This window comes from Actinoallomurus sp. NPDC050550 (genome assembly GCF_040655075.1).
GTDB lineage: Bacteria > Actinomycetota > Actinomycetes > Streptosporangiales > Streptosporangiaceae > Actinoallomurus.
Window position 1 is genome coordinate 1 of record NZ_JBFAJC010000054.1, and the last position, 56,750, is coordinate 56,750.

Annotated in this window: 53 protein-coding genes and 1 pseudogene (1 of these 54 running past the window's edge); 27 read left to right on the forward strand and 27 right to left on the reverse strand. The window is 67.5% G+C overall.

Features of this window, described 5'->3' with window-relative positions; translation table 11 throughout:
• Nucleotides 1-530: alcohol dehydrogenase catalytic domain-containing protein (locus tag AB0I04_RS43900; RefSeq protein ID WP_360898747.1), on the reverse strand; the 530-nt coding region annotated here is incomplete at its 3' end.
• A gap of 321 nt (nt 531-851) precedes the next feature.
• On the opposite strand from AB0I04_RS43900, the gene AB0I04_RS43905 reads away from it, so the two are divergent.
• Nucleotides 852-1,478 carry a TetR/AcrR family transcriptional regulator gene (locus tag AB0I04_RS43905; protein WP_360898749.1) on the forward strand — a complete coding sequence of 209 codons (627 nt, stop codon included), beginning with the start codon at nt 852-854 and terminating at the stop codon, nt 1,476-1,478.
• 199 nt (nt 1,479-1,677) lie between these two features.
• Nucleotides 1,678-3,981: a LuxR C-terminal-related transcriptional regulator gene (locus tag AB0I04_RS43910; protein WP_360898751.1), complete on the forward strand. Its 2,304-nt coding sequence runs from the start codon at nt 1,678-1,680 to the stop codon at nt 3,979-3,981.
• Between the two features lie 64 nt (nt 3,982-4,045).
• Here the strand turns inward: AB0I04_RS43910 and AB0I04_RS43915 are convergent, their stop codons facing one another.
• Nucleotides 4,046-4,381, reverse strand: a complete 336-nt coding sequence (locus AB0I04_RS43915) for a hypothetical protein (RefSeq protein ID WP_360898753.1) — start codon at nt 4,379-4,381, stop codon at nt 4,046-4,048.
• 97 nt (nt 4,382-4,478) lie between these two features.
• On the opposite strand from AB0I04_RS43915, the gene AB0I04_RS43920 reads away from it, so the two are divergent.
• Nucleotides 4,479-5,036 (forward strand): sigma-70 family RNA polymerase sigma factor, encoded by a 558-nt coding sequence (locus AB0I04_RS43920; protein ID WP_360898755.1) that lies wholly within the window; start codon nt 4,479-4,481, stop codon nt 5,034-5,036.
• Nucleotides 5,033-6,241, forward strand: a complete 1,209-nt coding sequence (locus AB0I04_RS43925; protein ID WP_360898757.1) for a hypothetical protein — start codon at nt 5,033-5,035, stop codon at nt 6,239-6,241. Before AB0I04_RS43920 ends, AB0I04_RS43925 begins: the two co-directional genes overlap by 4 nt.
• Nucleotides 6,242-6,427: 186 nt before the next feature.
• On the opposite strand, the gene AB0I04_RS43930 is transcribed toward AB0I04_RS43925, so the two are convergent.
• Entirely contained in the window at nt 6,428-7,357 is a 930-nt protein-coding gene (locus AB0I04_RS43930) for an NADP-dependent oxidoreductase (protein WP_360898759.1), read from the reverse strand.
• A gap of 73 nt (nt 7,358-7,430) precedes the next feature.
• Between AB0I04_RS43930 and AB0I04_RS43935 the strand changes: the two genes are divergently transcribed.
• Both AB0I04_RS43935 and AB0I04_RS43940 read left to right on the forward strand, forming a co-directional pair.
• Nucleotides 7,431-7,811 carry a helix-turn-helix domain-containing protein gene (locus tag AB0I04_RS43935; RefSeq protein ID WP_360898761.1) on the forward strand — a complete coding sequence of 127 codons (381 nt, stop codon included), beginning with the start codon at nt 7,431-7,433 and terminating at the stop codon, nt 7,809-7,811.
• A 131-nt stretch (nt 7,812-7,942) separates the two neighbouring features.
• A complete protein-coding gene (locus AB0I04_RS43940) occupies nt 7,943-8,818 on the forward strand; it encodes an alpha/beta hydrolase (protein ID WP_360898763.1) in 876 nt (291 codons plus the stop codon).
• A gap of 125 nt (nt 8,819-8,943) precedes the next feature.
• On the opposite strand, the gene AB0I04_RS43945 is transcribed toward AB0I04_RS43940, so the two are convergent.
• From AB0I04_RS43945 to AB0I04_RS43955, 3 genes are all read right to left on the reverse strand, one after another.
• Nucleotides 8,944-9,675: a trypsin-like serine protease gene (locus AB0I04_RS43945; RefSeq protein WP_360898765.1), complete on the reverse strand. Its 732-nt coding sequence runs from the start codon at nt 9,673-9,675 to the stop codon at nt 8,944-8,946.
• A 333-nt stretch (nt 9,676-10,008) separates the two neighbouring features.
• Nucleotides 10,009-10,371: a DoxX family protein gene (locus AB0I04_RS43950; RefSeq protein WP_360898767.1), complete on the reverse strand. Its 363-nt coding sequence runs from the start codon at nt 10,369-10,371 to the stop codon at nt 10,009-10,011.
• Complete coding sequence (locus AB0I04_RS43955; protein WP_360898769.1) at nt 10,368-10,964, reverse strand: TetR/AcrR family transcriptional regulator; 597 nt, start codon at nt 10,962-10,964, stop codon at nt 10,368-10,370. The genes AB0I04_RS43950 and AB0I04_RS43955 overlap by 4 nt, the downstream gene beginning before the upstream one ends.
• A gap of 436 nt (nt 10,965-11,400) precedes the next feature.
• On the opposite strand from AB0I04_RS43955, the gene AB0I04_RS43960 reads away from it, so the two are divergent.
• Together AB0I04_RS43960 and AB0I04_RS43965 are read left to right on the forward strand one after the other, a co-directional pair.
• Nucleotides 11,401-13,116 (forward strand): hypothetical protein, encoded by a 1,716-nt coding sequence (locus AB0I04_RS43960; protein WP_360898771.1) that lies wholly within the window; start codon nt 11,401-11,403, stop codon nt 13,114-13,116.
• 223 nt (nt 13,117-13,339) lie between these two features.
• Nucleotides 13,340-14,065, forward strand: coding sequence for a hypothetical protein (locus tag AB0I04_RS43965; protein ID WP_360898773.1), 726 nt, complete (start codon nt 13,340-13,342; stop codon nt 14,063-14,065).
• Between the two features lie 238 nt (nt 14,066-14,303).
• Here AB0I04_RS43965 and AB0I04_RS43970 read toward each other — a convergent pair whose 3' ends face one another.
• The gene (locus tag AB0I04_RS43970) at nt 14,304-15,974 is read right to left on the reverse strand and encodes a RecQ family ATP-dependent DNA helicase (RefSeq protein WP_360898775.1); all 1,671 of its coding nucleotides are present in this window, start codon (nt 15,972-15,974) and stop codon (nt 14,304-14,306) included.
• Nucleotides 15,975-16,361: 387 nt separating this feature from the next.
• Here AB0I04_RS43970 and AB0I04_RS43975 point away from each other — a divergent pair, with 387 nt between their 5' ends.
• From AB0I04_RS43975 to AB0I04_RS43985, 3 genes are read left to right on the forward strand one after another with little or no spacing between them, the layout of a single operon-like run.
• Complete coding sequence (locus tag AB0I04_RS43975; protein WP_360898777.1) at nt 16,362-16,985, forward strand: dihydrofolate reductase family protein; 624 nt, start codon at nt 16,362-16,364, stop codon at nt 16,983-16,985.
• Nucleotides 16,986-17,038: 53 nt separating this feature from the next.
• On the forward strand, nt 17,039-17,362 hold the full coding sequence (locus tag AB0I04_RS43980; RefSeq protein WP_345434299.1) for a YciI family protein: 324 nt from the start codon (nt 17,039-17,041) through the stop codon (nt 17,360-17,362).
• Nucleotides 17,359-18,600 (forward strand): DUF6596 domain-containing protein, encoded by a 1,242-nt coding sequence (locus AB0I04_RS43985; protein ID WP_360898779.1) that lies wholly within the window; start codon nt 17,359-17,361, stop codon nt 18,598-18,600. The genes AB0I04_RS43980 and AB0I04_RS43985 overlap by 4 nt, the downstream gene beginning before the upstream one ends.
• A 328-nt stretch (nt 18,601-18,928) precedes the next feature.
• On the opposite strand, the gene AB0I04_RS43990 is transcribed toward AB0I04_RS43985, so the two are convergent.
• The 5 genes from AB0I04_RS43990 to AB0I04_RS44010 form a co-directional block, all read right to left on the reverse strand.
• On the reverse strand, nt 18,929-19,537 hold the full coding sequence (locus AB0I04_RS43990; protein ID WP_360898781.1) for a DUF4232 domain-containing protein: 609 nt from the start codon (nt 19,535-19,537) through the stop codon (nt 18,929-18,931).
• 675 nt (nt 19,538-20,212) lie between these two features.
• The gene (locus tag AB0I04_RS43995) at nt 20,213-20,944 is read right to left on the reverse strand and encodes a hypothetical protein (protein ID WP_360898783.1); all 732 of its coding nucleotides are present in this window, start codon (nt 20,942-20,944) and stop codon (nt 20,213-20,215) included.
• Nucleotides 20,945-21,231: 287 nt separating this feature from the next.
• The gene (locus tag AB0I04_RS44000) at nt 21,232-21,993 is read right to left on the reverse strand and encodes an urease accessory protein UreD (protein ID WP_360898785.1); all 762 of its coding nucleotides are present in this window, start codon (nt 21,991-21,993) and stop codon (nt 21,232-21,234) included.
• A 550-nt stretch (nt 21,994-22,543) separates the two neighbouring features.
• Nucleotides 22,544-23,029, reverse strand: coding sequence for a hypothetical protein (locus AB0I04_RS44005; RefSeq protein ID WP_360898787.1), 486 nt, complete (start codon nt 23,027-23,029; stop codon nt 22,544-22,546).
• An 843-nt stretch (nt 23,030-23,872) separates the two neighbouring features.
• Nucleotides 23,873-24,319: a polysaccharide lyase family 7 protein gene (locus AB0I04_RS44010; RefSeq protein WP_360898789.1), complete on the reverse strand. Its 447-nt coding sequence runs from the start codon at nt 24,317-24,319 to the stop codon at nt 23,873-23,875.
• Nucleotides 24,320-24,345: 26 nt separating this feature from the next.
• On the opposite strand from AB0I04_RS44010, the gene AB0I04_RS44015 reads away from it, so the two are divergent.
• Nucleotides 24,346-24,858, forward strand: a complete 513-nt coding sequence (locus AB0I04_RS44015) for an RICIN domain-containing protein (protein ID WP_360898791.1) — start codon at nt 24,346-24,348, stop codon at nt 24,856-24,858.
• On the opposite strand, the gene AB0I04_RS44020 is transcribed toward AB0I04_RS44015, so the two are convergent.
• Genes AB0I04_RS44020 through AB0I04_RS44030 form a run of 3 tightly spaced genes read right to left on the reverse strand, consistent with a single transcriptional unit; the run spans nt 24,851 to nt 26,177 of the window.
• Nucleotides 24,851-24,982, reverse strand: coding sequence for a hypothetical protein (locus AB0I04_RS44020; protein WP_360898793.1), 132 nt, complete (start codon nt 24,980-24,982; stop codon nt 24,851-24,853). The two genes, AB0I04_RS44015 and AB0I04_RS44020, sit on opposite strands and share 8 nt — an antisense overlap.
• Nucleotides 24,983-25,029: 47 nt before the next feature.
• Nucleotides 25,030-25,668, reverse strand: coding sequence for a hemerythrin domain-containing protein (locus tag AB0I04_RS44025; RefSeq protein WP_360898795.1), 639 nt, complete (start codon nt 25,666-25,668; stop codon nt 25,030-25,032).
• Nucleotides 25,669-25,715: 47 nt separating this feature from the next.
• The gene (locus tag AB0I04_RS44030; RefSeq protein ID WP_360898797.1) at nt 25,716-26,177 is read right to left on the reverse strand and encodes a carboxymuconolactone decarboxylase family protein; all 462 of its coding nucleotides are present in this window, start codon (nt 26,175-26,177) and stop codon (nt 25,716-25,718) included.
• Nucleotides 26,178-26,377: 200 nt separating this feature from the next.
• Between AB0I04_RS44030 and AB0I04_RS44035 the strand changes: the two genes are divergently transcribed.
• The gene (locus tag AB0I04_RS44035) at nt 26,378-27,277 is read left to right on the forward strand and encodes a LysR family transcriptional regulator (protein ID WP_360898799.1); all 900 of its coding nucleotides are present in this window, start codon (nt 26,378-26,380) and stop codon (nt 27,275-27,277) included.
• Nucleotides 27,278-27,418: 141 nt separating this feature from the next.
• On the opposite strand, the gene AB0I04_RS44040 is transcribed toward AB0I04_RS44035, so the two are convergent.
• Complete coding sequence (locus tag AB0I04_RS44040) at nt 27,419-29,884, reverse strand: tetratricopeptide repeat protein (protein ID WP_360898802.1); 2,466 nt, start codon at nt 29,882-29,884, stop codon at nt 27,419-27,421.
• Between the two features lie 970 nt (nt 29,885-30,854).
• Here AB0I04_RS44040 and AB0I04_RS44045 point away from each other — a divergent pair.
• The gene (locus tag AB0I04_RS44045; RefSeq protein ID WP_360898805.1) at nt 30,855-31,409 is read left to right on the forward strand and encodes a ricin-type beta-trefoil lectin domain protein; all 555 of its coding nucleotides are present in this window, start codon (nt 30,855-30,857) and stop codon (nt 31,407-31,409) included.
• A 581-nt stretch (nt 31,410-31,990) separates the two neighbouring features.
• Here the strand turns inward: AB0I04_RS44045 and AB0I04_RS44050 are convergent.
• Nucleotides 31,991-32,881, reverse strand: coding sequence for a hypothetical protein (locus AB0I04_RS44050; RefSeq protein WP_360898808.1), 891 nt, complete (start codon nt 32,879-32,881; stop codon nt 31,991-31,993).
• A 179-nt stretch (nt 32,882-33,060) separates the two neighbouring features.
• Between AB0I04_RS44050 and AB0I04_RS44055 the strand changes: the two genes are divergently transcribed.
• On the forward strand, nt 33,061-33,351 hold the full coding sequence (locus AB0I04_RS44055; protein WP_360898811.1) for a hypothetical protein: 291 nt from the start codon (nt 33,061-33,063) through the stop codon (nt 33,349-33,351).
• 327 nt (nt 33,352-33,678) lie between these two features.
• Nucleotides 33,679-34,182, forward strand: coding sequence for a MarR family winged helix-turn-helix transcriptional regulator (locus AB0I04_RS44060; RefSeq protein ID WP_360898814.1), 504 nt, complete (start codon nt 33,679-33,681; stop codon nt 34,180-34,182).
• Between the two features lie 326 nt (nt 34,183-34,508).
• Here AB0I04_RS44060 and AB0I04_RS44065 read toward each other — a convergent pair.
• Nucleotides 34,509-34,598 (reverse strand): annotated as a pseudogene (locus AB0I04_RS44065) (hypothetical protein); the annotation flags it as partial.
• A 277-nt stretch (nt 34,599-34,875) separates the two neighbouring features.
• Between AB0I04_RS44065 and AB0I04_RS44070 the strand changes: the two are divergent.
• The 3 genes from AB0I04_RS44070 to AB0I04_RS44080 all read left to right on the forward strand — a co-directional run bounded on the left by AB0I04_RS44070 (nt 34,876) and on the right by AB0I04_RS44080 (nt 37,403).
• On the forward strand, nt 34,876-35,391 hold the full coding sequence (locus AB0I04_RS44070) for an NAD(P)H-dependent oxidoreductase (RefSeq protein ID WP_360898817.1): 516 nt from the start codon (nt 34,876-34,878) through the stop codon (nt 35,389-35,391).
• A 76-nt stretch (nt 35,392-35,467) separates the two neighbouring features.
• Nucleotides 35,468-36,409 (forward strand): NADP-dependent oxidoreductase, encoded by a 942-nt coding sequence (locus AB0I04_RS44075; RefSeq protein WP_360898820.1) that lies wholly within the window; start codon nt 35,468-35,470, stop codon nt 36,407-36,409.
• 43 nt (nt 36,410-36,452) lie between these two features.
• Nucleotides 36,453-37,403, forward strand: a complete 951-nt coding sequence (locus AB0I04_RS44080; RefSeq protein ID WP_360898823.1) for an alpha/beta hydrolase — start codon at nt 36,453-36,455, stop codon at nt 37,401-37,403.
• A gap of 333 nt (nt 37,404-37,736) precedes the next feature.
• Here AB0I04_RS44080 and AB0I04_RS44085 read toward each other — a convergent pair whose 3' ends face one another.
• Nucleotides 37,737-38,141, reverse strand: coding sequence for a hypothetical protein (locus AB0I04_RS44085; protein WP_360898826.1), 405 nt, complete (start codon nt 38,139-38,141; stop codon nt 37,737-37,739).
• 945 nt (nt 38,142-39,086) lie between these two features.
• On the opposite strand from AB0I04_RS44085, the gene AB0I04_RS44090 reads away from it, so the two are divergent.
• The 4 genes from AB0I04_RS44090 (at nt 39,087) to AB0I04_RS44105 (ending at nt 41,492) form a co-directional block, all read left to right on the forward strand.
• Entirely contained in the window at nt 39,087-39,503 is a 417-nt protein-coding gene (locus AB0I04_RS44090) for a hypothetical protein (protein ID WP_360898829.1), read from the forward strand.
• A 256-nt stretch (nt 39,504-39,759) separates the two neighbouring features.
• Entirely contained in the window at nt 39,760-40,239 is a 480-nt protein-coding gene (locus AB0I04_RS44095) for a hypothetical protein (protein ID WP_360898832.1), read from the forward strand.
• Between the two features lie 618 nt (nt 40,240-40,857).
• The gene (locus tag AB0I04_RS44100) at nt 40,858-41,256 is read left to right on the forward strand and encodes a hypothetical protein (protein ID WP_360898835.1); all 399 of its coding nucleotides are present in this window, start codon (nt 40,858-40,860) and stop codon (nt 41,254-41,256) included.
• Nucleotides 41,253-41,492, forward strand: a complete 240-nt coding sequence (locus tag AB0I04_RS44105) for a hypothetical protein (RefSeq protein WP_360898838.1) — start codon at nt 41,253-41,255, stop codon at nt 41,490-41,492. Before AB0I04_RS44100 ends, AB0I04_RS44105 begins: the two co-directional genes overlap by 4 nt.
• Nucleotides 41,493-42,124: 632 nt before the next feature.
• Here the strand turns inward: AB0I04_RS44105 and AB0I04_RS44110 are convergent.
• The gene (locus AB0I04_RS44110; RefSeq protein WP_360898841.1) at nt 42,125-43,234 is read right to left on the reverse strand and encodes a hypothetical protein; all 1,110 of its coding nucleotides are present in this window, start codon (nt 43,232-43,234) and stop codon (nt 42,125-42,127) included.
• A gap of 88 nt (nt 43,235-43,322) precedes the next feature.
• Here AB0I04_RS44110 and AB0I04_RS44115 point away from each other — a divergent pair, with 88 nt between their 5' ends.
• Complete coding sequence (locus AB0I04_RS44115) at nt 43,323-43,445, forward strand: hypothetical protein (RefSeq protein WP_360898844.1); 123 nt, start codon at nt 43,323-43,325, stop codon at nt 43,443-43,445.
• A 92-nt stretch (nt 43,446-43,537) separates the two neighbouring features.
• On the opposite strand, the gene AB0I04_RS44120 is transcribed toward AB0I04_RS44115, so the two are convergent.
• Nucleotides 43,538-45,937: an SdrD B-like domain-containing protein gene (locus AB0I04_RS44120; RefSeq protein ID WP_360898847.1), complete on the reverse strand. Its 2,400-nt coding sequence runs from the start codon at nt 45,935-45,937 to the stop codon at nt 43,538-43,540.
• Between the two features lie 869 nt (nt 45,938-46,806).
• Between AB0I04_RS44120 and AB0I04_RS44125 the strand changes: the two genes are divergently transcribed.
• A complete protein-coding gene (locus AB0I04_RS44125) occupies nt 46,807-47,487 on the forward strand; it encodes a hypothetical protein (RefSeq protein WP_360898850.1) in 681 nt (226 codons plus the stop codon).
• Nucleotides 47,488-47,494: 7 nt separating this feature from the next.
• Here AB0I04_RS44125 and AB0I04_RS44130 read toward each other — a convergent pair whose 3' ends face one another.
• Nucleotides 47,495-48,817, reverse strand: a complete 1,323-nt coding sequence (locus tag AB0I04_RS44130) for a right-handed parallel beta-helix repeat-containing protein (RefSeq protein WP_360898853.1) — start codon at nt 48,815-48,817, stop codon at nt 47,495-47,497.
• 230 nt (nt 48,818-49,047) lie between these two features.
• On the opposite strand from AB0I04_RS44130, the gene AB0I04_RS44135 reads away from it, so the two are divergent.
• A complete protein-coding gene (locus tag AB0I04_RS44135) occupies nt 49,048-50,058 on the forward strand; it encodes a Dyp-type peroxidase (RefSeq protein WP_360898904.1) in 1,011 nt (336 codons plus the stop codon).
• Between the two features lie 529 nt (nt 50,059-50,587).
• On the opposite strand, the gene AB0I04_RS44140 is transcribed toward AB0I04_RS44135, so the two are convergent.
• From AB0I04_RS44140 to AB0I04_RS44150, 3 genes are read right to left on the reverse strand one after another with little or no spacing between them, the layout of a single operon-like run.
• A complete protein-coding gene (locus AB0I04_RS44140; RefSeq protein WP_360898856.1) occupies nt 50,588-51,655 on the reverse strand; it encodes an ABC transporter permease in 1,068 nt (355 codons plus the stop codon).
• On the reverse strand, nt 51,645-53,204 hold the full coding sequence (locus tag AB0I04_RS44145; protein ID WP_360898859.1) for a sugar ABC transporter ATP-binding protein: 1,560 nt from the start codon (nt 53,202-53,204) through the stop codon (nt 51,645-51,647). The genes AB0I04_RS44140 and AB0I04_RS44145 overlap by 11 nt, the downstream gene beginning before the upstream one ends.
• Nucleotides 53,204-54,241, reverse strand: coding sequence for an ABC transporter substrate-binding protein (locus tag AB0I04_RS44150; protein WP_360898862.1), 1,038 nt, complete (start codon nt 54,239-54,241; stop codon nt 53,204-53,206). The genes AB0I04_RS44145 and AB0I04_RS44150 overlap by 1 nt, the downstream gene beginning before the upstream one ends.
• Nucleotides 54,242-54,545: 304 nt before the next feature.
• Between AB0I04_RS44150 and AB0I04_RS44155 the strand changes: the two genes are divergently transcribed.
• Nucleotides 54,546-55,505, forward strand: a complete 960-nt coding sequence (locus tag AB0I04_RS44155) for a carbohydrate kinase (RefSeq protein WP_360898865.1) — start codon at nt 54,546-54,548, stop codon at nt 55,503-55,505.
• Nucleotides 55,506-55,561: 56 nt separating this feature from the next.
• Here the strand turns inward: AB0I04_RS44155 and AB0I04_RS44160 are convergent, their stop codons facing one another.
• Nucleotides 55,562-56,200: a DUF5994 family protein gene (locus AB0I04_RS44160; RefSeq protein ID WP_360898868.1), complete on the reverse strand. Its 639-nt coding sequence runs from the start codon at nt 56,198-56,200 to the stop codon at nt 55,562-55,564.
• A gap of 221 nt (nt 56,201-56,421) precedes the next feature.
• Nucleotides 56,422-56,750, reverse strand: the 3' portion of a protein-coding gene (locus AB0I04_RS44165; protein ID WP_360898871.1) for an STAS domain-containing protein. It continues 7 nt past the right edge of the window; the window shows 329 of its 336 coding nt (coding positions 8-336); its start codon lies beyond the right edge, outside the window — the gene reads right to left on this strand; the stop codon is at nt 56,422-56,424.

Below are 56,750 nucleotides of genomic sequence, written 5' to 3' on the forward strand. Positions count from 1 at the left end.
ACCCGGGCGCCGCGTATCAGGCCGATCTGCACGGCGGCGAATCCGACCGTCGTCCCGGCGCCGTGCACCAGCAGCGTGTGGCCGGAGGTGACGCGCAGGCCCTCGAGGTGGCGGTAGGCGGTCTCGACCGCCATCGGCAGCGCGGCCGCCTGCACGAGGTCGAGCCCGGCGGGAACGCGAGCCCAGTTGTTCATGACCGCGAAGTCGGCCGCGCCGGCGCTGGGCCCGTCGGCGTAGTCGGCACTGCCCAGGACGCGGTCGCCGATGGCGACGTCGGTGACGCCGTCGCCGATCGCGTCGACGGTCCCCGACACTTCGAGGCCGATGCCGCGTGGAAGCCTTCCGGGGAACAGCCCGCGGCACAGAGCCCAGTCGGCCGGGTTCAGCCCGCACGCGTGCACGGCCACGCGGATGCGACCTGGGCCGGGATCCGGAATGGCGACCTGCTCCATCCGCAGCACGTCGGTCGGCTCTCCGTAATCGTGGAAGCGGACTCCGCTCATGGTGGCGGTGGAGGCACGGACATTCATGCTCTTCTCCAATAAACAGGTCTCGAAGGCTGACGCGAGGGTTGGCCGGATGACAACGGGCGTCACGTCGACCTGCCCTGGACGCAGGCCCCCTTGTCCGGGACGTGGGCCGGGCCGGGCGAAGCGATCGCCGATCTCGGGAACGAGCCGTAGCGACAGAGACTGTCGCTACCTCTCCAGGCTAGCACGTAGCGACAGACTCTGTCGCTACGTGGTTCAGGCAGCGGAGCGCGCGAGGATTCCTGCCGCCTGCCGCCTGCCGCCTGCCGCAACCCGCAGCCTTAACGTCAGGCACTGTCACTACCGTCCTATACTGGTGAGATGCCCCGCGATGGAGGACCCGCGCGCCTGCGCCTTCGGCAAGCAGCCCTCGACCTCTACGAGCAGCGCGGCTTCGATCAGGTCACCATCGCCGAGATCGCCGCCCGGGCCGACGTCACCGAGCGCACCTTCTACCGGCACTTCGCCGACAAGCGTGAAGTCCTCTTCGAAGGTGAAACGGCTCTGCGCGAGACCTTGGCCACCGGCGTGGCCAACGCACCCCGAGCCCTCGCGCCGCTCCCCACGCTGCTATGGGCCTACCGTTCCGCCGTGCCTCTCCTCAAGGGCAACCGACGCTTCTCCGAACCGCTTCAGCGCGTCATCGCCGCCACCCCGGCCCTCCGCGAACGCCAACAGGCGAAGACCGCCATCCTGACCGAGACCCTCACCACCGCGCTCCGGGACAGAGGCATCCCAGAACCAACGGCCGCACTAACGGCCAGGGTCGGCATGGCCATCTTCAACCACGTCGCCGCCGTCTGGCTCCTTCACCCCGACAAGGACCTCGACAAGCTCGTGTCCGACACCTTCGAAGATCTGCGGGCGCTCACCGCACCCCTAGGCGTCAGCGGACCCGAGAAGCACGAGGACGTCGTGGTCCCGAGCACGGCCGTCCCCGATAAGTAACGAGTGATCCGCAGGGCACCGAAACCCCGAAGGATCGGACGGCACCAGTCCTGCGAGAATTTCCTACTCGAAGCGCTACCGCATCCTAATTCGCGGTACCACTACGCGCCATTCGGTCCGCCGTGATCTCTTATCGCGGATTTAGGATGAGATGATGGAGTGCAGGCCGGGCCAGGGTAAAGGAAACCTTCCGGCGGAGGTGACGAGTTTTGTGGGCCGCCGCAAGGAGGTGGCTCAGGTGCGGCGCATGTTGGGGGATGCGCGGCTGGTGACTCTCGTCGGCACCGGAGGTGTGGGCAAGACCCGGTTGGCCCTGCGAGTGGCCGGGGAGGTGCGGCGGGCGTTCCCGGATGGGGTGTGGCTGGTGGAGTTGGCCGCGCTGGAAAGCCCGAAGCTGTTGGCCGAGACCGTGGTCGACGCGCTGGGGATCCATGACCGTTCTGCGCGGTCGGCCATGGAGGTGCTGCTGGGGTTCCTGCACGACAAGCGGGCGTTGGTGGTGCTGGACAACTGTGAGCATCTGTTGCGTGAGTGCGCGGTCCTGGCTGATGCGGTGCTGCGTGCGGCACCGGAGGTGCGCATCGTCGCCACAAGCCGGCAGCCGTTGGTCATCGACGGTGAGCGGTGCCTGCCGGTACTGCCGTTCCCGCTGCCGGGCGATCATGATTCCGCTGAGGCGCTGATGTGTAGTGATGCGGTACGGCTGTTCGCCGAGCGTGCCGCGGCGGCGCGACCGGGGTTCGCCGTCACCGCTGGTGATAGGGAGGCGGTGGCGCGGATCTGCCGGCGGCTGGACGGCATCCCGCTGGGGATCGAGTTGGCCGCAGTGCGTTTGCGGTCGTTTTCGCTTAAGCAATTGGTGGATCGGCTGGATGATCGGTTCCGGTTGCCGACCGGTGGGCCGCAGATGGTGCTGGCGCGGCATCGAACCTTGCGGGCGCTGATCGATTGGAGTTATGAGCTGTGCAGCGCCCAGGAGCGGTTGTTGTGGGCGCGGGTCTCGGTGTTCGCCGGCGGCCTGGATCTGGAGGCCGCTGAGGCGGTCTGCGTCGGCGAGGGCATTGATCGGCACGACATTTTTGATCTGCTGGCCGCGCTGGTGGACAAGTCGGTGCTGATTTGTGAGGAGCACGCGGGTAAGGCGCGGTACCGGATGTTGGAGACCATCCGCCAGTATGGCCGGGACCGGCTCGTTGAATCGGGGGAGGAGCAACGGCTGCGGTACCGGCACCGTGACTGGTTCCTGCGGCTGGCCGAACATGCCGAGGCCGACTGGTTCGGCCCGCACCAGCGAAGCTGGCTCGCCCGGCTGGCCCCCGAACACCCCAACTTCCGTACCGCTCTGGACTACTGCCTTACCGTCCCTGGCCAGGCCCGAGCCGGGCTGCGCATCGCCAGCGCGCTGTGGATCCATTGGCTGAACAGCAGCCTGCTGGCTGAAGGCCGACAGTGGCTGGACCAGGCCCTGGCCTTGGACGCCGAAGCCTCCACGGACCGGGCCAAGGCTCTGCGGGCACACGCACTACTCGCCGTCGCACAAGGGGACGCGGAGACCGGAACCGCCCTGCTCGACCAGAGCCGCGCCCTGCTCAGGGAGCGCGGAGATGAATCGGGCCTGATGCACACCAACGGAGTGGAGGCCTTGGCCGCTCTCTTCGGTGACGACCTGCCCCGGGCCAGGGCGCGAGGCGAGGAGATGCTGGCCCGTTCCCGTGCTCTGGGTGAGGTGGACGTGCTGGTGATGTCGGGCTGGACCCCTCTGGTGCTGGCGACGGGCTTCCTCGGGGAGACCGAGCGGGCGATCGAACTCTGCCAAGAGGGCATCGCCCTGTGCCGGGCGCATGGGGAGCACTGGTCCCTGACTCACCTGCTCCAGGCCTATGCCCTCGTTCTGAGGAGTCAGGAACCGCCGAACCCGGAGCGGACCCGGCAGGCCATCACCTCCCTGCAGGACGCCCTGCGCATCCATCGGGGGCTCAACGACATCTTCGGCGTGATTCCCGCCATCGAGTACCTGGGCTGGTCTCTCATCGCCGATGCGGAGGGCGCGCGGGGCACTCGCCTGCTGGGCGCCGCCCAGCGGGCATGGCAGGACATCGGGGGATATTTGTGGAGGTCCGAGTACTTCATCGCCCAGCATGACCGGTATGTGGCCCAGGCCCGTGCTCTACTGGGCGAAAACGCCTACGAGGCGGAGTTCCACCGCGGCACTGGTCTGACCCTTGAGCAGGCCGTCGCCTACGCCTTGAAAGAGCCCTCCTCGCCGGGGGAAGGAGCCGAAAGGCCGGAGCCGGAGCCGCTGACCCGCCGCGAAGCCGAAGTCGCCCGGCTCGTCGCCCAGGGGCTGAGTAACAAGGCGATCGCGGCCAAGCTGGTCGTCGCCTCCCGTACCGCCGAGGGACATGTGGAGCGCATCCTGGCCAAGCTCGGCTTCACCTCCCGCACACAAATCGCCGTCTGGGTCCACGCACAAGAAGCCGAGCAGAGCGACGGAAGAATGTGAGTCAGCATCGCCGGTGGACCATGCGCTGGAAGGCGCCATGGAATGCCTTACTCGGTGTCCGCTCTCACCAGCCGTTGGGGCAGGCCTCTACTTGAGTGAAGTCACCGGCGCGGAGCGCCGCGTTCGAGATCATGAAGTTCACCTTTCCGCCTTCACTCCACTCTCCCCAGGGATCGCCGCTCGACAGGGCGAGCAGCTGCTTGTCACCTGGCAGCGGCGATCCGTCCAGGAGATGTGGCCAGCCGAACGCCTGATCGGCGCGCATCGGCCAGAACCCGGCGATGAGTGAATTCGCGAGTGCTGCGCGTTGCTCGGGGGTCCGGCCCTTCGAGAAGTTCGGCGAGGCGCCGCCCGGCGTGTCGTTCGGAAGACCGGCCGACGCGCCTCGTACGGACCGCACGGCAGGGCTCATCGCGAAGAATCAACGAACTGTCGCGTAATCCGGTGACGTCTTCTTCGACTTCTTGGCGTCCTGTCCCGAGAAGAGAGGAGGTGGCGTGGACGAGCAAGAGGCCAGATTCACCTGCCTCTACGAGACGTACTACCGCAACGTCTTCGGCTATGTCGTGCTGCGGGTCGCGCCCCAGGCGGCCGAGGACGTCACCAACGAGGTGTTCACGATCGCGTGGCGGAAGGTCGATGAGATCCCCGAGCGGGCGCTGCCGTGGCTGCTGGCCGTGGCCAGGAACCTCGTCCGCCAGTCCCATGGCGCCGCCGGACACGCGCGCCGCCTGGTCGACCGGCTGGCCGGCCTGACCACCGACGCGGACCTGCACGCCTGGGATGCCGCCGACCACGTCGTTGCCCGTGACCAGGCCCTAACAGCCCTGCGCACCTTGTCCCCCAAGGAGGCCGAAGCGGTCACCTTGACCGCCTGGCACGGGCTCGAGCCCGCCGATGCGGCCCGGGTCGCCGGCTGCTCCCGCGCCGCCTTCACCGTCCGGCTGCACCGCGGACGCCGACGGCTGGCCAGGGCGCTGGAGGCGTCCCACGAACCCGGCACGCGAACTCCCACACGTGTCTCGCACGACCGAGTCATCCCGGAGAAGCTGTGAAGCACAACGAACTCGACAGCATGATCAACGCTCTGAAGCCCGCAGTGGTCGATGAACTCGCCAACGCGGCCTATGAACGACGTCCCGACACGTCACTGGTCCGCGCGCGCACCGGCACGGCCCCCGTGAGCCGGGGTCTGGTCCCGGGACGGCGGCCGGTCCGGCGGCTGGCCTTCGCCACCAGCGCGACGGCGGTGGTGGCGGCCACGGCGGTGCTGGCCGCGGGCGTGCTGTCCGGCGGTCACGATGGCCGTACGGCTGGGAACGGCACCACCGGCCAGAAGGGAGCGATCAACACCCGTGCGTTCCTGCTGGCCAGCGCGGAGACGGTCGCCAAGCAGCCCGCCACCCAAGGGACGTGCTGGTACAGCCGGACGCGCACGTGGGATGACCACCTGGCGCCCTTCGAAAAGCCCAGCCCGGGTGTCACCCCGGTCCCCCAGAGCAGCCCGGTCCCCCAGAGCAGCCCGAGCCCCCAGGGCAGCCCGAACCCGCAGGTCAAGCCCCCCAGGATTCCCCGGGTCAAGCCCCAGACGTTCCAGGCGCGGGGCGCGAGCAGCGACGAGAGTTGGGCGTGCGCCCTTCCGGGCGGGACCGGCATGCGGTTCCGATCGCGCCTGCCGCTGGACGTCCAGGTCAGCTTCCCCACCAAGAAGGACGAGGCGGCCTGGCGGGCGGCGGGTTCGCCGCCTCTCAACGTCAACGGCTTCACGACGGCGTCCAAACCGCGAACGACGACGTACGACGGGCGCTCGCACCTGGCGAACCCCTACATCGGCCGCCACGAGATCGAGTGGAAGACCATCCCGAAGCTGCCGACGACCAAGAGCGGACTGGAGGGCCACCTGCGGAAGCTGTGGCAGGAGGACACCAAGGGCAGGGCCGATTTCGGGAAGTACGTCTTCGTCGCCGCCTCGGAGCTGCTCAGGACTCCGACCACCCCCGGCACGCGCGCGGCGCTCTACCGGATCCTCGCGGACTCCCCGTCCGTCCACGTCACCGGACGGATCACGGATCGAGAGGGCAGGTCCGGCGTGGCCATCTCCGCTGACGGTGTGCCCATCCGGCTGGTCGTGGACCCGGTGACCGCCCAGCTCCTCGACGACGAGCCGCTGCCCGGCACCGGCAAGAATGGCCCCGGCGAGTACAACGCCTACGAACGCCAGGGCTGGGTGGACAAGATCGGTGCTGTCCCCGCCTCCTGACCGGTCACCGGCGATGACCAGCGCATGCGTCCCCTGATCGCCCGCTGGAAGTAGCCGTCCCTCCGGGCACTCCAGCCCACCGCCGGGGTGCCCGGAGAACCGCGCGGTCGCGAACAGCCGCCACAGGCGGGGGGGTACCAGCCGTTCATCAGTGGAGCCTCGCTCACGCGAGGCCCCACGACGGGATCAGACGGTGAGGACGAGCTTGCCCTGGAGATGACCGCCGTCGAGCAGCCGGTGCGCGTCGGCGACGCGCTCGAACGGAAAGGTCTCCTGCACGTGGACCCGGAGCCTGCCCTGTTCGACGAGTTCGACGAGACCTCGCAGGGCGACCGGATCGGGGTCGACCGCGATGCCGCTGAAGCGCATGCCTGCCGCCTCGTACTTGGCGGCGAGCTCCGAATCCTCCTCGGCGACCGCCGTCACCAGGTGACCGCCTGGGCGGAGCACTTCGAGCGACCGCTCGACGGTGTCGCCGCCGATCGTGTCGAGCACGACGTCGATGTCGCGGACCGCCTCGGTGAAGTCGACCGCCGTGTAGTCGATCACCTCGTCGGCGCCGAGCCCCTCGACGAACTTCCGCTTGCTCCCGCCGGCGGTCGCGATCACGTGCGCGCCGAGCGCTTTCGCGATCTGGATCGCGACGTGGCCGACCCCGCCACCACCGCCGTGGACCAGGACGCGGTCGCCTTCGGTCACGCCGCCGAGGTCGACGAGGCCCTGCCACGCCGTCAGCCCGACGATCGGCAGCGCCGACGCCTCGACGTGCGAGAGCGACGCCGGCTTGCGTGCCAGGTGCAACGCCGGCGCCGACACGACCTCGGCGTACGCGTTCGCCGCCCGCGGGAACAGCGGCATCCCGAACACCTCTTCGCCGGGCCTGAACCGCCACGTCTGCGGCGCCTCCTCGACCACGCCGCTGATGTCCCAGCCGAGGATGAACGGCGGCCGGCCGATCAGCGGGAACTCGCCGGCGCGCAGGCGCGCCTCCAGCGGGTTCAGCCCGATCGCCTTGACGCGGACGAGAACCTCGGTCGGGAGGGGCTGGGGCTCGGGCGCGTCCACGATGGTGAGCACCTCGGGACCGCCGAGCGTCTGCTGGGTGATGACTCGCATGACTCTCCTGGCTTTGGAGGGGGAGCAACCCAGGCTAGGTTTCCGATAGGAACCCGCAGGTACCTTAGGCGCCATGAGCGGTTTCGGTCCCGGTGACTTCTTTCTCGCCGACTGCCCGGCGCGTCTGGCGGTCGAGCTGATCGCCGACAAGTGGACGGTGGTCGTGCTCTACGGCCTCAGCGAGGGCCCGGTGCGCCATGGCGAGCTGATCGAGCTGATCGGCGGCATCTCCCGCAAGATGCTCACCCAGACGCTCCGACGGCTCGAGGCGCACGGACTCATCCGCCGCCACGCCTACGCCGAGGTGCCGCCCCGTGTCGAGTACGAGCTCACCGCGCTCGGGGCGACGCTGATCGATCCGATCCACATGCTGACCGAGTGGGCGAGGGCGAACGGCGACGCGGTGCTCGATGCGCTCGACGCCCATCCCGAGCCGGTCGCCCATGGCGACTGAGGCGGTACCGCGCCGTGTTCGGACGTTAGGTTCAGGACTTGCGGGTGAAGGTGAGGTGGTGGGTCCCGGTCGTCGGTGTCGGGGCGTTGCGGGGTAGGGGCCGATGAGTTCTCGGCGCGGAAGGGGTCAACATGGTCATGACTACGCAGATGCTCCAGATTCCCGAGGTCGACCTCGTCTACGACGTCCACGGCACGCTGCCGACCGCCGATGGACGGCCGCCGCTGGTCATGATCGGCCAGCCCATGGACGCCGGCGGCTTCGGCACGTTGGCGTCGCACTTCCCCGAGCGCACCGTGATCACCTATGACCCGCGCGGCCTCGGCCGCAGCGTCCGTAAGGACGGTCGGGTCGACCATGCGCCGCGGACCCAGGCCGCCGACGTGCACGCGGTCATCGAGGCGCTCGGCGCGGGCCCGGTCGAGATGTTCGCGAGCAGTGGCGGTGCGGTGACCGCGCTCGCCCTCGTGACGGCCCACCCCGATGACGTGACCACCCTGGTGGCGCACGAGCCGCCGCTCATTCCGGTTCTCCCCGACGCCCAGGCCGCCGAGCGCGCCCGGACCGGCGTCCGGGATGCCTACGAGGGCAAGGGCTCAGGTGCCGGCATGGCGGCCTTCATCGTGATGACGTCGTGGCAGGGGGAGTTCACCGAGGACTACTTCGCCCAGCCCGCGCCGGATCCCGCCGTGTTCGGGATGCCGACCGAGGATGACGGATCCCGTGAGGATCCGCTGCTGTCCGACCGGTCGTGGGCGGTCAGCAGTTACCGGCCCGACGTCGATGCGCTTACCGCAGTACCGACGCGGGTCGTGATCGCAGTGGGTGAGGAGTCCCTGGGCACCTTCACCGGACGTACCTCGGTGGCGCTGGCCGAGTTGCTCGGCCGGCGGGTGACGGTCTTCCCGAGCCACCACGGCGGCTTCGTCGGTGGCGAGTTCGGGTACGCCGGGCAGCCGGCGGCCTTCGCGCGCAAGCTGCACGAGGTCCTCGACGTTGCCGGCTGACGGTGGTTCTCTCTCATCCCGACGCCGAATGGGTCACCCGCCAGGTGCTCAGCGTCGACGGCGGATCGACCATGCGCTGAGGCCGATCCCCGCGCGGGGATCGGCCTCGGGGGTTACGCTCTGCCCTATCGCTTCGTGACCTTGTGGATCCAGGCGAGTTGCTGGGCGATCTCCCCGGCCCCGGCCATCTTCTCTCGGTCGGAGCCGTAGAAGACGCCGAGCAGGGTCTCCTTGCCGTGTGCGCCGATGCTCATCACCGGGGCTCCCGAGTCGCCGCCGGCGGGAATCCCGGACACCTTCTCCATGCAGAAGTCCGTGCCGCCCGGTTCGGCGTAGCCCTCGCAGCGGCGGGCGTCCGACCGTACGACCCGCAGCGTCGACTGCTTGAGCACGGGCGACTGGCAGGTGTTCTCATCCTTGGTGCAGGTGGCGCCCCACCCGTACTGCCGCACGATCTCACCGGGGTGGACATGGGCCTTGGCCAGGCGCACCGGGCGGATCTTCATCGGCGAGACCTTGATGAGCATCATGTCAGCGCGCGAGTTTCCCACCCGCTTGCCCACCGGGCGGACAGTGGTGCCCTTACGCATGTCGAGGTTGCCGACCCGGAACGAGATCCGCTTGTCGGCGACCGGCTGCGCCTGCTCGAAGAAGCAGTGCGAGGCGCTGATGACCCACTGCGTCGTGACCGCCGTCCCGGTGCACACCGGTTTGCCGTCGACGAGCATGCGCACCGCCCATGGGCCGTAAGTGCTCTTTGACCCGCCGATGACAGCCGAGGCCGGCCCGGACACCATCACCGAGCCCGTCACCAGCAACAACGCAGACACCAACAGCACACGAACGCGACGCACCATCCGGAACAGCTCCTCTCCTCGGGGCATGGCCTTACCGGTGGTGTAGATACGCCGTCAGATCAAAAAGTTTCCGATTACGCGTAGTTCGCCCTCCACTGGCCGGTGCCGACACCCTCGGCAAGAGCGCCACGCGGCCATCGCTCGGACCCGATTGACAAGGTGCGGAGAAGGTTCCAACGCCGTTTATGAGGCCACGTTCACGGCGTGGTCGCCTCCGTGGGAATGGTTCTGCCGCACCGGACCGGTCAGAGATGACGTACGTGCCGGCCCCGCGCCCGCGGGGATGCTCCCGTCGTCACCGACGACGGGGAGTCCTACAAGGTCGGCGGGCACTCACACGACGTACGAGACGGTCAGGACGGCGACCGCGAGGGAGAGCATTCCCAGGCAGTTCAGCCAGAACTCCTTCCGGAGAAACCGTGCCCGGATGTGGGCGTAGACGGCGCACAGGAAGTAGGCGACGACCCCCGCGTTCGCCGCGAGACCGATCCCGTCGTACGCCAGTCCGGCGACAAGGCCTGCCGTGGCGAGCAGCTTGATAACGATGAGTGTCCACCACCATTCGCGGGGCAGGCCTACCCCGTCGAGGCAGCCCCGGATGAAGGCCGGTGGACGGATCGACAGCAGTGCGTCAACGAGCAGGGCGAGGGCGAGCAGCGCCGTGGGCCACCAAAGGCTCGGGACGTCGAACATCATTCCTCCGACCGGTTCACGATGAGGCTGACGACGTCGCGAAACTGCTCGCGCCCGAGGTCATCGGGAAGCGCCCCGTTCGACATCGTCATCAGGATGCCGAGGTAGGCGAAGTAGATCGACCGGGCCGCCCTGCCCGCACGGTCCTCGTCGTGCCCCGCTCGGGAGAGCACCTGCTGGATCTCGCCGATCAGGGTCAGCCCGAGGTTCTGGAAGATCGCAGAGTCGTGTCGGCCGCGCACGATCGTCGCCGCGTATTCGCGTGACAGTTCGCGGTCGAGCGCGAAGTAGTCAACGAACGGCTCGACCAGCGCGATGACGTCGTCGACCGTGTCGGCCGACGGCCGTTCGGCTCGGGCTCGGTCGCGTTCTCGGTGCACGGCATCGATCCAGCCGTCGAAGATCGCCACGAGCAGCCCGTGCTTGTCGCCCACCGCCATCACGCTGCCCGCGCTGAGCCCGGCCTCGGCGGCGATCTGCCGGACGGTCGTCGCGTCGAAGCCCTGCTCGCGGAACAGTCGCTCCGCGGCCGCGAGCACCTTCTCCCGCGAGAGCTGTCGCCGCTGCGCCCGAGACTGAACAGGTTCAGTGAACACGTTCAGCAACGTAGCGCGGACTCGGCCTGCTCGCAACCGCTCGATGAGACGGACGTTCAGTTGAGCCGGAGCCGCGCCGTCGCGGCTGCCGCTCCGGGCCGACGGCTTTGACCGCGAAAGCGAGCAGCGCGACCGCGGCGATCGTGGCCCACAGGTACGGCGCACTCATCGCACCGTCCCCTCACCCGTGCGCGCGGTCTCGTCCGCACGCGCGGCCACGGCCGGGCGTGGCCGGCGTAGGGCGGCGAGTCCGGCGGCGCCCGCGCCCCCGCTTGGAGTGCGTTCCGCTCCTTCAGAACGCGCGCCATGTCGGCATAGACAGGCCTCGCCGACCGGTACGACGTACGATCCGGGTCTGACGACCGCGTCCGCGAGAAGGGGTGACGATCATGTCGTGTCCCGCCCGTGACGGCCGGCTCGTCGACCGGGCACGCCGATGACCGACTGGGGGCTCCCCGCCGACCTCGATCTGGACCGCCTGGTGCCCAGATCCTCCTCGCACTTCCCCCAGCAGGCGTTCCGCAGCCTCCGTGTGGCCACACGGTTGATCGAGGCGCTGATGGTGATCCACTCGGGGTATCCGGCGGTGCTGGTCCTCGCCGCCATGGGCTGTGTCGTGCTCGACCTGCGCATCGGGTCGTTCTCCAGCAGGCCGCGCCCGGGTCGGTTAGGGGTCCGCATCCTCTTGGACACCGTCGACGTGGCGTTGTGGGCGGTCGCCCTGCACGGCGCCGCGGACACCGCTGCCGTCGCCGCCACGCCACTCGCCTTCGAGATGGGGCTCTGGTACGGACGGTGGTTCCTCCTGGTGCCCGCGCTGGTCGGGACGGCGACACTCGCGGCGCTGCACCTCGCCGGGTATCCGCCGGCGCCACTGGTCTACCTGTGGCCGGCCACCTGGGGTGCGGGGGGTGTCCTGGCGTCGTACGTCCTGCGGGCACGCTGGCGCGGCGAGGCCAGGACGGCACGTGACGCCATCGAGGCAGCGGTCGGCCAGGCGGAGCTCTCGGGCCAGAACAGCGTCGCCATGAGCGCCGACTCGGTCGTCGACCTGCTCGTCCGCACGGGGCCACTGATCTCGACCTACGAGCCGACGCCCCGGCCGTTCCCCTTCTCCGGGTGGAAGGCCGAGCTCGCCGAGGCGTGCTCGCGCCAGGCCACGTATCTGGGCGTCGCGCTCATCCGATGGCAGCGCCTGTACAACAGCCGCAGCCCCGACCTGTCCGCCGACGTGGAGCTCCGGGTTCCGCCGGGGGCAGGGACGCTGCTGCTGTCGCCGGCCCAGGCGGAGCACCTGCAACGGCTGCTGGAGGAGCTCGCCCCGCGCGGGACGGTGCCGGTCGAGGTTCCGGCGAAGGGCCCGGTCGGTGCCGAGCAGATCGTCGTGGTGGGCACGACGCGCTTGGTGATACCGGCCGACCGGGGGCCGCGGCCGCGTCCGCTGCAGATCGCGCCGTTCGCGTTCGGCGTGGGCGCCATCCTCACGCTCATCCACTCGCTGCCGCAGTGGGAGGCCACACCGCTGTGGGTGACGGTTCCCCTCGCCGTCGTCTTCGGCGCGACGTGCTGGCTGAGCCTGACGCGGCCCGGCACGGACCCGGCGACCACGGCGGCGAGGCTGGTGATCGTCGGCCTCGTACTCGGCGCTACCGACTCGGTGCTGTCGACGGCGTTCATGCGCCCGGACAGCACGCGGGTGCCGTTCCTGTTCTTCCTGCAGTGGTTCGGCCCGCTGTTCGTCGCGCACGCCGGTGACCTGTCGCGTCGGCGGCGGGTGCTCGTGCTCGTCGGCACGGTGCTGGCGGTGGGGGCCGGGATGGCGGCGATGCCGAGGGGCTTCAGCATCATCGGTATGTTGATCGGCCTCCCGTGGCTGGTCGCTCCGATCGCCATGGTGCTGGGCCTGCGGCGGCTCATGGATGCCGACTCCTCCGAGTTGCGGGCGGAGATGGAACGCGTCCACAACGGTGCCGTGGCGGAGGGCTTCCGACGGGGACGATGGCTCGTCATCGGACTGACCTCCGAGGCCGTCCAGCAGGTACGCGACCGCTACCGGGCGGCCCGGGCGTCGATTCCTGCGGAGGTCGGGGCGGAGATCGAGCGCCGCCTCGACGAGATCGGCGCCCTGCTGTCCGCCCTCCGTACCGAATGAGCGGACGGCCCGCCCGCACGTCGGTCTGTGCGAGCAGGTTTCCGAACAACCGCATCGCCCATGTGGCTCGTAGCGGGACGCGTCGGATCCGTCCCGGTCGAGCATACGTCGAAGATGTCGTCAGCAAATGCAGGCGATGCTTGCGGAATGCCGTACTCGGTGGTCATTTGCGGCTGGTTCCAGCATCATTGAGAACGGTCGGTTCCCGGCGTGGGAGGCGGAGATGGCGCGGACGGGCAGCGCGCGCACGGGTGTGATCATTGTCGACGACGACGCGGTGAACCGCCTGGGCATGGCGGCGGTGCTGTCCGAGTCCGAGCAGATCCGCATGATCGCCAGCTTCGACCACGACGAGGCCATGACCGTCACCGACCCGTGGCACGAGGCCGACGTCGTGCTGGTCGACGCGGCCGATCATCGCCGCGAGCACGACCAGTTTCCCGGCGTGGCGGTCGTCGAGCACATCCGGCGGCACGGGTCCGATCGGCTCATCATCATCGCGGTGACCGGGCACTTCTTCGACGACGCCGTGCGCCGCCGGATGCGCGAGGCGCGCGCCGACTTCTTCTACCACCGCGCCGACATGGCCGACCCCGAAGCGCTGCGGAGCGCCGTCCTCCGGCCTCAGGCCGCCCGCTGGCAAATTCCCGGCCCGCGCGACCCTGAGACGCAGTTCCGGCACGGCGTCACCGACCACACGCGCGTCAACCAGGCCGTCGAGTTCGCTGTCCAGAACGCCATCGAGGATCGGCTCGCCGAACGCGCCGATCCGCGGAGCCGCCGCTGGCTGCGATTGCGGGCGGAGTTCAACCACATCGCGCGCCTAACGCCGGTCACCGGTGACGGCCGTCTACCGGACCGTCGGCAGGATCAGCCCTCACTGCCCCAAATCTCCCGCTTCATCGCCTGGGCCATGAAGGTGAAGGAGCCCAGGCCCCGCAGCGAATGATCCCACCGGATACCGGAGAAGAGCCGCCTGCGGACAACCGATTCGGTGACATCGTCGGTTCCGTTGCATCCCCGACCGGTACATGACCGCGGCCGAGCGCGGAGCGCGCCCCGCAGCAGGCCCGCCGGGACTGAACCGGGGTCTGTTGGAGCCGTTCAGGATCAACAGACGTAGGAACGAACCGTCAGGCCTATTATCCCGAAACGCGCACGTGGGAGTGGTACCGCAGGCGGGCTGCTCACTGTTCGGTGCCGCTCTCCGGTGCGAGTGTCAGCAGGGAGTCGCGCTTGATCGCGTCCAGAGAAAGTGTCTTGTAGCCGACCTCCTCGAACAGCACGGTGATCCGGTCGGGTTCGGCGCGCATGACCGTCCCCGGACCCCACGACTTGTGCACCACCTCGGAGTGGACCGGGAATGGACTGTCGACCCGCGTCGTGTCGACCGCCCCCGCGACGCAGTTGTCGCAGTTGTCGCAGGTCTTCGTCGTACGGGGCTCGCCGAAGTACTCCAGCAGATAGCGGCGGCGGCACCCGGTGGTCTCGGCGTAGCCGCGCATCATGTCGATGCGCGAGTCGTCCACCCGGCGGCGGCTCTCGTCCAGCTCCATCGCGTCGGCCGCGGCCTGCTTGGGAGCGGGCCCCCGCTCGGCGTACCGCAGGTCTCCCCGGCCGCTCACCTCCACCGCCTTGGTGTGCTGGAGCAGGTTCACGAGAGAGGTCAGCTTGGACGGGCCGATGCCCAGCGTGTCGCGTACGGCGTGGGGCTTCACGGTGCCGCCGTGCTCGTGGAGCAGGACGGCGAGCCGGAGCAGCATCTCCTCGTCCGGCCGGCCGCCGGCGAAGAACCGGCGCAGGCCGAGGTCCTCCGACCGGTAGTACAGGACCGCGTCGGCCGGCTCGCCGTCGCGGCCGGCCCGGCCGATCTCCTGGTAGTAGGAGTCCGGCGACTCGGGCGGGGCACTGTGCAGGACGTAGCGCACATTCGGCTTGTCGATCCCCATGCCGAAGGCGGAGGTGGCCACGACGACGTCGAGCCCGTCCTCGGAGAACAACGTGTGCACCCGCTCGCGTTCGGACGCCTTCATCCCCGCGTGATAGGCCTCCGCGTGCAGCCCGGCCTCGGTCAGCTCTTTGGCGTACGCCGTGGCGTCGCGGCGTGTCGCGACGTACACCAGGCCGAGCCCGGACCGTCCAGCGGCGTCCGCGACGAGCGCGCGCCTCTTGGTGCTCTCCTCGGCGAACCGGCGGACCCGCAGGGCGATGTTGGGCCGGTCGAAGCCCCGGATGACCTGGTGGACGTCGCGGAGGCCGAGCACCTCCACGATGTCCTCGCGTACGGGCGGCGACGCGGTCGCGGTCAGCGCGATCACCGGGGGGTGGCCGAGGCGTTCGATGACCCGGCCGAGCCCGAGGTAGTCCGGGCGGAAGTCATGCCCCCAGGCCGAGACGCAGTGCGCCTCGTCGATCGCGATCAGCGAGGGTCGCGCCGCGGCGAGCCGGTCCACGACATCGGGCTTGGCGAGCTGCTCGGGGGAGAGGAAGACGTACTCGGCCTTACCGGCCCGGATCTGCTCCAGAGAGGCCTCGCTCGAGCCCGCGCGCTGCGCGGAGTTGACGACGACGGCGCCGCCGGCGTTCCGCTCGGCGAGCGAGAGCATCTGGTCCCGCTGCAGGGCGATCAACGGCGAGATCACGATGGTCGGGCCGTCGAGCAACTGGGCCGGGACCTGATAGGTCGCGGACTTGCCGCTGCCGGTCGGCATGACGACGAGTACGTCGTGCCCCTGCAGGAGGGGCTGCATCGCCTCCGTCTGCCCGGGCCGCAGCCGCCGCCAGTCGAAGACCTCCCTGGCCGTCCGCTGAAGGCGCCGCCGAGCCCCAATCCGGCTCAACCCATTGCGAATCCCCATCCAGCGCCCTCCCTGACGGCACTTGTCGTTCGGTCCCCAGGACCGAGGCTCGATCATCCAACCAGGTCCGTACGACGGCCGGTGCCCGCTTTGCCGGTGTATGTGCGTCTCAGCCGTGCCGCGGCCGTCGGGCCAGATGATGCGAACCGGGACGCCACGCCGACCGGCGTAGGTCACGACGTCGGCGGAGAGCTTGCCCGCACGGGGCGCGCTTGAGGAAGTGGAGCGCAGTCGCCGCGAAACCGTCGTGCTGCCGGATCGCTGACGACCGGCGTCCCGGAGAGTTTTTAACGGAATCCGGGGGGCGGTGTCGGATCGGGGTGGTGGTGTTCGTAGCAGGGGTGAGACCGCCCACCAGGGGCGGCGCCAAGGTAGGGAACCGCGATCATGAAGCTGACGACCATGACTCAGGTCACCATCGATGGAGTGATGCAGGGAAACGGCCACGCGTCGGATGAGGACCGCAGGAACGGATTCGAGCGCGGCGGATGGGCCCGGGGCAAGGGCGACAACGAGACCCACGCGTTCATCAACCAGACCTACCAGCGCGCCGAGGCGTTCCTGTTCGGCCGGCGGACCTACGAGCTGTTCGCCGGCTCATGGGGGACCTTCACGGTCGAGGATGTCCCTGGCTGGGAACCCGTCACGCGGGCATTGAACACACGGCCCAAGTTCGTGGCGTCGACCACGCTCACCGATCCGGCGTGGTCGGACACGACCGTCCTGTCCGGAGACGTCGCGGCCGCCGTCCGAGAGCTGAAGGCCAAGCCGGGGGGTGAGCTGCAGGTGCACGGCAGTGGCATCCTGACCCGGTGGCTGCTGGACAACGATCTGGTCGACGAGATGACTCTGATCACCATCCCGGTGGTCGTCGGCCAGGGCGTGCGGTTGTTCCCGGACGCGGGCCCGGATCTCGCGCTCGACCTCGTCGAGTCGCGCGTCGACTCCAAGGGCGTGACGATCCAGGTCTACCGGCCGGCCGGGCGCCCGCAGTATGCGCCAACGGCTTGAAGTCCCTGACCACCGAACCACGCTGTCCCGACACCACAGGAGAGGATCTTCAGATGCAGTACCTGGTTTCCGTGATCGATGACAAGAGCAATCCCGGCAGCACGGACAGGCAGCCTGCCATCAGCGCGTTCAACGAACGACTGATCGCCGAGGGCTACTGGGTGTTCGCGGGCGGACTCGCCGACACCGACGCGGCCACGGTCATCGACAACCGCGGCGAGCAGGCGGTGTTCAGCGACGGGCCTTTCGTGGAGTCGAAGGAGTACCTCGCCGGCGTCTGGGTGTGGGAGGCCCCCGATCTGGATGTGGCGCTCAAGCTCGCCGCCGAGGCGTCGAAGGTCTGCGATCGGAAGATCGAGGTACGGCCGTTCCAGTGAACGACGTCGACGTCCGCGAGGCGATCACCCAGGCCCACCACGCCGAGTGGGCCCGAGTGATCGCCGCCCTGACCAGGCGCTTCAGTGACCTCGGCATCGCCGAGGAGGCGGCGGCCGAGGCGTTCGCGACCGCCGTCGAGCGGTGGCCGGCCGACGGCGTACCCCCCAACCCCGGCGCCTGGCTGACCACCACCGCCAAACGCAAGGCCATCGACCGGATCCGCCGCGAGAACAAGCGCGACGACAAGCACAAGGAGGCTCAGATGGTGTACGACGACGACCCGCCCGAGCCTGTCGGCGCCATCGACGACGACCGGCTCCGGCTGATCTTCACCTGCTGTCACCCGGCGCTGGCGATGCAGACCCGCGTGGCGCTGACGCTGCGCATGGTCGGCGGTCTGACCGTGCCCGAGATCGCCCGCGCCTTCCTGGTGGCCGAGACCGCCATGGAGCGGCGGATCACCCGCGCGAAGGCCAAGATCAAGGCGACTCGCATCCCCTATCGGGTGCCGTCCGCCGAGGATCTGCCGGCACGCGTGTCCGGCGTGCTCGCCGTCCTGTTCCTGGTGTTCAACGAGGGCTACCTGGCGACCGGCCCCGACACCGATCCCCTACGTCACGACCTGACCGCCGAGGCGATCCGGCTCACCCGCCTGATCCGTGCCCTGATGCCGGGCGACGGTGAGGTGGCCGGGCTGCTGGCGCTGATGCTCCTCACCGAGGCCCGCCGCACCGCCCGGGTCTCGGCCGGCGGCGAACTGGTCCCCCTGGCCGAGCAGGACCGTGGGGCCTGGGACGCGGCGCTGATCGCCGAGGGGCATCGGCTGGTACGCGAACGCCTCGCCGCTGCCGCCACCGGACTCGCTCCGGGCCGCTACCAGATCCTCGCCGCGATCAACGCCGTGCACACCTCCGCCCGCGACATGCGCGACACCGACTGGTCACAGGTCCTCGCCCTCTACGACCAGCTCATCCGCCTCGACACCTCCCCGCTCATCGCCCTCAACCGGGCCATCGCGGTCGCCGAACTCGACGGCCCGGACGTGGCACTGGCAGCCGTCAACCGTCTTGAGGACACGCTGGCCGGCTATCACGCCTACCACGCCACCCGCGCCGACCTCCTACGCCGGCTGGGCCGCAGTCAGGAGTCACGCGCGGCGTACGACAAAGCCATCGAACTGGCGGGCAACACCGCCGAGACCGCCTACCTGACCCGCCGCCGCGACCAGTTGGGGTAGCCGGGATCCCGATCGAACCCGCGCGCGAAGCGGCGGCCGGCCCGGGGCGCCCTGCCGATGCATTCCGCACCTGTCGCGCCGTACCGCGATATACGAGCACCCGCCGATCACCCACGCAACGCACTGGCAGCCACCCGCCGCTTCCTACGCCATGTAGAGACCGTCCTTCATGCGTGGGCCGACGTGCTTGCAGGACCATCCCCGCGTGCGCGGGGATGCTGCATCATCACTGGGCTCGGTATTCCGGCTGACGCGAGTAGGGAGCGGGAACTCTCACGTTCCCGCTCCCTGCGGCCCCGTATGCCCGGCCTGTTCCGTTCCGGGTGGGTCAGGTGAAGTTGACGCCGTTCATGGTGGGCTGGAGTGTGCCCAGGGTGAGGCTGTCGCAGAGCGGTGGCTGGTAGCCGTCGTCGAGGCCGTGGTAGGTGAGCGGGATCCAGGTGCTGTGCCAGGCGACGCCGAGGTCGTCGGTGGTGCCGCCGGGGCAGCCCTTGGTGGTGTGCCACTTGGTTCCGGCGAAGGCCGAGCGTCCGGGCCGTAGCGTGATGGTCATGCCGGGACCGGGGTAGCTCACCTGGGTCGCGGGAATCGCGGTGTAGTTGTTCTGCCCGCCCTTCCCGAGCGGTGTCCAGCCGGCCGGCAGGTAGCAGGTTTCGCTCGACCGGTTGGTGATGGTCAGCGTGGCGGTCGCCTTTTCCGCTGCCATTTCCGCTTCCAGTCCGTTGAGGCCGGGATCTTGAAGCTGCAGATCGGCGTTGAGTTCGGATGCCATGCAGCTCGGCGTGTCGCCCTGACCGGCGTTCGCCGCCGTCGCCTTCCCGTCGTGGGTGCCAGGGGCGGCCGGCGCCGCCTTCGCCGATGAACCCGACGCTGTCGAACCCGACGACGTCGACACCTTGCTGTCGATGTTGCAGCCGGTGAGGGCGAGAGCGACCATCCCGCCACCACAAGCCAGAGCGGCAGTCATACGAAGGCGCTTGAACTGCATGGTTAAAACCTCTCCGGTTGCTTACTGACTCGACTAATAAGTTCGATGTCCGGTAATGCCGTGGAGGTTCGCAGGAAGATCAGAATTCCTTATTTTTTCTGCCGTGACGGATGTCACGCGAACCTGGGAGGCCGGCAAAGCATCTCTATAGGAGAACTGCCCCGGCTCGCATAAATCACGCACTGCCGCCTGGACGGTCGGCTCCATGGCACTGCGGCGCGGGCGACCCACGGTCGTCCACTCCGTGGGAGCCGCTGCCACGAGATCACCGGCTTCCAGCGTTCGAGCCGGTGAAGCATCTCGGCGAGGTCGTAAGCCGGAGAACACACCTTGTGCAGCATGAAAATAGGGTCGGGTCGAAGACCTGTCCTCGGCGGCCTCATCAACGAATACGGGGCCGCATAGACCAATCTGCAAACCTGCGGGTGAACGTACCGATCCTATATTCGTGCGGTACAGGTTGGCCCGCTGATCCTTCGGTCCGGGAATGGTGTGCTCGATCTGCCGTCGTCGCAGTTAGCTCAGGCTGCGTAACCCAATATTCGAGCGGCACATGCCGCGAGCCGCGCGCCGAGGCCGTGACACATCCTTATCTGCAAGCGCCGCCTTCGCGCCGGCCGACGGTCAGTAGCGGATGACGTGGACCGGGCCGTTGAAGCGGAAGCCCTTCCCGGCCCACCCGGCCTTCACCTCGATCCGGCCGTGCGCGCGGAGGGGGATCGCCTTCGTGGAGAGCACCGCGCGCGTGATGGCCTCGCGGTGGCTCTCGCCCACCTTTGAACGGTCGGTGGTCGTGGCGTAGGTGGCGATCGAGGCGCTGGTGGGGTACGCCCGCTTGTCGTACTTCGCGTCCTTCTTCACTTCGACCCACACGGTGCCGCACACGGTGGACCCCATGACGACGAGAGTGCCCCCCTGCCGGCCCTTCGGAGCTCCCATGTCACCGACGACGGGAAACGTCGTCACGACGGTGGCGCGGTACTTGCCCTGCTCGGTCGCGCAGACCCGCGCGTCGCCGCTCACCGGCGGCGCGACCGCCGGGGGCGAGGTCACCTTGGCGGAGCCCCGAGGCGTGTCGTGCGAGCCGGGAGTCACCTTGGCGGAGCGCCGAGGCGTGTCATGTGGACCGGGAGTCACCTTGGCGGAGCGCGCAGGCGTGTCGTGTGGACCGGCGGCCACCTTGGCGGAGCGCGCAGGCGTGACATGCGAGCCGACGGTCACCCTCTCGGCGGCGGAAGCCGTGGCCCGAGGCGTGGGGCGAGAGGGTGCCACGGCGGCCGCGGCGGCGGTGATGCCGCTCGCGACGACCGTCCCGGCGATTAGCGCGGGCAACCGGCGCCGCTTCCTGGTCTCCATCGGGTCGCTCCGGAGTTCGGATGAGCGCACAGCGCACTCATGATCGAAGATCTCATGAGTAAAGATGCTCGGACGGCCGTCAAGGTTGTTTGGATTCTCAGGGTTTTCTCAGGTTTGTGCGGCCGTGCCGAATCGCCCAGGTCAGGCACGTCGTGATCGTCTGCCCTGGCGTGACCATCGGTGAGCACACCGTGGTCGGCCCGGGCTATGCGACCTGTGCGCGGTCACAGAGCAGGCCGCCGAGATGCGTCTGAGCGGTGTCGAGGATGTGGCGCAGGCGTAGTGCGTCAGGGGCCAGTGCGGTGATCAGCGCGGCGGGGGCCGGCCAGCGGCACCAGGACACCCTGCCCGTCGGCCGTGTCGTGTCCCAGCAGTCGGGTCTTGGGCGGTGTTTTCTCGAAGTCGGGGTCGACGATGAGGAGTTGGCCGATGGCGCGGTGGTCGGACAGGATGGCGGGGCCGTCCCAGCCGGGTGCTCTTGGGCCGTATGCGGTCTGGTGGTCCAGGAGGGGGTGGCCGTCGCGGCGGATGGTCAGGCGGGTGATCAGGTGGCCTGGTGGTTCTTCTGCGCGTCCGAGGATCTGCTCTTCGCGTAGTACCAGCCGGGCCGTGGGAGCCAGGTCGACGGTGCAGGATTGCCGCAGGTTGCTGCCGCGGGCGGAGATCAGTGGTTTGGGGAGCCAGTGCAGCCGAGCCCCTTCGCCTGCGGTCAGCCGTACGTCGTAGGTGGCGTGGTCGGGGGTGCTGCCGCGAAGGGCGAGTGTGGCAGCGGCGGTCGTGATGTGCAGGGTGGCGTCGTCGTCGGCGGCGGCTGCGATGCACAGCCGGTCACCGCCGAGGGGTGCGCTCATGGCACCGATGATGCACACGCGCGCCTCGCCGCCACGGGAGCGGAGTCGGCGTAGTTCGAAGGGCCCGTCACCGTGGAGGACGGGCAGGGTCGTGGCACGGCCGGTGGCGGTCGCCTCGATGCGGGCGGTGGCGTGCACGCCGAGGCCGGTGGGTCGGGGTCCTGAGGCTGCCTCGGCTTGCCGGAGCCGGAGTTTCATATTTGCCGGCAACATCATCGAAACCGGCACCGACTCCTACCGCCTCGCCCAGACCCGAGCACGAGCGGAACAAGCAAGCTGACCACACCCACACAACGTGGGGTGGTGACGCAAGTCCCTCTCCAAGAGTGACGGAACTAGCCCGGTCGCGATCGCCTTGGTAACCAACCCCCGAAGTTCCTCTGCGATACCGGTCTCAGCGATGAAGGCTAGGGCGTCCTCGACGTCCAGTGGGACACCGTCGTTGATCAGTCCGACCAGCCAGGTAACGCGTAGCCGACTGGTCTTCAAGGCCGGGATGCCCGGCTGCCAGTGCGCGCGCGCACCACACCGGTTCGCTCCTCGTCGTGTGCCCCGTTCCGGGCACGGTGCTGCCCGCTGTGCCCAGAGTCCGGCAGCACGATGGAACAGCACGCAGAAGCCCCTGGTCCAGACGAGCGGATTGTGGTGATCAACCCGTTTACCAGGGGCGAGGTGCGGCCAGGGGGAGCGCGGTGACGGCGGTGGGAATGGGTCCCTAAGGGGCGCCCAACCAGCCGTGGAAATCAGACTACTGCCACGACCACCACTGGGACGTTTGATTGTTTTCGCAGACGCCGAGCCCGGGGCTCCACATGTACTGGGAGCCGGAGTCGATGCAAATATTAGGGTTGTGCACGTTGCGGAACACTTGGTAGTACCGGCCGTCGATCGGCCCCCCTATCCAAGTCGCGGTGAACTTCTGATAGTCGCCGCCGTTGCACGAGAAAAGGGAAGAACTGTACTGGCCTAGATCGATGCATTTCCCACTGTTGGCTCGAAATTGAATGTATCGGGAATCGTTGGAGATGTTGGTCCAGATCTGCACCGGTGATCCGTTGCAGTTCCAGGCGCTAAGCCAGCCACCACCGGCGTCGAGGCATTGGCCCTTTTTGATGTTGAACATCGCACCGTTTTGATACGACGCGGACGCGGAGGGCGCAAGGCCCACCAGTGTCGCGATGAGCGGCGCAGTCAGAGCTGTAAGCGTAATGATCTTTCTTTTGGGCGTCTGCATTTTGTTCCTTACCTTCCGCATCCACTCGCTGGCTCTCGCGGGTTCTTGGTCTGGTGCCCGTTTACCTCTTCTGGGCGGTTCGGGCCTTGCGCGTGCCCTCGTGCATCGCCGGGCCTCGCCATTGTGTCCAGCGGTCAAGGGAGATGCGATCGTTAAGTCCTCGACTTAAACGATCGCTTGCGGTCTCTCGTTGTCGGCTCGTCCATGGCCTGATCAGGCCAGACCTTTATCGCGCTCGCTCCAAGCCTTCTACGCTGGAGATCGTTCTGATACGTCTTCGGGGGCGTGATGTGACGACGATCAGCTACCCCGCCGTGGACCTGGCCCAGACCAGGTTCGCGCTCTCACCACTCGGCCACCTCGTGCACGGCGTCCACGATTCGGCGTGCAGCCGTGGCTCCTCACTCCGTCGTGCCCGGTGGCACACGAGGGTGTCCGCATCGCTGCAGGCCATGGAGTTTCGTCAGTAGCCCAACGTCACCACAATCATGCCAACCAAGACCAGGCATGGCTCTCGTTCTCACCACCGCTCCAACACCGTTGATCAGCAAGTGGCTCTCCCACCGACCTACACGTGGCTCTCGACTCCACCTTCATAGCCAGTCCGGGAGAACCCCGGTTGGGGATACCGGCGCGGATCGCCAATGGGTTGCGGACATCACGTATGTCGACACCGCTGCCGGGAGCAGTGCAGGCCGCACAGCCCATAGATGGCGGAAAAGACGAGAAGGGTTATGGCCCCAAAATGCCGGCCGAGGAGCTGCTCTTATGGGGTCGCATGAAGGACACCTGATTTAGGTAAGTAGTGCGTAGCCGTTGCGGTGGCCTTGTTGGTGACGCGGTCTACTTCTTGTAGATGTGGATGTTCTTCACGTACATATCGCAGCGGCTGGACATGCCCTTCTGGTGGTAAACGCCAACCTTGAAGTAGTGGTTGGCGCGGCCATGGTCCTGGAAGGTGCCATGGGCGACGCCGTTGACGTAGACGCTTATGTTGCGCGATGCGGTGTCGTGAATGACTTTGAGCCGGAGATATTTGTCGTAGAGAGGGGAGTAGATGGTTGAGTCGCCGTAGTAGGAGAGCCGGTTTGGCATTGCCCATGCCATGAAGGAGGTGGCTCGGTCGGGCGCGCCGAAGATCTGCATGATGGAGGCGCGTGAGCAGCCGGCGGCAACCTTGATGTCCGCCTGGAATTGTGCCTGGCCGGATGTGTAGTCGTTGAAGAAGCGCATTTCGCTGCGCGGGCCGGAGTCGCGACCCGGGTAGGTGCTGGGGTCGGTGCTGATCACCCAGAAATGGTGCTCGCCGTTGCTCAGTGTGTGACGGGTCTTGCCTGGCGGTTGCCAACCCCACCCGCTTCACCATCACCGACGAGGGCCACACCTCCGTGCTGGACGTGGCCGGCGGGGGCACCACCAATGGCAGCCACGTGATCCTCTACCACCCCAACGGCGGCTACAACCAGCAGTGGCGACGGCGCCCGGCCGGGTACGCCGGCAGGTACGACCGGCTCGTCAGCGTCTACGCCGGCAAGTGCATGGACGTCGACAACGGGCCGTGGAGCAGGCTCGGGTCGCGGATGAACGTCTGGACCTGCCATCCCAGGGCCAGCCGGGCCGACACGCAGAACTTCGACATCGAACACCTCGTGCCGTGGTTGCCCAACCTGCACACCGTGTCCAGCGAGGGCACCGGCTTCTCCCTGAACGTCGCCGGTGGCGGCACCGCCGACAACACGCCCATCATCCAGTGGACCCAGGAGTTCAACCGGCCCTACCCGGGCTGGAACGAGTCCTTCTACTTCCACCCCGTCATCAACTTCAAATAGCCTGCCGGCGCACCATCCCGGTGATCCAGGTGGGCGCGTACGAGGACGTGCGGTTCGGGGGAGTCGGGTAGTCCTTGAGCACGCCCAGGCGTTCGCCGATGTCGATCGGTGAGGGTTGTGCCACGGGCGCGGGACCCTGGAGGCGGGTTCCAGGGTCCCTGTATCGCTGCGTCAGGCGGCGGTGCCGGGGCTCCAGCGGTCGAGCGCGGCGTAGGCGGGCTGCCATTTGGTGGTGTAGGCGTCGCGGGCGGGTTCGGGCAGTGGGGCGAGCATCACCGCGGTGGTCTGCTCGGTGGCGCCCTCCAGCAGCCAGGGCAGGAGCCGGGGCGCGTCGGGGCCGATGCGCTGGCCGTGGATCTGGCCGAAGTGCGCCCACTGCTGCGGGGTGGCGAAGGCCTGAATGAGCGGCAGCGCCTGGTCCTCCTCGTGCTTGAGGTGCCCAGTCAGGCCGGTGACCAGGGAGTCGGCCAGATCACCGAGGCGGTCGAACTCGGAGCCGGGATCGGCCGGCAGTGCGTCGATCGCCTCGATGACCTGATCGACGGCGGCGTGCTCGGCCTCCATCGCCTCCAGCAGCGCCAGCTCGTCCGGCCGCTTGGCCAGACTCTGGCGCAACGGGGGCCACAGCGCGTCGTCCTCGGCGGTGTGGTGGACGTGCAGGGACTTTTTGAACAGCTCCCAGCCGACGGCGGTGCGCAGGACGTTCCGAGGGTCGTCGAGGCGGGCGGTGACCCTGGCCAGGTGCTCCAGTTCCCGTCGCAGTGCGTCGTGCATGGCGTACATCGCCGTCATGTCGAGCTTGTCGCTCACGGTCGTTCTCCTTCCGGGTTCGTCGGTTCCCAGTCCGTGGTCCCGGTTCAGGTCCAGGCGGTGCCGGTGGGTTCCTTGATGGAGGCGTTGAGACGGTTGAACATGTTGGTCACCCCGATCAGCATGATCAGCGCGGCGACCTGCTTCTCGTCGTAGTGGTCGGCGACCTGGTCCCACAGCACGTCGTCCACGGCCTCGCCGGAACGGTCGGCCAGCCGGGTGACCGCCTCGGCCAGCGCCAGTGCGGCCCGCTCGGCGTCGTCGAAGAACGGCGCCTCCCGCCACGCGGCGACCGCGGCGATCCGCTCGGTGCTCGTTCCGGCCTTGACCAGGTTGGCATTGTGGGCGTACACGCACGCCGAGCAGCCGTTGATCTGGCTGGCGCGCAGTCCCACGATCTCCTGCAGTTCCTGGGAGATGCCGCCGGCGTTGATGGCCTTGAAGATCGCTGCGATCCCCTTCATCCCGTCGGGCAGCACGAAGGCGGGGTTGGTCATCCGCGCTTGCATGATCGATTCCTTTCGCAGGGGTGATCGGCCGGTTGTTCGGCCGGTTCGGCCGTCACATCGGCACGCTCGGATCCGTCAACACGGGTGACGGACCGCCGGTGTGACCAGCACCAACCCTCGCTCTGGAGCCTGGCGTGGATCAACGTAAAATCCGCGCACGTGCCGATAACGCACGGGTTATGACCGCAAGGAGAACGCCGGTGGAGCTGCGGGACATCGAAATCTTCCTGACCCTGGCCGAGGAGCTGCACTTCGGCCGGACCGCCGCCCGCCTGCACGTGTCCCAGGCGCGCGTCAGCCAGGCGATCAGTCAACAGGAGCGCCGCCTGGGCGGGGCGTTGTTCGACCGCTCCAACCGCCGCCAGATCCGCCTCACCTCGCTGGGCCAACAGCTCCGCGACGACCTGCGCCCGGTCTACGCGGGGTTGCGCGACAGCCTGGAACGCGCCCGCCAAGCCGCCCAGGGCATCACCGCCACCCTGCGCGTCGGCATGATCCCCGGGAACGCCCACGACCTGCGGGCCTACTGGCAGACGTTCCGGTCCCACCATCCGCAGTGGGAACTGCGGATCCGCCACGCGCCCTTCGTTGACCCGTTCGCCGGACTCCGCACCGGCGAAGTCGACGCCCTGGTCACATGGCTCCCGGTCGAGGAGCCCGACCTCACCGTCGGTCCGGTCCTGTTCACCGACCCCCGAGTGCTGGCCGTGGCCGCAGACCACGAACTGGCCACACGCTCCTCCGCCTCACTGGAGATGCTCGCCGACTTCCAGCACACCACCTCGCCGCGAGTCCCCGACTACTGGGCCGACAGCTTCATCCCCCCGCACACTCCCAGCGGCCACATGATCGTGCGCGGCCCACTCGCCACCAACACGGACGAGCTGTTCACCTTCGTCAGCACCGGTGAAGCCGTCAACGCCTTCCCCGCGCACACCCCCCGCTACTGGTCCCGTCCCGACATCGCGTGGCTGCCCTTCCGCGACCTCGGCCCACTGACCTACGGCATGGTGTGGCGGTCCGAAACCGAGAACGACCCCATCCGAGCGCTCGCCCGGATAGTGGAGGACCTCGGGCCGCTGCACCCCGACGGCGCTTGAACGGGAAGCCCTTGGAGCTGCGCGAAAAGCTCCCTTCAACGGAGCCACACCCTGCGGTGATGGTTCCGGGGCACCCGTCTGCCCGTCCCACCTATCCCGGAGTGGCGAGACTCTGAAGTCATTGAGTCTTTCCCGACCTGGCTATGGGCAGGGCGGGTTGGAGGAGGGTCGCGCGCCCTTTAGCTGATCCGGGCTGGTTGTCGGCATGGCCGCAATGCCTGCCTCCAGGTCCCTGCGGATCGGGCTGTCGGGGTGCATGCGAAATTTGTCGGCAATGGCGAGCGCGTTCCGGTAGTGGTCGCGTGCGCGCTCGATGTCGCCGACCTGCCGATAGGTGTCGCCGAGCGCTGTCAGAGCAGTGGCTTCGTAGTGAGGACCGTTGTCCTTGGCGATCTCGAGACCCTGCTGGATCGTCGCCAGGCCGCGCTCGGGGTTTCCGGATCCGGCGTAAGCACGACCGATCAGGACCAGGACCTCAGCTTCGTTATTGCGCTTCTTGAGTTCTCGGGACAGCTCAAGTGCTTCGGTGAGAACTGTCAGCGCAGAAGCGAAATCACCGAGGTGAACGTAAGCCTGGCCCAGGTGGTCGACCGCGGTGGCATGACAGCTGCGGTGGCCGTTCTCTTGGGTGATCGCGATCGCCTCTCCCAGCACGTCGATCGCCTCGGCCGGTCGGCCTAGTTCAACGAGGATTCCACCCATGTTCGTAAGAACGACACCTTCTCGCCAGCCGTCGCCGCGCTGCCGCGTGATGGCAAGCGCCTGCTGGGACGCCGTCAACGCTGCGGAGAGATCGCCCTGGTCATAGTGGAGGACTGCCAGGTTCACCAGCGCTACCGACACGCCCTGCTGGTCGTCGATCTCACTGTAGATCGCCGCGGCCCTTTCAAGAAGGTCGAGCGCTTCAGTGTAGTGGCCCAGGTTGTGGTGGGAGATGCCGAGCTGGTTGAGGATCCGCGCCCGCCGTTGTGTGTCGTCCGCAGGTACCATCGCCAGCGCCGCCGTGTTCAGGTGCAGCAAATCGCTGAGTCGACTCGTGTTCTTCAGATATTCCCACAACAAGATGGACATCGGCACCGGATCGGCCACGCCGGCGACGGCGAGGCCGATGATATTGCGGTGCTCGGCGTCAAGCCAGGACTGCGCGTCGGTGGTCCCAATGAACGCCGGCGGTGGTGTCGGCGACTGCGGGATTTCGATTCTTCGATGCTTCTCGTGTGGATACAGCGCATCCATCGCCGCTGCCGTAGCCGCCAGGTAGTACATACCGAGTCGGTACTCTGCGGCCCGGCGCTCGCCACCGGATACGCCACCGTCGATCGTCTCGGCGAACTCCGCGGCGAACAGGCGCAGAAGGTCATGCAGCTCATACCGCCCCGCCCCCCTATGTTCCAGCAGGTACTCATCGACGAGGCGCTCCAGTATGGATTCGGCCTCGGCCGGCGCCAGATCGGCAGCCGCAGCCATGGCCGCAGCGGTGAAGCTTGAGCCAGGGAACAGCGCCGCCCAGCAGAACACCCGCTGAGCGGCCTTCGGGAGCGCGCGAATGGACACGCCGAACAGGGACCGGACGCTTTGCCTACCGACGCCGACGCCGGTCGACCCCACCGCGTCGAGGCCGGCCGACTCCAGCCGGCCGACGAGGTCGGCGAGCCGCCAGGTGGACCGCCGCCGCAGTTGGCCGCCTGCAAGCGCCACGGCCAGCGGCAGGTAGCCGCACAACCTGACAACTGCCGCGGCAGCCTGCGGCTCGGCCGTCACCCGGGCCTCCCCGACAATCTGGGCAAGCAGCTCCAACGCCTCGTCCTCGCGAAACAATCCGAGCTGGCACACAACGGCGTCGGCCAGCCCTGTCAGGCTCCGCCGGCTGGTGATCAATACCAGGCACGACGGACTCGCCGGTATCAGGTCCCTGACCTGATCCTCACCGGCGGCATTGTCCAGCACGATCAGCGCGTTCATGCCATGCAAGCGGTTCCGGAACATCGCCGAGCGATCGTCGAGGCTGTCCGGTATCGTCTGAGCCGGAACGCCGAGTTGCCGCAGGAAGGCGTCCAGCACCACGGCCGGATCCGCTGGCGGGTGATCCGGATCAAAACCGCGCAAATTAACGAACAACTGCACGTCAGTGAACCGGCCCGCGCGGACCAACTCATGTGCGGCGCGGACCGCGAGCCGGGTCTTCCCGACGCCGGCCATGCCCTCGATCGCCGACACCACCACCGTCTGCGCCGACCCCGGCCTTTCGCCGATCGCTGCGAAAAGGTCTCGAAGTTCCTGCCCACGGCCGGTGAAGGTGGGGAGGTCGGCGGGGAGTTGCCGAAATACTTCCCTAGGGCCGCCGGCCCGCGCGTCCCGCTGAATGCGCAAGTACGCCTGGCGCCAGCGCTCGACGGTCGGTTCGTCCAATCCCAGTGCCCGGACGATCGCCACGACCAGGTCCAGGTCAAGGCGGCGGCGGCCGGCCTTGAACACGTCCACGACCGTGGAGACTGAGACGACCTTCGGTGGCCGCATGAGTGGCCCGACCTGCTTGGCCAGCGTCCGGTAGGACGGCATCCCCGCCCACACGCGCAACTCCCCGAGCAGGCCGATGAACTCGGTCAAATCAGTAACCCCGCGCGGATCCGGAACTGTCCCCCGCCGCTCGTCCACGACGCCTCCCCGCTCGTGAAGCGATGCTCCCGATAGGCAGATTCTAGGAGCGGGGGTGTTCGGGTTCGTACGGGAAACGTGATTCCTTTCAGGAGGCCCGGACACCCTGGTCCTACTGCTTCATGCAAGACGGGTCCAAACGGCAGCCCACGGGGGACGGCCGGAAGTCTCTGACCAGCCGTGCAAGTCCGGACATACCACGGGAGATCTGAAGACTCGCTCAACCTGAGCGGTCTCTGGCCGCCGCCGCTGGCATAGCGGTAGCCGCAGGACCGCCAGGAAGGGACATCGGAGTAAAGACCGCCGCCTACCGTGCAACTCTCGCCGCCGCAATAACCAGAGCGATGCTGACCACCCCTAGGACAAGGAGCACATGATGCGTTTCAGCAAGGCCGCCGCCCTCGCAGGGCAGCCGCGACGATAGGGACAGCGATCGCGATCGCCGCGCCCGTTAGCAGCGCCCTGGCTGCTGACGCCCCAGATAGCGCGAACGCCGTACAGGGCGTCCCTCTCAGGTGGGATCCGCCGGATCCGAAGGCTCCCTCTGTGGCCGCTGACGCCCTAGGTAGCGCGAACGCCGTGCAGGGCGTCCTGCAGCCCAGCGCGACCGCGGTGCAGTTCGTACAGCCGGACGCGACTGCCATCGAATACGGCCTGTAGGGCCGGGCTACAGCAAATGTCAATCCAACTGCTCGCCGCCAGCGGAAACCGCACCCGATAAGTCGCCGCCTACGGCGGATGGCAGTCGGCCTGACACCCGTCATTCGACTCGCCTCTGGCGAACCCGAACCGGGACTACGCCGTCCAGACCAGATCCTCGGAACCATCGACGACCGCTACGACGTCGACAGACGCCCAGAGTTCACGACTCACGATCAACAGCTGAACCAATGGCTGCCCTCCCAAACCCTTTGGAGACAACATGAAGACCAAGTATCGGGTGGCCGCGAGTGTCGCCGCGCTCCTGTTCCCGCTCGTTTCGGCGACTGCCGCGCATGCCAACACCTACCAATACAACGTGCGGATCGTGAACCTGCAGACCGGCAACTGCCTGGACGCGGGAACCTCCCAGGTCCACACACAGGCATGCAACGGCGGCGACTACCAGCGCTGGAACGTCACCTCCTATGACAGCGACGTCAACAACTACTACGGCCGCGTCCAGATCCAAAGCGTTCACGACAAGCGCTGCTTGCGCATGTACCACTCAGGCGGCGGGATCGCGGTCGTCGTCGGCTCATGCGACTCCCGCGCGGTGGAGGACCAATGGCACATCACCTGGGTCGGCAACCACGCACAGAACCCCAACAACAGCTGGCAATTCTTCAACGTGGGCGGCACCGGCGCCAACCCGTGGGCCGCCACCTGCCTGGACAGCGGCCAGTCCCGGCTGGCCTTCCAGTACAACCCGAACCAGGGCCTGGCCTGGTGCCCCGACGCCCTCAACAGGTACCAGATCTGGGCGATGACCTCCTAACAGCACGCAGGGCCAGCAGAACATGAGTCCATTCCGCGACACCGGGTTTGAGAAGAAGGGCGTTCGCTCCGCTTCCCTCACCGTCGTTGCCGCCTCTCCGGCCATGCCCGCACAGGGACGATCCGGCTGACCGGCATAGCGCCGGCGGCCGGATACCGGATCGGCCTGCAAAGCGGCGATTCCCACGTCGTGGTCCCCCCCGGACGTCACTGTCCCACCGACCGTGACCGTTCCCGCCGGCCAGACCACCGCCACGTTCCCCATGGCCGTCGGAACGCTCACGAGGCTCGAATTCGTCACCGTCACCGCGACGCTCGGCGACGAAACCCTGACCGGCGACCTCCCAGCAGGCCTGAACGCCTCCGTCCTCATCAGCCTCGCCTCCCCGACCGGAGCCCCGATCGTCCCCGGGCAACCGGTCGACGGCAGAGTGAGGCCGATCGGCGGCACGGCGCCGGCCAGCCCACTATCGATGCGGCCTACATCGCATGGCATGACAAGCAGGTCTTCAAGGCAGGTCGCAAGGCGGCCCAGGAATCGGCCTGCTCAGCCATGACCCACGCCGAGTAGACGCTCGCGGCTCAGAGCGCGTTGTACGAGCCGAATCGGCGGACCGGCACGGAGGTGAATCGCGCGGCCGTGGTGACGATGTCATCCGCGGTGTTCTCGAGAAGGAGATCAGTCACAGAGATCGGTGTTCCGTAGACGTCCCAGCTGCGACGGAGCCGCTTCTGCGCGGAGGCGGGAAACCGCGCCACGACCGCCTCGGGATCATTGACGAGGAAGGCCACCACCTTGCGCTGTGCGGCGCGGTTGCCACCACCCCGGACGGGTGAGAGACGGATCTCGGTGACCTCCGACCAGACGACCCCGCCTCCCAGGGAAGGGAACACGACGCCTTTCGCGTCGAGTACGACCGGCGCTTCCCACGGCCGGATCCGGCGGATCACCTGGAAGACGCTCCAGCCGATGACGAAGAGGAAGGCACAGGTAAGGAGAGCCGCCATGACCCTCTCATCCGGCTCGGACCAGACGATGAGCTCGACCAACGCGAGGACGGCGCCCACGGTGCCGTACGCCCGCAGCAGCTTCCGTGAGGAGAAGCGGAAGGCGACGGGTTGCTCCGCGGCCACCGGCCCGGACCCCGGAAGCGAAGACTCAGCCGGCGTCGGGAACGGTGGCGGTGGTGGGGCCGGTGTCTCCGTCGCCCAGAGCCGGGAGGCGTTGACGTTCTCCATCCGGACCAGCTGGATGAACCGCCGCCGGAACCAGGACCGGAGCGCGGTGAAAGAAAGGATTACCAGCGCCAGGTAGAGCACTGCTCCCAACGGTCGTTGCAAGACGGCCCCTCCGGTGGCGACCTCCACGACCGTCAGGATGGCCACAACGCAGAACGCCAGGATCAGGGTCGGCCACAGCCGTCGTCGGTACGAGCGCGCCAGCAGCGTACGGGAATAGCCGACAGCGATCACCGCGACGGTGGGATTCGGATGAGGCTCGCCATCACGTAGTCGCCGTCGGGTCTCTCGATCGAGTTCTCGCCACGCGTCGATCGCCGGCCCGCCACTCGGCATCGGGGGCATCTCGGTAATTGGATCCACAACGCTTCCCTCTAACGGTCGATCGAGCCGGACGCGCCAGTCTGGCGCTGATGGCCTATGCCGGTAAAGAGCGGGCAGCCGATGACGACCGTCAGGTAGGCGGTGACTCCGCGCATGGCGCCGCCAGCCTCGCCCTGCAGGCGGGCAAGTGGTACAGCGAGGACCACATCCTCGGCACCTTGTACGCCCACAAGTCCAAGACCCTGCAGTTCAAAATCGCTTTTCACAAGGGCGACCCGACGGGCACCTACTTCGGTACCGCAATGATCGGCGCACGCCAGACGTGCGGCGTCGAGCTGCTGGCGGTGGCCTGCAACCTAGGACCCGCCTACCGGCCATGACCACCAACGATTCCGAGTGAACGATAAGAGGACACGTCCCTGCGCCACTCAACGGTGCAGGGCGTGTGTCGTTATATGCCCGGCTCGTCCGAGGCTGGGGGTGCTCGGCTGGATCGGCCGGGCACATCGGCGTCGGCGTTGACCTGCCAAGGCCGGCGAACCGGTCGTCACGTGGTCAACGACGACGGCGGCAGCTCCCGACAGACCCGCTGGTGTTTCTACCGGCTATTCGCGAACGAATCCCAGCTGAACGATCTTTCGCGCTGCTGCGGCGGCTGAGACGACGTCACACCAAACCATTCGAGTTCGAAGCAGTAGATTACTGTTATGCCTGATTCACCGCCGTCGCTCGACCCGGTGCAGCTCGGCGCCTACTTCGCCCTCATCGAGGTGACGAGCCTGCTTCGGCACGCGGTCGAGCAACAGCTGCGCGAGGCCGGCGATCTCAGCTATGTGCAGTTCCAGCTGCTGGCGCGTCTCGGAGACTCGCCGACGGGCAGCCATCGCATGACCGACCTGGCCGACGGCGTCGTCTACAGCCGCAGCGGTCTGACCTACCAGGCAGGTCTGCTCGAGAAGGCGGGCCTGGTCGTGCGCGCCCCCTCTCCGGATGACGAGCGGGGCATCACGGTCACCATCACCGATGCTGGACGCGCGCTGCTCGCGAAGGTGATGCCCGGTCACATTGAGGTCGTCAGCGGCCTGCTCTTCGAGCCGCTCTCGCGCGACGACGTCAAGGACCTCGCCGGCCTGCTGGCGCCGGTGCGAGACCACATGCGCTCGACGCCGCCTCGCTCGGCAGCGCCTCGCCGCCGCAAAGGCGGAGCGTGACGACGTGGTTCATTCCACGCGTAGGAGGGCCGTAGCGCGTCCGCGGCGGCCGGCCTGCGCGGTGCACCCGCCTCGCTCGCATGCACCGGATGGGTTGGTGGGCCCGTTCGTCGGCTACCGGGGCCTCGGCTGAGTAGCCGGGAGGGCAGGAAGGTGTCGCGCAGCCACGGCTCGAGCGGCTGGCACTGCTCGAAGGAGTCAAGGAGCAGGACAGTGCCGGGCTCGGAGCACGCCAGGGCGGTGGCCTCCTCGAGGCGACACGGATCCACGTCGAGGAACCGTGCGTCCACGTGCACCACACCGCGGCCGGTGAGCTCCGCCTGCCGGCCGGCGTAGCGCAACAGCGAGGACTTGCCGATGCCACCGGGCCCATGGACGTACGCCACGAGCGGAGCGTCCGCCGCTCCCGAAAGCATCCGGTCGAGCACCGCCCGCTCCGGCTCCCTGCCCACCAGCGCATCGGCTCGTGCCGCGGCCAGCCTGCGCGCCAGTCCCGTCACACCCACTCAACGCTCCTCCCGCCGGGCCCATCCTGCCGTGCCGAGGACCCACTAGGTAGACCGAGTGAGCGCTTCAGGGTGGGCAGCGCTGGGCCGGAGTGAGCACCGCAGGACGTGGAGACCGGGCAGCGGTGCGGCGCAGGATCGCCGGTAGGAGGACGGCGCCGCCGCCCACGGATCCCGAGGACCAGCCATGACCATCCCGTGCCTCACCCAGCGGGAGGACCAGCAGCAGCTCGAATGGATCGGCGGGAGCATCTGTCCGGCAACGTCGTCCTCGGCCCTCCCCGCTGACGGCACCCCAGCCCGACTGCGGGGAGGAACAGTGAGCCCGGTTTCGCCGGCCACCCTCTGCGCCGGTGTCGACTACGGGCGCCCCACCCGCCTGCTCGCGGACCAGATCACGGAGTCCGTCTGCGGGTCGCTCGCGGCCAGTGGTGTGAGAGTCGAGGTGGAGGTGCTGGAGCTGCGCCGGCTGGCGGCCGACCTGGCTCAGCGTTCCACGCAGGGCCGAGCCAGCCTCGATCTGCGCGAGGCGATCGCGGCGATCGCGGCGGCCGACGGGCTCGTGGTGGCGACACCGGTGCTCGTCACGTCCCCCGGCGAGGTATGCGAATCGTTCCTCGATGTCCTTGAAAGCGGCGTCTTGTCCTCGCCGCGGCGATCAGTTGGCATCGGCGGTGACCGACATCACTTGCTTCGAATTTGAAGCAGCAGTAACGTAGTCGACAGATGCTTCGGATTCGAAGCAGATCCAGTGTCAAGTGAAAAGCGAGAGATCTCAGATGAAGGCAGTGCGTTTCCATGAGTACGGCGACCCCGACGTCCTGCGCTACGAGGACGCGGAGCAGCCCGTCCCCGGAGCCGGGCGGGTCCGCATCCGCGTCGCCGCGACGTCGTTCAACTCCGTCGATGCCAACATCCGCGGGGGCTTCATGCAAGGTCCCATCCCCGTGGAGCTGCCCCACACTCCCGGCCTCGACGTCGCCGGCACGGTCGACGCGCTGGGCGAGGGCGTGGACGGCATCGCGGTCGGTGACGAGGTCATCGGCTTCCTGCCAATGACGGGAAACGGCGCGGCCGCGGAGTATGTCCTCGCGCCGGCCGAGATCCTCACGCCGGCGCCCAAGAGCATCCCGCTGCCCGACGCCGCCGCGTTGCCGGTGGTGGGCCTCACCGCGTGGCAGGCGCTCTTCGACCACGCCAAGCTGACGGCCGGGCAACGCGTGCTGATCAATGGCGCGGGCGGAGCGGTCGGCGGCTACGCCGTGCAGCTGGCCAAGAACGCCGGTGCCCACGTGATCGCCACGGCCAGCCCCCGCAGCAGTGAGCGCGTCAGGACGGTGGGCGCCGATGAGGTCATCGACCACACCGCCACGGAGGTGCCCGCGGTGGTGACCGAGCCGGTCGACGTCGTACTCAACCTCGCGCCGGTCGACCCTGCGCAGCTGGCCGCGCTGGTCGCCCTGATCCGCCCGGGCGGTGTCCTCGTGAACACGACGGTGTGGATGCCCGCGCCCGCCGACGAGGAGCGCGGCGTGCGCGGCATCGACCTGTTCGTCCGCAGCGACGCCGAACAGCTGTCGCGGCTGGTAGCGCTGATCGACCGCGGGGAGTTGCGCGTCGACGTCGCCGAGCGGGTGCCGCTGGCCGAGCTGCCGGCACTCCACGCCAGGACCACCACGGGCGCGCTGTCCGGCAAGGTCATCGTCCTTCCCGGCGCCTGACGTCACCCACCCACACTTCGACAACCCCGAGACGGAAATAGTCATGTCGTTGAGCCTGGATCCCGAAATCGCCGAGGCGCTGGCCCCGATGGCCGGCGCGATGGCGGACGCCACCCCTCCGGCTGTGGGCGATGTCGCGGCGCGCCGCGCCCTCTGGGAGCCGATCATCGGCGCCGCCGGAACCGCCCAGCCGATTCCGGCCGACGTGACGACCAGCGAGCACCACGCGACCGCGGACGACGGTGCGCAGATCAAGATGCGCTGGTACGTCAAGGACGGCGCGACGCCGGGCCCGGCCGTGCTGTTCTTCCACGGAGGGGGGTACATCTTCGGCCACATCGACCTTTTCGACGGGCCGGTCGCCCGCTACGTGTCCGCCAGCGGCGTGCCGATGCTGTCGGTCGAGTATCGCCGCGCGCCCGAGCACCCCTTCCCGACCCCGCTCGAGGACGCCTACGCCGCGCTGGGCTGGCTGCACCAGCACGCCTCCGAGCTGGGCGTCGACCCCGACCGGGTCGGCGTGATGGGCGACAGCGCCGGAGGCGGCATGGCGGCGGCGCTGACAATCCTCGCCCGCGAGCGCGGCGGCCCGAAGATCGCCCGCCAGATCCTGCTCATGCCGATGCTCGACGACCGCACCACCACGCCCGACCCGCACATCGCGCCCTACGTGCTGTGGTCCTACGACGACAGCCGCACCGCGTGGCCGGCCCTGCTCGGCGAGGCCGCCGGCGGGCCCGACGTCCCGGCCACGGCGGCTCCGGCCCGGCTCGAGGACGCGACCGGACTGCCGTCGGCCTACATCGAGGTCGGCCAGATCGACGTCTTCCGCGACGAGGACACCGCCTACGCGACCAAGCTCAGCCGCGCCGGCGTGCCGGTGGAGTTCCACCTGCACCCCGGCGCCCCCCATGAGTTCGACTCCATCGCCTTCACCTCCGACGTCGCCCAGCGCGCCATCGCCGACCGCGTCCGAGTGCTCAAGTCGATCTGAGCCGGCGCCGAGCGCGGTCGCCCGTCACTGACGAGGCGGGTGGTAGGCATGTCGCTGGCACGCGGGCAGATTCACGACGGTCTGGAGGCCGAGGAGCGGGCCGTGCTCACCCGGCCGGTGCCAAAGAGCGTGACGGCGAAGCGCGGTTCCTCCTGTCACGCGCCAAAGGCTCCAGGGCTGTCGTGGCGGCCCAGCTGGACACCTCCCGCCCACGGTGTAGCGCTACGCCACCGCGAAGCTCAAGCGGCCCAAGAGGGCCAACCTGCCCGCAGCCCTATGTTCTCGGCATTGAGTTTGAATCAGCCGTGGCCGGGGCTGCGGTGGCGTTGACCATCACTGGCTCCACGGGATGGGGTCGGTGCCGATGGTGATGTTGCCCGTCTTCGCATACACCTGCACCTCGTACTCTGCCTGAATGAGGTAGAAGTGGCACTCGCCCGGGTTCAGGAACTCCAGGAAGACCTCGTTGTCGGAGTAAATCGGTTGATGCGTGGTTGCGTTGTACATGGTCAGGTTGCTGCCAGTTCCCACGGAGTGAACCCAGAAGTAGAATGAATTCCGCGCGGACTGATCGCTGCAAATCCACACCTCGGGGGAGCCCCCGTTGTTGGCAGCGCCGACCTCCACATGGTCATAGGTGTATGAGTCGGTGTTAGCGCTGGCCGCCCCAGCAGATCCGATGATCGTGGCGATGCTGAGTGAGGCCACCGCCGATACAAGGCCAACGAGTTTCTTCATGCCTGTTCTCCGTTAGCGCCTGAACGGAAAATTCCTCCGTGCCCGGGAATGTTGCGATGAAGAGTTTTCCGTGCGGTTTGGCGAGATGGAAGAGGTCGCCGGTGGCCAGAAAGTGCCATGGCGCGATCGGGTCACGATCCCTGCGCGACCGGATTCCGATGCCTGGCTTCCCGGGCTGGTCACGGCCGATATGGACCGTTGCTCACCTATTAGCGTGCTGGTGAGCACGGTCACGATGTCGCTGTTGCTCACCGGGCGCACTCCGCGATGTCCTGCCACGCTGTGTGCCACCAGGCGCGGCGGAGTGAGGAGCCACGGCTGCACGCTGAATCGTGGACGCGGTGTACGAGGTGGCCGAGTGGTGAGAGCGCGAACCTGGTCTGGGTCAGGTCCACGGCGGGATAGCCGATCGTCGTCACATCACGCCCCCGAAGACGTATCAGAACGATTTCCAGCGTAGAAGGCGTAGAGAGAGCGCGATCAAGGTCTGGCCGGATCAGGCCATGGAACCGAGCCGGCGACGGGGACCGCGGGCGATCGTTTAAGTCGTGGACTTAAACGATCGCACCTCCCTTGGCCGGTGCGCATAATGGCGACGCGTATCGGGCCGAGAAGAATTGAGAGCGATGAAGTTCACTAGCGGGCCTGTTGTGGTCGCAGCGGCGCCTTCTGCACTGCTGCGAGCATAGCCGTGCTCCCCCGGCGCGGCGTATGCCGACGACGTCAGGTGTGCCGCCTCACGGGGCCCGTCGATTTCGACTACCAGGTCGCGCTCTACCTGAACCACCGCAAGGGCTCCAAGTACGCCATCGGCACAAAGCGGCTGGGTGTTGTACCAGTGGGCCCAGGCCGAGACCGCCCAGTTCCGCCGCCGGCCGATGTCTATTACCTGTGTCGACGAATCTCGGAAATGGGCCACAACCAGCCGACAGGAAGGAAATCGCCATGGACACTCTGAGTCGAGTCCACATCGCCGCCACTGTCATCGCCACAGCCGCCGCAGGTCTCACCATCGCCACCACCTCGGCCGCCAACGCCGAAACCGGCTGCAAATCCGGATCGGTCGTCTCCGGGCCAGCACACGGCTGGTACCTGCAGATCTGCAAAACCCCACACGACCAGGCCACCGACACCTTCTCCTGGACCGCCCGCAACACCGACTCCGGCGCGGCAGCCGCGACCATCTCCTACACAGTCCAATGCCCAGGCGGCACCTCCGGCTTCGCAGCCGTCGCCCCGCCCGGCCCGGCGAGCTGGGGCGGCAATTACTCACCCGCCTGCGCCTTCCACGCTGAACTGAACGTAGGCGGCGCGCCAGGCCCCGGCGGAGCCCCCATCATCCTCAACCTGTCCGCCGGATGAGCAAGGGGGGGATCGACACCAGCCCGGTCGGGCGGCTGGTTTTCCACCTCATGGGCGCGATCGATGAGTGGTCCACAGTTCCGGCGTGAGCTGATCGTGGAGGGCACCCAGGAGGGACTGGCCGCCTCCCGCGCCCGGGGTCGTAAGGGGGTGGCCGGTCGCGATGACCGCGACCCAGATGGAGCGGGCCCGCAAGATGTACGACGAGACCGACCGCGACACCGGTCAACGTTGATGATCTAGAGGAAGGCCACCCATGCCGAAGAAACTGGTCTCACTTCTCACGTTGCCGCTCGCCTCAGCGGCACTGCTGGTCGCCGTGCCGACGGCCGCCCAGGCCAGCCCTCAGCTCGAGAGTCACTGCCGGTACCCGTACACGCTGTCGGTGGGTGGCGTGACCTGGACGGTACAGCCGTGCATCGACTACTACGACTACAGCTCGGTCGGCGGGCAGCCTGAGGTGTGGGCCGACGTCGACGCGTGGAACGGCTCCACTTTTGTGTACCTGTCCGCTGAGGTCGGCCGCCAGCAGTGTTTGAACCGGTGCGGGGCGGTGAACTGGCAGTCCAGTACCAAGACCTGGTTCCCTGTCTATCCAGGAAACGTCTACACCAACCGGCAGTATTCGCCGCCGGTGCCCCCGGTCTCCGACTTCTGTTACTACGCCAAGACCACGATGCTCGATTCGAGGATCGGCGAGGTCGGCGACGTGGAATCCCCCAGTATGTGCTTCTGAACACGAGGCGGCGACCTTTACTCCGAGGACGATTTTCGCCCAGTTGGCGTTCCAGGATCGCGATCTGATGCCGCAGCGCGAGTATCTCCACGTCCTTGTCTCGATCGCTCACCGGAAGAAGCCGTAGGACCGCAAACATATTCGTCACCGTCAGGTAGGCCAGTCGCAACAGCACGGCCGGTCGTCATGCCGTGACGACCACCTTATCCGTGGCTATTCGCGTGCTCAATCAGAGCGACGAAGTCCGATGTCGGGGTGCCAGGCATCATGGCTCTCACCTGCGCGGACGAAGTTTTCGGCGCGCAGCTGGGGAAGTACTACCGGCCGCTGTCGCACGTCCCGTATTAAATACTCCCGGTAATAGGCCACCTCTAATATCTGGATAATAGTGGGAGCCTATATCGTCGGCACATCTGATAATGTTAAGGTAACGACATGATCAAGGCTCGATGGTTGCGGCGTCTAGGCACGCTACTCGCTGTCCCGGTACTCGCCTGTGGCTCGCTCGTCGCGATGGTTTTCACCACCGCCTCGCCTGCCTAGGCGTGCGACACGATTCCCATCAGCAACCCGCAATACGCCCTCACTTACAACGACTTCTATCGCCGCTGGGTTCCAGTGGCCCATGTCCAGCTCTGGTACAACGGCTGTGCGGCCGGTAATCGGTTCGTCTACGCCACAATGAATTTCGACGCTCCGCACGTGAATTGGTATGAGCCTACGTTCACCCTGACGGTTGGCATCGAGGACGAACTTGGCAACTTCCCCTTCGGTAAAGCGGAGGTGAATGGCCAAGAAGGCCCCAGTGGCCAATGTGAGTCTGGCTGTCAAGCAATCGCTCACGCAGTCAACATTGACTACTATGCAGCACCTAAAAAGTTCAGAGCGTGGGCCTCACTGAAGGGCTATCCGGGCTGCGGTAGAGAAGTGCCCATCGCAACAGATTGGTGGGAGTTCTCCACCGGCACCAACGAGCGCAACGGCGTCACCGATTACTGCCCTGGTCCGAACGCGTGACGGTCCCGGCCCGGACCGGCTTCGCCCGCCGGCTCTCCGACGTCGGCTACGGCTACCGCATCGAGGACTCGCCCGGCGTCACCATCCACACCGAGGACGAATGCCGGGAGCTGGCCGGCGGCGACCCGGACCTCCACCAGTCGCTGCCCCACCGCCTCGCCTACAGCCAGGCCCTGGCCGCAGGCCTCACCCAAGCCGGAATCAAGGGCATCAAGGTCGACTCCCGCATCGACTGAAGGACATACCACCGAAGGCCTCGCCACTCATTACGGCGAGGCCTTCGCCCTCAATTTGAAGCGCGAACCGCACTCGACATCTACAACGCCGAACTCACCCAACAGCTCACGGACCTGCGGCCTGTGCCATGGGAAACACTGCGGACATGGGCCCAGATCCATCACGTCCTGGCCACCCCGTACTTCGAACGAGGCGGATACCACTGGCGATGGAAATGATTTTCCCGCTCACTAATGTGTATGAGGTGCCTCGGATCTACTAAGCGCCAAGTTCCCCCATCAGAGGATCTTCCACTCAAGCGCAGAATCCCCGTCGAGCAGCCCTTCGATTCGACGATTCACTTCTGGCGGGGGAGAGGGACGCGCGGCGGGTGAGACCCTCGTGTCCCGGCCCATCGGAGCATTCCCGTTCCGCGCCTTCATGCTCTGCTGGCGTCCGCTGCGAGGTCGCGGTAATGCCGATGGGTCCGTTGCGGCCGGGTGACCCGGGCAGGGTCGGTGACTATGTGCTGTCGGCGCGGCTGGGTGCGGGTGGGATGGGAGAGGTGTTCTTCGGCCGGCTCCTCAAAGCCCGGCTTGGATAACTATGCATCGCATCTACTCAGCCCCATCGGGAACAACCGAACGCTCATTTATAGGGGTGGGATGGGTGTAGGAAGAGTTCCGGCGCGGATGGCCGTGGCTTGGTCGGGAGTGAACGGTTGCTGGAACAGGCTCTGGTTTTGTTGCCAGGATCGGAACAGGTCCGCTATGAAGTTCATCCGGTCGCTTAGTTCGACCCAGTCGTCGGCGGCGCTGCCCAGCACGGTGTTGGGGGTGCGGTCGATGTCGTATAGCAACGCCTTGAGTTCGATGTTGGAAAGATGGGTCAGGTCGGGCGGGAAGGTCACTGCGAGGGCGGCCCGGCCGATGTCGGCGCCCAGGTGCTGAATGGTGAGGCGGCGGGTCTGCTGGAAGTCGGGGGCGGGCATCCGGAGGTCCATCAGGTGGGCGGTGGCCATGGTCCGCCACAGCTGTGTCAGGCGCTTACGTAGCATGGGCGAGGCAAGTGGGGAAACCTGCACCGGAACCAGCGCCTCGGTGATGGTCTCTTGCAAGCGGATCTGCTCGTGCAGACCGATTCGCAGATTGGCCAGCAGGATGTGCTCAGCGCGTTCGGCGGCGTCGCGGGCGCGCATGGCGGCGTGATAGCTGTGCACGGCGGCGATCAGCAGTTCCCGGCCGCCCTGTCCGGTCGCGTCGGTACCCACCGCGGCAACGCAGCGTTCGAGCGCGTGGTCTTGGGCAGTGGGGTCGGCGGCGCCTGTGTACTCCTGGATCAGTTGGGCGTACAGCAACCCCAAGTCCTGGAACACCATGCGGTTACCGATAGAGACGTTATCGCCGACCTGCCGGACGGCGCGGGCGACCAGTTGAGGACCGACCGCCTGGATACGCTCGGGAACACGGTGGGCGAAGGCCGTCATGAGGCGGACCATCCGCGGGATGCCCTCACCGCGGATGAAGCGGCCGGCCGTGCGTGAAGCCCAGGTTCCAAAGCAACACCAGCTGACGTTGTCAGGACCCAGCAGTTCGGCCATCTCGATCGACAGGTCGTGGTAGGCCTGGGTGATGCGCAGATTGCGCAGCACAGGGTCGGTGGTGGCCGCTATCTCGGCGACCTCCTCCACGGTGACCCGGCAGGTCACATCCCACGCGGGCGAGGTAGGAGTTGGCCAAGTGCCGGCGGCGTCGAGGGGCATGTGCGGACGATATCCAGCGCGCTTCTCGCCATGATAGTCACTAAAGGTGATACTAAAACTACTCCTCGAGAGTAGTGCGCTGCCGTTTGTGTCGTTCACGCCGCTGCGAGTGCTCTCCGCCCCCGCCGTCGGCCATGAGACGACGGCGGGGGCGGCCCTCACCGCGACGAGTCATATGGGCCGGACGTCCAGCGCCCGCGACGTCGATTGACCGGTCACCGAACGTGATCCGAAGGCGTCGTCTGCCCGCCCGCGCCCACTGGGGATCGTGGGCGGGCAGATTACCCGTCTTTCAGCGTGGTTTCAGTGTTGCCTGGCGCGACGCTTCCGGCTCACGAAGACGATTGCCGTGCCGGCACCGAGCAGCAAGGCACCGATAGCGATCATCAGTAGCAGGTGGGACATACCTGTGAAGGGCAGGTGACCTCCGGGCCCGCCAGGCTTGGTCGGCTTGGTCGGCTTGGTCGGCGGTGGAGAGGTTGGAGGCGGAGAAGTCGGCGGTGCCTTGAGGAGGTACACGCCGGCGTCGATCGTGTGATCAACTTCTCCCGACTTGCCCGGCGCCGTGACAGGCGCGTGTCCGTCGCACAGCTGTCCGGTCGTCGGCGGGATCACATTGGAGTCATGTGCCCGGTTGTTACCGGCCAGCGGGAGCGTGAACCGCAGCTTGGTGGCCGGCGGCTGACCTTGCACCTTGCTGGTGTTCGCGGTACACACGTCGAACTGCACCGTGTATTTCGCACCCGGCGTGAGCTGGTAGGCGGCGCCGACCCCACCGAAGTAGTACTCGCCGGCGGCATCGGTCTTGGTCGTAGCGACCTGCTTGCCGCTGGCGCTCAACAGATTGATCGTCGCGCTCGGCAGCGGCACTTCCGCCGGATCCTGGATCCCATTGTGGTCGCCGTCAAACCACACCAGGTTACCGATCTGGATCGGCGCATTCGCCGCCGCATATGCGACATCGCCGAGCCCACCGGCCTTACCGAACCCGTTCTGGCTCGGACTGACGAACTGGTACCCGTTGGCGGAATGGTTGTTGCCGGGCCCTTGACCGGTCTGGATGTTGTAGTAACCGGTCCCGTCAGCGGCGTAGTTGTCGGTCGGGTCCATCTCCGTGCTGATGACCCATTGCTGCTGCGGAATGTAGGCGACCGACCCTTGGGCGGCTTCGTTGTGCACCCCTTCGGGCTGGTTCGGTGCGCCGTTGTTTCGAACGTAGTCGCCCGGGAAGTATTCGACGACGCCGCTGTTCTCGCCGCCGTCGGTGGCGTAATTGGCGTGGTTGGGGCAATTTCCGGTACCTTCCCACGAGTATCCACCGGTGGGCTTGGCGCAGGCCATGTTGATGTCACCACCAGACATGCCCATTTCTGAGGTGTCGATGAGCGGTCGAGGGTCCTGTCCACCCCAACTGAGAACGTCCATGAACCGGTCGCGGAAACCGAGGATCATCGAACCGTCACGGGCGAAGGCGAGGCTGGCGAGCTCGGGCTGCGGATCGACGAAGACATTGTTGCTTTTGAAGTTGTCCCAGGTCAACAGGTTGGTGTTCCACGGGTTCCAGTGGTTGGCCCGGTCAACTCCGGCGGCACCGGCATAGACGTAACCGCGCTCGCCGGTAAGCGGATGGGTCATCACCGTGGCGAATCGCTTGCCGTCGTAGGCGTAGACGACGGCTTTCAGGTCTGCGCGGTTCTGCGTGCTCTCCGCGTCACACACGCCGCCGACGTAGAGCGTGTTGTCATGCGTGGTAAGTCCGAACGGCCGCCAGTCGGTGCGCGCCGCGCAGCCCGGATTCGGGATGGGCACCGTCGCTTTGGGTGCGGATGCGGAGGCCCTGGTCGCGTTGAAGCTGACCAGGGTCCGAGTCCGTAGGTCCACCGCGTACAGCGTCGAGCCGTCCTCCGACAGAGCCAGGCCGCCGATGCTTTCCTTACCTGGCGCGTTGGTGAACCCACCGTCCTTCTTCATGTTGGCGGTGTCGTGCGGCGTCACCGCGGCGCCCGGCACCTTCGCGAACAGGGTCGGCGCGCCCCCGCCGTTGGCCGGTACGGCGTAGATCGCGTCACCGCCCCTCGGCCCGTACGCGGTGTACCGCCGGGCGAACGCGCCCTGGAACAGCCGGTGCCGGTACCTGTCGTAGGCCAGCGCGAACGTCGTGCCCACCTGGGATTGCGTGTCGATCGTGGCCGGGCACGTCGCGTGGTCGGGACACGTGCCCCGAACGTTCGTCCCGAACGCCACCAATGACCGGGTGTCTGTCCCGCCAGGACCATTCTGGATCGGCACGAAGTACCGCGAGTCCGGCAGCGCGTAGTCGGCCGCGTCCCAGACCCCGGTGATCACCGAGGCGTTCTTGCCGCCCGACACGTCCACGAACGTCGTGAAGCTGTCGAAGTGGTTTGCCGCCGTCGAGGCCGGCGCCGCGCGCAGATACTTACTGTACGGCGCCGGGACGGCGACATCCACGCGGTAGTGGCCGCCGGCCAGCGCGGTCGACCGGGAGACCACCGCCTTTCCGGTGGCATCCGTGATGCCGGTGACCTGATGGCCGACCGGGTCGGTGATCTGAACCTTCATGCCCCGCTGCGGCGCATCCATGGTCGCGTTGATCACGCCGGTGCCGAAGAAATCCCGCAGTACCTGAACTGTCAGTGTGCCGTCGCCAGTCGAAGCGGCGGCCGTCCCAGGCGTCGCGCCCATGGTGCTACCGAACAGCAAGAGAACGCTAAAGCCCACTCGCGCCAGCGGGCCCGTACTACGCTTCCCGGCTGTCCGGTGCGATCTTCTATCGACTCGGCCCATAGGCCATCACACTCCCTTGTCAGGTGAACCAGACACCCGCGTCGAGCTGCGCATCCGCTTCGCGGCCCCGGGTGACACGTCGGCCGCGAAAAAGGGGCCCACCGCTGTTTCCGTGGGCCTGGTTTCATGGTTGTCCTGGAGGTTCAGGCGGAATCCGCCGCGCGTGAGGGCGCCCATGACAACCGGCGAATCCAGGCTGTGGTAGCTGTAGGCGCGCGGGTCAGTAAACGCACGCGCGTTCGTGGCCTGGGGCGGGACTTTGCTCAGGCCTTCCGTGGGGTATGCACGGTAGAAAACGGTGCCGATCGGGGCGATGGAAGCGCCCGCGGTGCACCGAATCCCCGCTCCGTTTGCGCGGTTTGCTGCGCAACTCAATCACCGCGTAATCACCCCCAGCGCCAATCGCCATATGCCATGCGTCAGCGGCGCGCATGCCGTAACTCGATGCCGTCGAACCCTGCCTTCACCAGTCGGGAACCTGGGCAGGGCGCGACATTCATCCCGAACCCGCCACAAGTTAACGACTCACGGAAACAACACAGAGTCAGTATGGTCATCCCAAGCACCCACCGAACACAATACTGTACCGCGTGTGCGCCAAGAGTAAGATCGGAGGAAATCGGGGGATGAATGCGCGGAACGTGTTAGCGTTGCGCCGCGTGCGGAGCATAAGAACCCGGCAGAGTCACTCGCGGCGCGCGGCCGGTCGGCGCCGATGGCTGCGGCCACGCTGGGTGGTAGCCGTCATCGCCAGTGCGGCTGTCGCGGTGGCCGCGCTCCTGGTCGCAAACAGTGGCTCCGCCCGTACCCTTCCGCGCGCATTGACCTCGGATCAGGCGAACCGTCTGGCGATCACGCGGTTCCGCAACTACCAGGCGGGCGGCCGCGCCGTGACGATCACCGTGCCGGGCACCGCCGGCAGGCTGATCATCACCGGATCCATCGACTACCGCGGCAAGCTCGGTTACGGCGCGGTGCACGGCACCGGGCGCGATACGTCCAGCAACGGGCTGATCGAGTGGACGGCCACCACCGTGTTCGTCCACCCGATGGCGGACGCCCCGGGGGACGCACCGGCATCGCCGCCAGGGTCGGGTTGGTACGGCCGTCCGCTGCGAACGTCCGGCAGTTCGCTGGACAGTTCGCTGGCCATTGCGCTGAGTCTCGGTAGCGACCGGCCGGACAATGCCGAACTACTGCCACAGAACGGTGCCGTCTGGGTTGGGCAGGGCCGGTCTAACGGCCATCAGGTGGACGTCATGACCGGGCCGAGCGCCCGTGCCACGTCCGGCACGGCGGGTTCCGTGCGCTACTGGATCGGCTCGGACGGCACCATGTACCGGGTTCGCATCGGCGTGGCTTCCGAATCGCAGCCTGTGGTCATCGATTTTGACACCCAGAAGTACGTTCCGGTCCGGCCGGTACCCGGAGTCACCCCGACGCGGTAACCGCCGCTCAGGATGTCTGCACACGCGCGCCTGCGGCGAGCAGTGACGCCGACGGCAGCGGGACGCCTGTCGTGTCCGGTAGGGCTGGAACGGCCGGAACAGCGGTGGCGCCCGTGGTGGTGGCGTTTGGGAACTGTGGCTGAGTGCCAGGCACCGCCACATTGGTGAACGGAATACCGCGAGGTGCCGGCGGCCTCGCCCACGTTCCGGACGGCGAGGACGACCGGGCGGGAAGCGGGCAGGACGCGGTTGTCGCGAGATGGGCTGGCACCGTGGTTCGTAGATCATTGCCGTGCAGGCAATTGCTCCGTCCCCGCGTGGCGGTGGGGAACGTCCAGCCGACGTCAACGCCGTTGGCGGCGAAGGTGTTGTCCAGGATCTGGTTGCCGTCCGGCGGTATGTCAGCGGTTGCGGTGATCACCAGCCCGGCGTTGCTGTTGTCGGCGATTCGGTTGCGGACGAACCGGTTGTCGGTGCCGCCATCGATGCCGACGCCGATGCCCCACCCGCCGTCGGCCTGTTCGGGGGTCGCCGTCTGCTGGTTGGCCGCGATCAGGTTGCCCGCGATGACGGCACCCTGCTGCGGGAGCAGCTTCTCCTGGTGGTCGGAGTCGGTGGTGAGTCCGACCCGGTTACCGACAAGGCGGTTACCGACCACGTACATGTCGCCACTGGCATTGGTGCCTTCGTAACCGACCGCGTTGAGTTCGGCAATGTTGTCCCGCACCACAACGTGACAGGGCCTGCACTGTCCGACGTAGATCCCCGAGTCGGCCCCGCCTGACGCGTACGAGTGCTCGATGACACCGTCCTGCGCGGAGAACGCGTAGATGCCGTACAGCCCGTTGCGGGTCGCGGTCACGTAGGAGACCAAGAACGATTTCAGGAAGGCGACGGGCTCATCGCCGGTGTCGTAGCCGCCCGACCGCCCCGGCAATCCGGCAACCGCCTTCGCCGAACCGGTGACCAGGACCCCATTCTGCGTGTTGTTCTCCACGGTCAGGTTCTCCACGGCTACCCCGGGAGCAGCGACGACGATGCCGTTCGGCTGCTGCAACCGCCCGTCGATGACGACCTTGTCCCGAGACTCGCCACGAAGAGTGATGCGAGCCGTGGATATCTTCACCGACTCGTGGTAAACGCCCGGCGCGACCAACACGAGATCACCGGGCTGAGCCAGAGACACCGCAGCCGAGATCGTCGGGGCGTCAGCCGGCACTTTGATCGTCACGTGCACACCGGACGGTCGTCGGCCGTGGCTCGATCCGTCATCGTCGGCGCCGCAGCCGACCAGTACGAGTGCCAGTGTGCCCAGCACGGCGGCCAACACCCGAGGACCGAAACGAGGCATGGCCGCATCCTGGCACGGACGTCGGCCGGATTCGGCGGCGTCAGGACGGATATGGCATTGTTCACACTGTGCGCTCACCCCACTCCCACCCGTCACGCCGCGCGTTCCTCAGTGCCACCGGCACCGTGGCGGCCGCCGGCCTCACCGCCGGGTGCGAATCGCGGTCCGCGCAGCCAGATCGGTCCGATGCCCCTGCGCCGACCCCGTCGGTGTCACCAACGGGCCGGTACCAGGCGGGCATCACGCTCCCGCGACCGGCCCAACCGAACCTGCTGGCCGTGGTGGCCGACGTCGATGATGTCGTGGCTGCCGGCCCGTTGCTGGCCGAACTCGGCCAGACCATCCGCACACTCACCTCGGGGACCGATACACGACTGCTGGGTCTGCTGCCGGGCGATCTCACCGTGACGATCGGGGTGGGCCCCCGACTGGTGCGTATGGTCGATCCTTCCCTGCCCGGCGCAGCAGACCTCCCACGATTCTCCCGCGAGCAGATCGCCCCACAGGCACGCGGCGGTGACCTGCTGATACAGATCTGCGCCAGCGACGCCTTGGTAATACCGATCGTCGCTGCCGCACTCCTGAACCAGGCTGGTGACCGGATACACGAACGCTGGCGGCAGTCCGGAGTCCGCGGTTCGAACGTTCCAGTGGATCAAGGTCTTACCGCGCCACGAAACCTGTTCGGTTTCATCGACGGCATCGTTGGCCCCCACACGACGGCCGAACAACAACGCCACCTATGGTTGGCCGGGCCGGCTCCGGTCGCCGGTGGCACCCTTGCCGTACTACGACGTATGGAACTCGACCTACCGCGGTTCGCCACGCTGTCCGTTGCCGACCAGGAGGCCGTCTTCGGCCGACACCGAGCCACTGGCGTGCCCCTCTCCGGTGGCACCATCGCCTCGGGCCCGGACCTCGGCGCCAAAACGCCGGACGGACGCTACCTCGTCCCGGCAGACGCCCACGTCCGCAGAGCGAACGCCAACGCGGTCGGCGTCGGCCTCATGCTCCGTCGCTCCTACAGTACCGACGAACCCGCCCCCGGCCTGCTCTTCATGAGCTTCCAGAACGACATACGAACATTCACCAACACCCTCACCAATATGGATAATTCCGACGCGCTGGTGAAATTCACGACCACGACCGCCAGCGGGACCTTCCTGATACTTCCCGGTTTCGACCAACAACACCCGCTTGGTGCCCAGCTCTTCCACTGAACAGGCCGACAACGGTTGCACGGCCGCTCCATCCGCTTCCGCTTCACCGCACTGTCGACGATCCGGGAACATCTCCGCGAGTACGGGGAGCAGCAGGCGTGTACCGCTCGAAAACCCGGTCCGGGCGCTGACCTGCAGGTACAGGGGGAGTAGACCGTTAAGCAGCTGTCCGGAAAACGCGGGGCGCATCAAACCCCGGTGGGGGTATCGGCGCGTGCACGGCGAACTGCTCGTACCTACTCCTGACCAGGTCATCCTGTGCGGAGCGCAGCCGCGCCGCGCCCGCCGTCACCGCAGCACGCGATCCGCCGCGATCGCGACGTGACCGAATCCCTGCCTCCGAGAGCGCGCCTTCGCTCTCGTGCACCACGCCCGTGGACGCAAGCTTCCGGTGCCGGGTCGTGCCAGCGTGGCACGGCCTGTTTCTCCAGCACGGTGGCCGGGCTGAGCGCATCGATCGCCGATCGGTCCAGGGCGGAGCGGTGCGCATGCGGCGGGTCTACACGACTCGCACAGGCGCTTTCCTGCTTCAGCCGGATGAAGCCGCCCGGCGGGCGTTCAGCTGGTCGAAGCCGACGGCTACAAGGATCAGTACGCCGATGCCGATCTGCAGGTAGAAGGCGTTGATGGCGAGCAGGTTGCCGCCGTTGTTGAGGACGCCCATGATCAGTGCGCCGGTCGCGGCGCCGATCGCGCTGCCCTTCGCTCCGAACAGGCTCGCGCCGCCGATGACGCAGGCGGCGATCGCGTTGAGCTCGAACCCGGTACCCGCGGTGGGGATGCCCGCGCCGAGGCGGGAGGTCAGCAGTATCCCGCCCAGGCCGGCGAGCAGGCCGGAGATCGCGTACACGGAGATCGTTACCGTGCGGACCGGGACACCGGCCAGACGGGCCGACTCGGGGTTCGAGCCGACGGCGTACACATAGCGTCCGAAGACGGTGCGGGTGAGCAGGAACCAGGCGACGACCGTGACGAGCACGGCGATGATCAGAAGGTTGGGGATGCCGAGGACGGTGCCGTTCGCGATGGTCTGAAAGCCGGTCGGCAGGCCCTGCACGGTCTTCGCATCGGTGATCACCAGGGTCGCACCACGGGCGATGCCGAGCATGCCGAGGGTCGCGATGAACGGCGGCAGCTTGGCGCGTGTGACGAGTAGGCCGTTGATCGCGCCGAGCACCGTGCCGAGCGCCACTCCCAGCAGCAACGCCACCAGGATCGGCATCCCACGGACCAGGAGTAGCGCGGTCACGCACCCGGACAGTCCAAGAACCGATCCGACGGACAGGTCGATGCCGGCGGTGAGGATGACCAGCAGCTCGCCGACCGCGATGATGCCGAAGATCGCGACCTGACGGGCGAGATTGGACAGGTTGCCCGCGGTGAGGAACTCATCACTCGTCAGCGTGAGGATGCCGACCGCGACGAGCAGCACGACGAGTCCGCCGCTCTCTCGGCCGGTGATGTCCCCGAGAGTGACGACCCGCCGCCGAGGCTGGGCCACAGCCGGCGCGGCGCCGCCCGTCCCCGAGGCGGCCGATGCCCCGCTCGTGATCGTCGTCGTGGGGATCGGCTCCCGCCAGATCAGTTTAGGAATCACGGTCGGCCTCCTCCGTACCGTCGTCGGCCACCGCATCCGCGGATGCCTTGCCTCCGTCACCGCTGGCCAGATGGAGCACGTCCTCCTCCGAGGCGGACCGGCCCAGCTCACCGGCGATCGCGCCGTCCCGCATGACGAGGATCCGGTCGGCGAGTCCGAGGAGCTCAGGCAGGTACGAGGAGACGATGACGATGCCCAGTCCTCGCGCGGCGAGGTCCCCGATGACCGTGTAGAGCTCGCCCTTGGCGCCGACGTCGATGCCTTTCGTCGGCTCGTCGAACATCAACACCTTCGGCTGGGTGAGCAGCCACCGGGCGAGGAGCACTTTCTGCTGGTTGCCACCCGAGAGCGTCGACACGGGTTGGTCGTATGAGCCGGCGCGCAGCCGCAGGCTGTCGAGCAGCCGGTCCGCCTCCTGGCTCTGTTCGCGTCCCGGCAGCAGGCCCCGGCGGGAGTCGCGGCGCAGGCTGGCGATGGTGACGTTCTCCCGAATCGACAGTTCCGGAAGCAGCCCGAGCACCTTGCGATCCTCGGTGAGCAGGCCGATGCCGGCGCTCATCATCGTGCGCGGGCCGCCCGGCCGCACGCGCCGTCCCTCGACCTCGACACGCCCCGCGGCTGTCGGGACGGCTCCGAAAACCGACAGCAGCAGGCCGCTGCGGCCGGAACCCAGCAGGCCACCGATGCCGACGATCTCGCCGGCCGCGACGTCGAGGTCGATGCTCGGCGACCGTTCGAAGCGACGCAGCCCACGGACTCGCAGCATCGGCATTCCCGCGTCCCGGTGGACCTCGGGGTACAGCGAGCTGACCTCCCGCCCGACCATCGCGGCGATGAGGCGGTCCTCGTCGTAGTCGCCGATCGGCCCGGACTCGGACAGGCCGCCGTCACGCAGAACGGTCACCCAGTCCCCGATCTCGAACATCTCCTCGAGGCGGTGGGTCACGTAGAGGATCGCGACTCCACGGTCGCGAAGTCGCAGGATGTGCTCCATGAGATGGGCGGACTCGGTCTCGGTGAGTGCGGTGGTCGGCTCGTCGAACACGATCACCTTGACGGCGTCGGCGGTCAGGACCTTGGCGATCTCCACGAGCTGGCGCGTGGCGGCCGGCAGCCGTTCGACGATCGCGTCCGGGCTGAGGTCCTGGAGCTCAACCTCGTCGAGCGCCGTCCGCGCCCGGCGGCGCAGGTCACCTCTGGCGAGGACGCCCGCGCGCGCCGGAAGCCGGCCCATGAACAGGTTCTCCGCCACCGACAGGTGCGGGAGCAGGCTCAGCTCCTGGTAGACGGCCTGTACACCGGCGGCGCGCATGTGCGCCGGTGTCGGCGCGGTGACCGGTTCGCCCTCGATCTCATAGCGACCGCCGTCCCGGCGAAGGGCGCCGGTGAGCACCCGGATCAGGGTCGACTTGCCGGCGCCGTTCTCCCCGGCCAGGCAGTGCACCTGACCGGGGACCAGCCGCAGCGAGACGTCTGTGAGCGCCTGGACCGGGCCGAACGACTTCGACACGTCGTGCAGCTCGGCCACCGGCGCGGGAGACGCGCTCATCAGCCCACCTTCGCGGTCGGGGGCTCGAGCAGCCGCTTCACGTCGGGCTCACGCATGTTCGTCTTGTCGACCACCACCGCGCCGGGGTCGATGTTGCGCGGCGGGATGCGGTCGACACTCGCCATCGCGGCTCCGAGCACTCCCTGGTAACCGAAGAAGTAGGGGTTCTGGACCACCAGGGCGTCGATCGCTCCGGTGGCCAGCGCAGCGTTCTCCTGAGGGTCGGAGTCGAACGCGACGACCGGGATCCGATCGACAGCACCGTTGTCCTTGATCGCCCGGGCCGCGCCGACTCCCGACGTGTTGTTGTCGGCGAACACTCCGAGCAGGTTCGGGTTGGCGGTGAGCGCGTCGTTCACCTGCGAGGCGGCGGTGTTGATGTCGTTGTTGTTGAAGCGCTGCAGGGACGCCTTGATGCCCGGGCAGTAGGTCGCGAGCCCCTGTTTGAAACCGGTGTCGCGCTCGACGAGCGACTGGATACCGGCCACCGATGATTCGATCATGATGACGCCGGTGGTCTTCTGCTGTGCCTGGAGCAGCTGGCACATGCGCTGCCCGCCCTGCGCGCCGGCCTTGATGTTGTCGGTTCCGATGAAGCCGTCCGACGGTCCGGTGATACGGCTGTCGACGGTGATGACCTTGATTCCCGCCTGACGTGCCCGGCCGATGACGGAGTTCAGCGCGCTCGACGAATTGGGCGCGATGACGATCCCCTTGACGCCGCGAGAGATGGAGTTCTCGACCAGCTGGACCTGCTCGTCGATGTTCGTCTCGGACGTCGGCGCGAACGCGCCCACGGCGAGACCGAAGTCGCCACCCGCCTGCTTGGCGCCGGCCAGCATGACCTGCCAGAAGGAGGAATCACTCGCCTTGATGATGACATCGATCTTCTTACCGCCGACCGCGCCGGCACCCTTGCCACCGCCTGAGGCGTCGGACGAGCCGATCGCCCGGCCGGCCACCACGCCGATGACGAGCGCGACCAAGGCGATGGCCGCGACGAGGGAGAGCGAGAAGACGGTACGCGACCGGGCCATGGCAGCCTCCCGAAAAAACCTCAGATCAGATTCTTGTCGGGGGCATCTCTGGCGGCTGCCGGGAAATTCATAATGAACGGTGGAACGCCGATCGCACGAAGATCATGAATACCGAACCCACCGCGACGGACTCGCGGATGGGAATCCGTAGCCGCATTCTCCGCACCTGACCCGTAGGCCTCGTGCGTTCCTCCCGTGACAATTCGAATACGTCCGGTCCCAGGCAGACGCCTGGAAGAGATGTCCTTTTCGAACTCTACCCCTCTGCGCCAGGCACGCCCGGATCCGGGAAGGGGAGAGAGCCATGATCGTTGTCTTCGGGGAGGCATTGATCGATCTGATGCCCGCAGACGACCCGGACCAGTGGCGGGCCATGCCGGGCGGCGGGCCTGCCAACACCGCGGTCGCGCTGGCACGGCTGGGCACACCTGTCGCGCTGGCATGCCGTCTTTCGAACGACGCCTTCGGTCGCCGCCTGCGCCGCCATCTTAAGGAGAACGGCGTCGATCTGTCGCTCGCGGTCAGCGCGACCGAGCCCAGTTCGCTCGCCGTCCTGGGCTTCGCCGGGCAAGGGGTGCCCGACTTCCGGTTCTACGTCCAGGGCACCGCCGACTGGCAGTGGACCGCGCATGAGCTGCCCGACCGGCTGCCGCCCGCCACCCGGGCCCTGCATTTCGGGACGCTGGCGAGCGTCCTGCCGCCGGGCGCGGAGGTGCTACTGGCGTGGGCGACAGGTCACGCGCACGCCACCGTCATCACCTACGACGTCAACGTGCGTCCGTCCCTCCTGCCGGACCGCCGGGCGTACCGCGACCGCATCGACGCCTGGCTGCGCATCGCCCACGTGGTCAAGGCCAGCAGCGACGACCTCCGCTGGCTCCATCCCGGCCGTGACCCTTTCGACGCGGCCCGTGACTGGATCGACCGGTACGGGAACCGCCTCATCCTGATCACCTTCGGCGCCCAGGGCGCCACAGCCGTGTCCGCGGACGGGTTTCCGGTCCATGTCCCCAGCGTCCCGGTCGACGTCGCCGACACGGTGGGAGCAGGCGATACGTTCACGGCGGGTGTGCTTCATTCGCTGTTCGCGCAGAACAGCCTCAACGTCGTCCCACCGACGGTGAGCACCAGCGCCATGGACCGCGCGCTGCGCTTCGGGTCGGCTGCCGCCGCCATCACGTGTACGCGTCCAGGGGCGCAACCGCCGGCCGCCGCCGCGGTCACCGACCTGCTCGCCCAGCTCGGCGACGCCGGTCCCGCGTGAACGGAACCGGCTCTGGCCGACGCCCGGGTAAGGCGCTCAGACAAGCGTCGACTGCATCAGTCCGGATGCCGCGCCGAAAGGCCCGGGGAGGGCGCGCCGTCGTCGAGCCAGCGGCCGATCTCACCCCGCTCATCTCGCAGGGCGTCCTCGATCACCATGGGGCGTACGCCTCCGGCATTCGCGGAGCGAAGTACCTGGTCACAGGCATGATCATCATCGTCCGCCTGGGGCGTGTTCCTCCCGGCCTCGTCCTCGATGCCGACGGCGGCGAGGATCTCCTCGGGCCTGCCGCTGTTCTTGCCCATGGCCGCCATCGCCAGCGCGGCCTTCGCCGAAGCCGTTGACGCCTTGGGCGGTATGACCAGCAACATGATGTGGTCTTGCGAGCCACGGGTCACGATTATCTTGTGGTTCACGTCGGCGAACCGTCCGACCCGCACGACGTGTCCGTCGACCGTGAGGCGGCGGGGGATGTCATCCCAGTCTCGAGCGTCGATACCGAGCCGCAGGATCGCGCCGACCCGTGCGTTCAGCGACGAGACGAGGAGCGGCAGTTCCGCGCCCGCGTCGCGCGAGCGTGGCCACCAGCCGCCGTCGAGGATTCCCTGGCGCCTCAATGCCGGATCCAGGCTCAGCCGCGACGCCAGCGGGATGTCAGGAGAAAGAAGGTCTGCTTGATCAACATGCGGTGCCATAACATCGGCCCCGTCCTCGGCCCGATAAAGGAACCGGATTCCGTACACCCAGGACGACGTCAACTTGGCTATCGGCGCACGAAGTGCCCTTGGTAGTTGTAGTTATACCCCGAAAATTCCGGACCGAACCGATGTGGTGCTTTGGTTCGCCACTTTTGGGCGCCGTGGGGCCCGTCGTCTGAAGCACCGGAATGCAGACCCACGGCGGCCACATCGGTCCGTCAGCCGGCCGATGGACGCACCATCGGCATGCTGTGGTCCATACCGGTGATGCGCAGTAGCCGGGACATGTTCCTACTGGGCGCGGTCAGGGCGAGGGTGATCCCCATCGATCTGGCGCGGTTTTGGACGCCGGCCAGGACGCTCAGGCCCCTGGCGTCGCAGAAGGTCACGCCGGACAGGTCAAGGATGAGCAGGCTCCTGCTATGCAGAAGGGCGCTCAGCAAAGCCTCACGCAGGGCAGGGCCGGTGAGGAAGTCGATATCCCCGACCAACTGGATGGTCGTCGGGGCCGACGGGTCGGCTCTGCCGAATGGGGCGGTGTCGATGA

Bases quoted from the DNA above. Each gene is read 5' to 3' on its own strand.
- AB0I04_RS43970 (WP_360898775.1), bottom strand. From the start codon at position 15,974: ATGGGGATTCGCAATGGGTTGAGCCGGATTGGGGCTCGGCGGCGCCTT.
- AB0I04_RS43960 (WP_360898771.1), top strand. From the start codon at position 11,401: ATGACCGACTGGGGGCTCCCCGCCGACCTCGATCTGGACCGCCTGGTG.
- AB0I04_RS44075 (WP_360898820.1), top strand. From the start codon at position 35,468: ATGAAGGCAGTGCGTTTCCATGAGTACGGCGACCCCGACGTCCTGCGC.
- AB0I04_RS44055 (WP_360898811.1), top strand. From the start codon at position 33,061: ATGGCCTATGCCGGTAAAGAGCGGGCAGCCGATGACGACCGTCAGGTA.
- AB0I04_RS44155 (WP_360898865.1), top strand. From the start codon at position 54,546: ATGATCGTTGTCTTCGGGGAGGCATTGATCGATCTGATGCCCGCAGAC.
- AB0I04_RS43945 (WP_360898765.1), bottom strand. From the start codon at position 9,675: ATGGTGCGTCGCGTTCGTGTGCTGTTGGTGTCTGCGTTGTTGCTGGTG.
- AB0I04_RS44090 (WP_360898829.1), top strand. From the start codon at position 39,087: ATGGACACTCTGAGTCGAGTCCACATCGCCGCCACTGTCATCGCCACA.
- AB0I04_RS44060 (WP_360898814.1), top strand. From the start codon at position 33,679: ATGCCTGATTCACCGCCGTCGCTCGACCCGGTGCAGCTCGGCGCCTAC.
- AB0I04_RS44110 (WP_360898841.1), bottom strand. From the start codon at position 43,234: ATGCCCCTCGACGCCGCCGGCACTTGGCCAACTCCTACCTCGCCCGCG.
- AB0I04_RS44120 (WP_360898847.1), bottom strand. From the start codon at position 45,937: ATGGGCGCGACGCCTGGGACGGCCGCCGCTTCGACTGGCGACGGCACA.
- AB0I04_RS43930 (WP_360898759.1), bottom strand. From the start codon at position 7,357: ATGCGAGTCATCACCCAGCAGACGCTCGGCGGTCCCGAGGTGCTCACC.
- AB0I04_RS43980 (WP_345434299.1), top strand. From the start codon at position 17,039: ATGCAGTACCTGGTTTCCGTGATCGATGACAAGAGCAATCCCGGCAGC.
- AB0I04_RS43965 (WP_360898773.1), top strand. From the start codon at position 13,340: ATGGCGCGGACGGGCAGCGCGCGCACGGGTGTGATCATTGTCGACGAC.
- AB0I04_RS43905 (WP_360898749.1), top strand. From the start codon at position 852: ATGCCCCGCGATGGAGGACCCGCGCGCCTGCGCCTTCGGCAAGCAGCC.
- AB0I04_RS43950 (WP_360898767.1), bottom strand. From the start codon at position 10,371: ATGATGTTCGACGTCCCGAGCCTTTGGTGGCCCACGGCGCTGCTCGCC.
- AB0I04_RS44045 (WP_360898805.1), top strand. From the start codon at position 30,855: ATGAAGACCAAGTATCGGGTGGCCGCGAGTGTCGCCGCGCTCCTGTTC.
- AB0I04_RS43975 (WP_360898777.1), top strand. From the start codon at position 16,362: ATGAAGCTGACGACCATGACTCAGGTCACCATCGATGGAGTGATGCAG.
- AB0I04_RS44080 (WP_360898823.1), top strand. From the start codon at position 36,453: ATGTCGTTGAGCCTGGATCCCGAAATCGCCGAGGCGCTGGCCCCGATG.
- AB0I04_RS43940 (WP_360898763.1), top strand. From the start codon at position 7,943: ATGGTCATGACTACGCAGATGCTCCAGATTCCCGAGGTCGACCTCGTC.
- AB0I04_RS43995 (WP_360898783.1), bottom strand. From the start codon at position 20,944: ATGGAGACCAGGAAGCGGCGCCGGTTGCCCGCGCTAATCGCCGGGACG.
- AB0I04_RS44000 (WP_360898785.1), bottom strand. From the start codon at position 21,993: ATGAAACTCCGGCTCCGGCAAGCCGAGGCAGCCTCAGGACCCCGACCC.
- AB0I04_RS44005 (WP_360898787.1), bottom strand. From the start codon at position 23,029: ATGCAGACGCCCAAAAGAAAGATCATTACGCTTACAGCTCTGACTGCG.
- AB0I04_RS43935 (WP_360898761.1), top strand. From the start codon at position 7,431: ATGAGCGGTTTCGGTCCCGGTGACTTCTTTCTCGCCGACTGCCCGGCG.
- AB0I04_RS44160 (WP_360898868.1), bottom strand. From the start codon at position 56,200: ATGGCACCGCATGTTGATCAAGCAGACCTTCTTTCTCCTGACATCCCG.
- AB0I04_RS44145 (WP_360898859.1), bottom strand. From the start codon at position 53,204: ATGAGCGCGTCTCCCGCGCCGGTGGCCGAGCTGCACGACGTGTCGAAG.
- AB0I04_RS44030 (WP_360898797.1), bottom strand. From the start codon at position 26,177: ATGCAAGCGCGGATGACCAACCCCGCCTTCGTGCTGCCCGACGGGATG.
- AB0I04_RS44070 (WP_360898817.1), top strand. From the start codon at position 34,876: ATGACCATCCCGTGCCTCACCCAGCGGGAGGACCAGCAGCAGCTCGAA.
- AB0I04_RS43990 (WP_360898781.1), bottom strand. From the start codon at position 19,537: ATGGTCGCTCTCGCCCTCACCGGCTGCAACATCGACAGCAAGGTGTCG.
- AB0I04_RS44150 (WP_360898862.1), bottom strand. From the start codon at position 54,241: ATGGCCCGGTCGCGTACCGTCTTCTCGCTCTCCCTCGTCGCGGCCATC.
- AB0I04_RS44095 (WP_360898832.1), top strand. From the start codon at position 39,760: ATGCCGAAGAAACTGGTCTCACTTCTCACGTTGCCGCTCGCCTCAGCG.
- AB0I04_RS44085 (WP_360898826.1), bottom strand. From the start codon at position 38,141: ATGAAGAAACTCGTTGGCCTTGTATCGGCGGTGGCCTCACTCAGCATC.